Source organism: Rhizobium freirei PRF 81 (assembly GCF_000359745.1).
In the GTDB taxonomy this organism is placed as follows: Bacteria; Pseudomonadota; Alphaproteobacteria; order Rhizobiales; family Rhizobiaceae; genus Rhizobium; species Rhizobium freirei.
This window is the reverse complement of sequence record NZ_AQHN01000088.1, coordinates 1-57,671: the sequence shown is the minus strand read 5'-3', so window position 1 is coordinate 57,671 and position 57,671 is coordinate 1. Positions and strand designations below refer to the sequence as shown.

The 57,671-nt window shown below is 60.2% G+C and carries 46 protein-coding genes (1 of these 46 running past the window's edge); 21 read left to right on the top strand and 25 right to left on the bottom strand.

Annotated elements, in window-relative coordinates; all coding sequences use genetic code 11:
- The 3 genes from RHSP_RS27310 to RHSP_RS27300 form a co-directional block, all read right to left on the bottom strand.
- On the bottom strand, window positions 1–5,297 hold the 5' portion of the coding sequence (locus tag RHSP_RS27310) for a hybrid non-ribosomal peptide synthetase/type I polyketide synthase (protein ID WP_004126441.1). It extends 2,776 nt beyond the left edge of the window; the window shows 5,297 of its 8,073 coding nt (coding positions 1–5,297); its start codon is at window positions 5,295–5,297; its stop codon lies off the left edge, out of view.
- Complete coding sequence (locus RHSP_RS27305; protein WP_004126439.1) at window positions 5,294–7,207, bottom strand: non-ribosomal peptide synthetase; 1,914 nt, start codon at window positions 7,205–7,207, stop codon at window positions 5,294–5,296. The genes RHSP_RS27310 and RHSP_RS27305 overlap by 4 nt, the downstream gene beginning before the upstream one ends.
- Before the next feature lie 305 nt (window positions 7,208–7,512).
- A complete protein-coding gene (locus tag RHSP_RS27300) occupies window positions 7,513–8,319 on the bottom strand; it encodes a glycoside hydrolase family 16 protein (RefSeq protein WP_004126437.1) in 807 nt (268 codons plus the stop codon).
- Between the two features lie 187 nt (window positions 8,320–8,506).
- Between RHSP_RS27300 and RHSP_RS27295 the strand changes: the two genes are divergently transcribed.
- The 8 genes from RHSP_RS27295 to RHSP_RS27265 all read left to right on the top strand — a co-directional run bounded on the left by RHSP_RS27295 (window position 8,507) and on the right by RHSP_RS27265 (window position 18,341).
- Entirely contained in the window at window positions 8,507–9,928 is a 1,422-nt protein-coding gene (locus RHSP_RS27295) for a hypothetical protein (protein ID WP_037154806.1), read from the top strand.
- On the top strand, window positions 9,925–11,145 hold the full coding sequence (locus tag RHSP_RS27290; protein ID WP_004126434.1) for a polysaccharide pyruvyl transferase family protein: 1,221 nt from the start codon (window positions 9,925–9,927) through the stop codon (window positions 11,143–11,145). Before RHSP_RS27295 ends, RHSP_RS27290 begins: the two co-directional genes overlap by 4 nt.
- A 253-nt stretch (window positions 11,146–11,398) precedes the next feature.
- A complete protein-coding gene (locus RHSP_RS27285) occupies window positions 11,399–12,070 on the top strand; it encodes a Crp/Fnr family transcriptional regulator (RefSeq protein WP_004126432.1) in 672 nt (223 codons plus the stop codon).
- 259 nt (window positions 12,071–12,329) lie between these two features.
- Entirely contained in the window at window positions 12,330–13,088 is a 759-nt protein-coding gene (locus RHSP_RS27280; protein ID WP_004126430.1) for a response regulator transcription factor, read from the top strand.
- 769 nt (window positions 13,089–13,857) lie between these two features.
- On the top strand, window positions 13,858–13,989 hold the full coding sequence (locus RHSP_RS35915; RefSeq protein WP_276307850.1) for a hypothetical protein: 132 nt from the start codon (window positions 13,858–13,860) through the stop codon (window positions 13,987–13,989).
- Between the two features lie 348 nt (window positions 13,990–14,337).
- Window positions 14,338–15,585 (top strand): kynureninase, encoded by a 1,248-nt coding sequence (gene kynU, locus RHSP_RS27275; protein ID WP_004126428.1) that lies wholly within the window; start codon window positions 14,338–14,340, stop codon window positions 15,583–15,585.
- Between the two features lie 55 nt (window positions 15,586–15,640).
- The gene (gene nadE, locus RHSP_RS27270) at window positions 15,641–16,462 is read left to right on the top strand and encodes an ammonia-dependent NAD(+) synthetase (protein ID WP_004126426.1); all 822 of its coding nucleotides are present in this window, start codon (window positions 15,641–15,643) and stop codon (window positions 16,460–16,462) included.
- Window positions 16,463–16,703: 241 nt separating this feature from the next.
- On the top strand, window positions 16,704–18,341 hold the full coding sequence (locus RHSP_RS27265) for a dihydroxyacetone kinase subunit DhaK (RefSeq protein ID WP_004126423.1): 1,638 nt from the start codon (window positions 16,704–16,706) through the stop codon (window positions 18,339–18,341).
- 61 nt (window positions 18,342–18,402) lie between these two features.
- Here the strand turns inward: RHSP_RS27265 and RHSP_RS27260 are convergent, their stop codons facing one another.
- The 3 genes from RHSP_RS27260 to RHSP_RS27250 all read right to left on the bottom strand — a co-directional run bounded on the left by RHSP_RS27260 (window position 18,403) and on the right by RHSP_RS27250 (window position 22,467).
- Window positions 18,403–18,963, bottom strand: coding sequence for a GNAT family N-acetyltransferase (locus tag RHSP_RS27260; RefSeq protein ID WP_004126420.1), 561 nt, complete (start codon window positions 18,961–18,963; stop codon window positions 18,403–18,405).
- Window positions 18,964–18,979: 16 nt separating this feature from the next.
- Complete coding sequence (locus tag RHSP_RS27255) at window positions 18,980–21,343, bottom strand: Orn/Lys/Arg family decarboxylase (RefSeq protein ID WP_004126416.1); 2,364 nt, start codon at window positions 21,341–21,343, stop codon at window positions 18,980–18,982.
- A gap of 206 nt (window positions 21,344–21,549) precedes the next feature.
- On the bottom strand, window positions 21,550–22,467 hold the full coding sequence (locus RHSP_RS27250; protein ID WP_004126413.1) for a GGDEF domain-containing protein: 918 nt from the start codon (window positions 22,465–22,467) through the stop codon (window positions 21,550–21,552).
- Window positions 22,468–22,775: 308 nt separating this feature from the next.
- On the opposite strand from RHSP_RS27250, the gene RHSP_RS27245 reads away from it, so the two are divergent.
- Together RHSP_RS27245 and RHSP_RS27240 are read left to right on the top strand one after the other, a co-directional pair.
- Window positions 22,776–23,078: an alkylphosphonate utilization protein gene (locus RHSP_RS27245; protein WP_004126410.1), complete on the top strand. Its 303-nt coding sequence runs from the start codon at window positions 22,776–22,778 to the stop codon at window positions 23,076–23,078.
- Window positions 23,079–23,308: 230 nt separating this feature from the next.
- Window positions 23,309–24,682: an ISNCY family transposase gene (locus tag RHSP_RS27240; RefSeq protein WP_004126408.1), complete on the top strand. Its 1,374-nt coding sequence runs from the start codon at window positions 23,309–23,311 to the stop codon at window positions 24,680–24,682.
- 319 nt (window positions 24,683–25,001) lie between these two features.
- On the opposite strand, the gene RHSP_RS27235 is transcribed toward RHSP_RS27240, so the two are convergent.
- The gene (locus tag RHSP_RS27235) at window positions 25,002–25,304 is read right to left on the bottom strand and encodes a PsiF family protein (protein ID WP_004126405.1); all 303 of its coding nucleotides are present in this window, start codon (window positions 25,302–25,304) and stop codon (window positions 25,002–25,004) included.
- A 924-nt stretch (window positions 25,305–26,228) separates the two neighbouring features.
- Window positions 26,229–26,534, bottom strand: coding sequence for a hypothetical protein (locus RHSP_RS34100; RefSeq protein ID WP_004126402.1), 306 nt, complete (start codon window positions 26,532–26,534; stop codon window positions 26,229–26,231).
- A 447-nt stretch (window positions 26,535–26,981) separates the two neighbouring features.
- Here RHSP_RS34100 and RHSP_RS27230 point away from each other — a divergent pair, with 447 nt between their 5' ends.
- The gene (locus RHSP_RS27230) at window positions 26,982–29,273 is read left to right on the top strand and encodes a bifunctional diguanylate cyclase/phosphodiesterase (RefSeq protein WP_004126399.1); all 2,292 of its coding nucleotides are present in this window, start codon (window positions 26,982–26,984) and stop codon (window positions 29,271–29,273) included.
- Between the two features lie 53 nt (window positions 29,274–29,326).
- On the opposite strand, the gene RHSP_RS27225 is transcribed toward RHSP_RS27230, so the two are convergent.
- The 9 genes from RHSP_RS27225 to RHSP_RS27185 are packed head-to-tail and all read right to left on the bottom strand — an operon-like array spanning window position 29,327 to window position 38,737.
- The gene (locus RHSP_RS27225; RefSeq protein ID WP_004126396.1) at window positions 29,327–30,250 is read right to left on the bottom strand and encodes an intradiol ring-cleavage dioxygenase; all 924 of its coding nucleotides are present in this window, start codon (window positions 30,248–30,250) and stop codon (window positions 29,327–29,329) included.
- 7 nt (window positions 30,251–30,257) lie between these two features.
- Window positions 30,258–32,012 carry an FAD-dependent oxidoreductase gene (locus RHSP_RS27220; RefSeq protein ID WP_004126394.1) on the bottom strand — a complete coding sequence of 585 codons (1,755 nt, stop codon included), beginning with the start codon at window positions 32,010–32,012 and terminating at the stop codon, window positions 30,258–30,260.
- Window positions 32,005–33,120, bottom strand: a complete 1,116-nt coding sequence (locus RHSP_RS27215) for a branched-chain amino acid ABC transporter permease (RefSeq protein WP_051074156.1) — start codon at window positions 33,118–33,120, stop codon at window positions 32,005–32,007. Before RHSP_RS27215 ends, RHSP_RS27220 begins: the two co-directional genes overlap by 8 nt.
- 7 nt (window positions 33,121–33,127) lie before the next feature.
- Complete coding sequence (locus RHSP_RS27210) at window positions 33,128–33,991, bottom strand: branched-chain amino acid ABC transporter permease (protein WP_037154795.1); 864 nt, start codon at window positions 33,989–33,991, stop codon at window positions 33,128–33,130.
- Window positions 33,978–34,700, bottom strand: coding sequence for an ABC transporter ATP-binding protein (locus RHSP_RS27205; protein ID WP_200863298.1), 723 nt, complete (start codon window positions 34,698–34,700; stop codon window positions 33,978–33,980). Before RHSP_RS27205 ends, RHSP_RS27210 begins: the two co-directional genes overlap by 14 nt.
- Complete coding sequence (locus RHSP_RS27200; RefSeq protein ID WP_037154792.1) at window positions 34,700–35,419, bottom strand: ABC transporter ATP-binding protein; 720 nt, start codon at window positions 35,417–35,419, stop codon at window positions 34,700–34,702. The genes RHSP_RS27205 and RHSP_RS27200 overlap by 1 nt, the downstream gene beginning before the upstream one ends.
- 50 nt (window positions 35,420–35,469) lie before the next feature.
- The gene (locus RHSP_RS27195; protein WP_037154788.1) at window positions 35,470–36,750 is read right to left on the bottom strand and encodes an ABC transporter substrate-binding protein; all 1,281 of its coding nucleotides are present in this window, start codon (window positions 36,748–36,750) and stop codon (window positions 35,470–35,472) included.
- 53 nt (window positions 36,751–36,803) lie between these two features.
- Complete coding sequence (locus tag RHSP_RS27190) at window positions 36,804–37,865, bottom strand: maleylacetate reductase (protein ID WP_004126380.1); 1,062 nt, start codon at window positions 37,863–37,865, stop codon at window positions 36,804–36,806.
- On the bottom strand, window positions 37,862–38,737 hold the full coding sequence (locus tag RHSP_RS27185) for a dioxygenase family protein (protein ID WP_037154785.1): 876 nt from the start codon (window positions 38,735–38,737) through the stop codon (window positions 37,862–37,864). The genes RHSP_RS27190 and RHSP_RS27185 overlap by 4 nt, the downstream gene beginning before the upstream one ends.
- A gap of 96 nt (window positions 38,738–38,833) precedes the next feature.
- Between RHSP_RS27185 and RHSP_RS27180 the strand changes: the two genes are divergently transcribed.
- Complete coding sequence (locus tag RHSP_RS27180; RefSeq protein ID WP_004126375.1) at window positions 38,834–39,784, top strand: LysR family transcriptional regulator; 951 nt, start codon at window positions 38,834–38,836, stop codon at window positions 39,782–39,784.
- Between the two features lie 291 nt (window positions 39,785–40,075).
- A complete protein-coding gene (locus tag RHSP_RS27175) occupies window positions 40,076–40,381 on the top strand; it encodes a hypothetical protein (protein ID WP_004126373.1) in 306 nt (101 codons plus the stop codon).
- Here RHSP_RS27175 and RHSP_RS34915 read toward each other — a convergent pair.
- Window positions 40,370–40,531, bottom strand: a complete 162-nt coding sequence (locus RHSP_RS34915) for a hypothetical protein (protein WP_157385447.1) — start codon at window positions 40,529–40,531, stop codon at window positions 40,370–40,372. The two genes, RHSP_RS27175 and RHSP_RS34915, sit on opposite strands and share 12 nt — an antisense overlap.
- 65 nt (window positions 40,532–40,596) lie before the next feature.
- Window positions 40,597–40,956: a hypothetical protein gene (locus RHSP_RS36180; RefSeq protein WP_338059941.1), complete on the bottom strand. Its 360-nt coding sequence runs from the start codon at window positions 40,954–40,956 to the stop codon at window positions 40,597–40,599.
- A gap of 245 nt (window positions 40,957–41,201) precedes the next feature.
- Between RHSP_RS36180 and RHSP_RS27170 the strand changes: the two genes are divergently transcribed.
- Genes RHSP_RS27170 through RHSP_RS27135 form a run of 8 tightly spaced genes read left to right on the top strand, consistent with a single transcriptional unit; the run spans window position 41,202 to window position 49,569 of the window.
- Window positions 41,202–42,236: an ABC transporter substrate-binding protein gene (locus RHSP_RS27170; RefSeq protein WP_004126371.1), complete on the top strand. Its 1,035-nt coding sequence runs from the start codon at window positions 41,202–41,204 to the stop codon at window positions 42,234–42,236.
- A gap of 5 nt (window positions 42,237–42,241) precedes the next feature.
- Complete coding sequence (locus RHSP_RS27165) at window positions 42,242–43,060, top strand: ABC transporter ATP-binding protein (RefSeq protein ID WP_004126368.1); 819 nt, start codon at window positions 42,242–42,244, stop codon at window positions 43,058–43,060.
- Window positions 43,057–43,890: an ABC transporter permease gene (locus tag RHSP_RS27160; RefSeq protein WP_004126365.1), complete on the top strand. Its 834-nt coding sequence runs from the start codon at window positions 43,057–43,059 to the stop codon at window positions 43,888–43,890. The genes RHSP_RS27165 and RHSP_RS27160 overlap by 4 nt, the downstream gene beginning before the upstream one ends.
- 27 nt (window positions 43,891–43,917) lie before the next feature.
- Window positions 43,918–45,276 carry an FAD-dependent oxidoreductase gene (locus tag RHSP_RS27155; protein WP_004126362.1) on the top strand — a complete coding sequence of 453 codons (1,359 nt, stop codon included), beginning with the start codon at window positions 43,918–43,920 and terminating at the stop codon, window positions 45,274–45,276.
- Complete coding sequence (locus RHSP_RS27150; RefSeq protein ID WP_004126359.1) at window positions 45,273–46,430, top strand: CaiB/BaiF CoA transferase family protein; 1,158 nt, start codon at window positions 45,273–45,275, stop codon at window positions 46,428–46,430. The genes RHSP_RS27155 and RHSP_RS27150 overlap by 4 nt, the downstream gene beginning before the upstream one ends.
- Window positions 46,427–47,203: an enoyl-CoA hydratase-related protein gene (locus tag RHSP_RS27145; RefSeq protein WP_004126357.1), complete on the top strand. Its 777-nt coding sequence runs from the start codon at window positions 46,427–46,429 to the stop codon at window positions 47,201–47,203. The genes RHSP_RS27150 and RHSP_RS27145 overlap by 4 nt, the downstream gene beginning before the upstream one ends.
- Window positions 47,204–47,238: 35 nt before the next feature.
- Window positions 47,239–48,162 carry a LysR family transcriptional regulator gene (locus RHSP_RS27140; RefSeq protein ID WP_004126355.1) on the top strand — a complete coding sequence of 308 codons (924 nt, stop codon included), beginning with the start codon at window positions 47,239–47,241 and terminating at the stop codon, window positions 48,160–48,162.
- A 12-nt stretch (window positions 48,163–48,174) separates the two neighbouring features.
- Window positions 48,175–49,569: an amidohydrolase family protein gene (locus RHSP_RS27135; protein ID WP_004126353.1), complete on the top strand. Its 1,395-nt coding sequence runs from the start codon at window positions 48,175–48,177 to the stop codon at window positions 49,567–49,569.
- Window positions 49,570–49,587: 18 nt separating this feature from the next.
- Here the strand turns inward: RHSP_RS27135 and RHSP_RS27130 are convergent, their stop codons facing one another.
- The 6 genes from RHSP_RS27130 to RHSP_RS27105 all read right to left on the bottom strand — a co-directional run bounded on the left by RHSP_RS27130 (window position 49,588) and on the right by RHSP_RS27105 (window position 57,662).
- Complete coding sequence (locus tag RHSP_RS27130) at window positions 49,588–50,478, bottom strand: dihydrodipicolinate synthase family protein (protein ID WP_004126350.1); 891 nt, start codon at window positions 50,476–50,478, stop codon at window positions 49,588–49,590.
- Window positions 50,479–50,499: 21 nt separating this feature from the next.
- Window positions 50,500–50,841 (bottom strand): ferredoxin, encoded by a 342-nt coding sequence (gene fdxA, locus RHSP_RS27125; protein WP_004126348.1) that lies wholly within the window; start codon window positions 50,839–50,841, stop codon window positions 50,500–50,502.
- Between the two features lie 276 nt (window positions 50,842–51,117).
- Window positions 51,118–53,199: an FAD-dependent oxidoreductase gene (locus RHSP_RS27120; RefSeq protein WP_004126346.1), complete on the bottom strand. Its 2,082-nt coding sequence runs from the start codon at window positions 53,197–53,199 to the stop codon at window positions 51,118–51,120.
- A 26-nt stretch (window positions 53,200–53,225) separates the two neighbouring features.
- Window positions 53,226–54,395 (bottom strand): Gfo/Idh/MocA family protein, encoded by a 1,170-nt coding sequence (locus tag RHSP_RS27115; protein WP_037154780.1) that lies wholly within the window; start codon window positions 54,393–54,395, stop codon window positions 53,226–53,228.
- Window positions 54,396–54,446: 51 nt separating this feature from the next.
- On the bottom strand, window positions 54,447–56,102 hold the full coding sequence (locus tag RHSP_RS27110) for a GMC family oxidoreductase (protein ID WP_004126341.1): 1,656 nt from the start codon (window positions 56,100–56,102) through the stop codon (window positions 54,447–54,449).
- A 9-nt stretch (window positions 56,103–56,111) separates the two neighbouring features.
- Entirely contained in the window at window positions 56,112–57,662 is a 1,551-nt protein-coding gene (locus tag RHSP_RS27105; RefSeq protein ID WP_004126338.1) for an FAD-dependent oxidoreductase, read from the bottom strand.
- Window positions 57,663–57,671: the final 9 nt, after the last annotated feature.

Here is a 57,671-nt window from a genome sequence, read left to right as displayed (position 1 = left end):
GACCAGCCGTCGCAGATGATGTGATGGGCCGTAAAGACCAGCACGTGCTTTTCGGAAGCCAGCTTGACGATGCTGACGCGGACAAGGGGGCCGTTGATCAGGTCGAAGGGCGTGCGCGCCTCATCCTCGACGATCTCTGCAAGACCCTCCTCATCGACGCCTTCAAGGATCGGCAGATCGAGCTTGAAGTCAGGAATGAACTGGAAATGCTCGCCGCCCCGGTCAAAGCGAATATGAAACGCGTCGTGGCGCGCAATGACCGTGTCGCAGGCCTTCTGGATGGCTTTTTCATCCAGCTTTCCCTCCAGCGTCAGCGAAAACGACTCGTTGAATGCGCAGGAGGCCTCGTCACCCGCCTGGGCGGCAAGCCATATTTCCGTCTGCGCTTCCGTCAGCGGTGCGGATTGGGGCCGCGCGGCCGGCGCCGGCGTCTGCTTTGCAGATAGGGTTGGCACTTCCTTGACCGTGAATATCCCGACCGCCTGCATCGCATCCAGGCTGTCATGGAAGGCCTTCGCGATGGAGCGGAAGTCATCTTCGGTATGGGCTGTTGTCAGGAAGCAGGGATAGCCGTCCTGTATATGGATGCCATTCAGCCGCATCTGGGCATAGAAGAGCGCACCGAGCGGATCCTGGCTGGAGAAGTCGGTGGCGAACCAGCTCTTGTAGCCGTGAACGACATCGCCGATGCCGCGCCTGGCAAGATCGGCCCTGATCTCTGCGACCAGCGCCTCCGTTCGCTCGGCGACGCGGTTATAAAGGACGGATCCGTCTCCCTTGATATGGCGCAGCACGGCATTGGCAGCGGCGAGTGTCAGCGGATGGCGGACGAAGGTGCCGGCAAAGAACGTCGGAGCCGTCATGGGGACAGAGCTGTCGCCATAAGCCCAATAGCCGCCATCGAGCGCATCCATGAAGCGCGCGCTGCCGACGAGTACGCCGATCGGCATTCCGCCACCGACGACCTTGCCATAGGTCGCCAAGTCGCCCTTGATGCCCCAGATCGCCTGCATGCCGCCCGGATCGACACGGAAGCCGGTGACGACCTCATCGAAGACCAGGGCAAATTCGGATCTTGTGGCGATATCGCGCAGTTCCAGGACGAACTCGCGCGGCTGCAATTCGGGATGACGGCTCTGGATCGGCTCGATGACGACAGCCGCTATATCGGCTGCATTGGTACGGATGAAATCGAGGCTTTCGGGCGCGCCGTAACGCAGGACGGTCATGTTCGACACGGAGGCCATCGGGATGCCCGAGGCGACTGGCAGGGCGATCGGCTTGTCGGCGTTGTTGCGGCCCTTGACCAGGACCTCGTCGAATTGGCCGTGATAGTCATTGGCAAAGACCACGACGCGATCGCGGCCGGTGACCGCACGGGCAATCCGCATTGCAGCCATGACAGCCTCGGAACCGGTATTGCAGAAGGTAACCCGCTCGTGGCCGGTCATCTCCGCAATCATCTTTGCGACGTCGCCGGCAAGCGGCGTCTGCGGGCCGATGGCAAATCCACGGTCGGCCTGATCTTTGACCGCGTCGATCACGAAGTCCGGCGCATGCCCGAAGGCCGTCTGCCCGAAGCCGTTGACCAGATCGACATATTGGTTGCCGTCGACATCCCAGATATAGGCGCCCTTGGAATGGTCGCAGACGATCGGGAACACCATCTCCTTCCAATCAGCCCGGAAGCCCGACGCGGAACGTGGATCGGCGAGGTGGCCGCGATGCTCCTGCGTGAATGCCTTGGATTTGGCGTTCCTGGTCTCGTAGGCCTTGGTGAGAGCGGTGATGAAATCCTGCTTGGCGGGGGAAATCTCCGACGTCACGCTCTTGGCATTTGGGCGATAGAGCTTGATACGTTCGGTGCCGAAATCGCCCTCGGCTGTGGCAACGGAGACGGGTTTGCTTGGCGCAGCAGGCTGTGGCGGCGGCGAAGCCGGCGCGGCCGGCATTGCACTCGGAGCCAGGGGTGCCTGAGTGCCGCCTTGCATGGCTTGCAGCATCAGCAACTGTTGAGAAAACAGCGATTGCGCCATCTGGATCTGGGATTGCATCACGGTAGCGAGATCCGATGCCGCAGCCGGCATCGATGCGACTTGTGGAGCAGGGGACACGGTCGGCATCTGCAGCGGCATGGGCGGCATCGGGGCAGCCACAACGGGGGAGGCGGCTGGCAACGGATCGGCCACTTTTATCGCATCCGGTGGCATCTGCCGATCAAGATGGGCTGCCAGATCGGCGACAGAGGGAATATCGCTCAGCAATTCCCGGAAAGAGATTTTGACCTTGAAGTCCTTCTCGATGCGTTGCGCAAACTGGCCGACGAAAAGCGAGTCGAAGCCAAGCTCCAGAAATGTCGCTGCCCTTTCATCCGGCCCGAGCGTTTCACCAGACATGTCGCTCAAAAGGGTCAGAAGCGTGGTTTCCAATTGCGGCAGGCGGTTGGAGGCTGGAATTGGTGAGGCAACATTCATCGCGCGATTCTCCTCGGTGATGTTGACGTCAGAGACTAAGGTCTCGGTTGTGGGAGGATTGTTCGGTTCGGCGTGCGCCCGAAGCGTCGATGAGCGTCGCGCGGATGGCGGCGCATCGATCCAATGGCGCTGCCGCTGGAATGGATAGGTGGGCAAAGCCAACCGCTGCTGCGCCAGCGAAGGAATGGCCGGCCAATTGAGCGGGCAGCCTGCCATCCACAGCTTGCCATGTGCTTCGGCCAGGGTTTCGGCGGCCGCGGAGGCTCGATCATGTTCGGGCAAGGATTGGACGACGGCGGCAAGGCCGTCCCTTGCGATCGTTTGTGCGGCAAAGACCGACAGCGTGCGCCCCGGCCCCACCTCAAGGAGCACCGGCTTGCGGTCGCGGCAAAGCGTGGCCAGACCGTCGGCGAAGCGAACAGCGTCACGGCAATGCATGGCCCAGTAATCGGGCGATGTCGCCAGTTCGGTGGTCTGCCAGTCGCCCGTGACGCCTGAGATGAAGGGCAGGGTCGCGGTGCCGTAGGTCGCTTTCTCCGTCTCTTCGCGCAGCGCGAGAGCTGCGTCCTTCATCATGGCCGAGTGAAAGGCGTGCGACGTATGCAACCGGCTGAAGGCTATATCGGCGGCGGCAAGTGCCGCGCATACATTATCCATGTCGCCAAAGGGGCCGGAAATGACGCAGAGCTTCGGCGCATTGATCGCCGCGATCTCGACGGCGCCATGCAGATGGGAAGCCGTCGTGTCGGCGTCGGCGCGAACGGACACCATCGCTCCTTGCGGCTGATGCTGCATCAGGCGTCCGCGATTGGCCACGAGACGCAAGCCGTCTTCAAACGAAATGACGTTGGCGAGCGTGGCGGCTACAAACTCGCCAACGCTATGTCCGATCATGGCGTACGGTTTGACGCCGCGGCTGAGCCACAATCGGGCAAGCGCATATTCGACAAGATAGAGGCAGGGTTGGGCGATCCGCGTTTCGCGCTGCTCATCGGCGATAGCCTGCGTCACGGGGCCGGTATGGCAGATATAGTCGCGTAGATCGAGCCCGAGCGTCATTTTCAGAAGCTCGGAACCCCGGTCGATCCAGCGGGCAAACTCCGGCTCGGAGCGGTAAAGCCCGGCGCCCATGCCGACATATTGGGCGCCCTGGCCGGGAAACATGAATGCGACGGGGGGCTGGTCGGCAGCGACAAGGGATTGATGGCTGTCCGTCGTCAGCTTGATGATCGCTTCCTCGACGCTTCCGGCGGCAATGGCCAACCGATGACCGAACTCGCGCCGTCCCGTTTGCAGCGTGTGCGCCAGCTGCGCTATCGAAAGCCTCGGGTTCTCGGCGAGATGATTGCTCAGATTTGCCCGCATCTCCGCGATGGCCGGCTTGTTGCGCGCCGAAAGAGGGAGGATGTAGTGGCCCTCCACCTCTTTCGACGTCGTCGACGGGTGAGGGTGCTCTTCGAGAACGATATGAACGTTTGTGCCGCCGACGCCAAAGGCGCTGACGCCGGCTCTTCGTGGTGCCGGTCCCTGCGGCCATGCGCTCGCTGTTGTCGGGATGTAGAACGGGCTTTTTTCGAGATCGATACGCGGATTGGGCTGACGATAATTGGGCATCGGCGGGATCTTGGCGCAACGCAAGGCCATTGCCGTCTTGATAAGCCCCGTAACGCCCGCTGCCACGTCGGTATGGCCGATGATGCCCTTGACCGAGCCAAGCGCACAGCTGGCCGCCCCCGGTGCTTCATCCGCGAAGACTCGCGTCAATCCAGTGAACTCGATGGGATCTCCGAGCGGCGTCGCGGTGCCGTGGCACTCGATATAGCCGATGCTCGAGGGGGCGACGCCGGCATTGGCGAGGGCCGTGGCAATCGCCTCCGCCTGCCCCTCCACGCTCGGCGCCGTAAAGCCGACCTTGTCGCTGCCGTCATTGTTGATGCCGTAGCCGCGAATGACCGCATAGATGTGGTCGCCATCCCGCAGGGCGTCCTCATGGCGCTTCAGCAGGACGACGCCTGCACCGCTTGCAAAGACCGTGCCGGCGGCGTCGGCGTCGAACGGCCGGCAAGTCCCGTCGGGCGAGGCCATGCCACCTTCCTGGTAGATGTAGCCTCTCTTTTGCGGAATGGTGACCGAGACGCCGCCCGCAAGAGCCATGTCGCAGCTATAGGTGAGGAGGTTCTGACACGCCTGCGAAACGGCGAGGAGGGAGCTTGAGCATGCCGACTGCAAGGTAAAGGCAGGCCCGCGCAAATTGAGCTTATAGGCGATCCGGGTCGCCAGCGCATCGTTGAGCGCGCCGACCAGTTCGTGGAAGCAGCCGACCTGGTAGTTCGATGTGAACTCCTCGGCCTTTGCGCGGTCACGCAGGACGTTGTTGATCAGATAGGTCGGCATCGAGCAGCTGGCGAACACCCCGATAAGGCCGGCATAGCGCTGAGGATCGTAGCCGCCGTCTTCAAGCGCCTCCCAGCATATTTCGAGGAAGATCCGATGCTGCGGATCGGTTACCGCAGCTTCGCGCGGAAACATGCCGAAGAATTCCGCGTCGAACATGTCGGCGCCATCCAGATGAGGCCTTGCGGCGACATAGTTCGGCTGCGCTCGCTCTTCGTCGGTGAATGCGTCTTCGATTTCATCCGGCGAGAAAAGCGAAAAGGCGTTCTTTCCCTCGAGCACAAGCTGCCAGAGCGCCGGCACCGAAGGAGCGCCGGGAAAGCGGCCGGACATGCCGACAATGGCTATTTGCCCGGAAATTTGCTCGCTCAGGTCCTCATTGTCTTCGAAATCACGCTGTTTGCCGTTTTCCTGGTGATTCCGTTTCATAGAGAGCTCCTGCGGATATGAGAAATAGCCTTTTTCTGAAGTGCTGCGCGCTGAGCGGCGGCGGCAATGCGTGTCGGGCCTGGCGTGCGCCCATCCAGATGAAGCGCCAGTTCCCGAATTGTCGGATAACGCAGCAACGCGACCACATCGATCGCGCGACCGAGCGCCTCTTCAAGGCCGGCATGAATCTCCAAGAGCTGCAGGGAGGTGCCGCCGAGGTCGAAGAAGTTCCTGTCGAGATCGACGCTTTCGAGAGCCAATGCGTCTTGCCACAGGGTCGTCAGCAGCTCTTCAGTCAGGCTCCTGGTGTCCGTTGGCCGTGTCTGGGCTTCGATCGGCGGAGGCAGCAGTTTCGAGCGATCGACTTTGCCCGCCGGTGTCAGCGGCAAGGCGTCCACGATGACCGCGGCATTCGGGATCATGTAGGCCGGAAGAGCGGCGCGCAGCGTCGCCATGACGCCTTGCGCCAGGTCGGCGCCCGCGCCTAAATGGCTCTCCTTCGGGCACAGATAGGCAACGACGCGCTTCAGGTTTTCGCCCTGCGTATGGCAAAGCACGACGCCATCGGCAAGGCGTGGATCGCGCCTGAGCGCGGCTTCGATTTCATCGAGCTCGATGCGTTTGCCGTTGATCTTGATCTGCCGGTCGCGACGCCCCTTGAAGGTGACGGTGCCGTCCGGCTTCAGGCAGGCCACGTCGCCCGTCAGATAGAAGCGTGTCCTGCCATCCTTGGTCTCGACAGTCACGAATTTCTGCTCCGTCAGCTCAGGCCGCTTGAAATAGCCGATGGCAAGGCCGTCGCCCGATATCGCCAATTGACCTTCAATGCCGGCAGGAAGGATGCGCAGCTCCTCGTCCAATATCGCGATCCCCGTATGAGCAATAGCCTTGCCGATCGGCAGCTCCGGGCCGGAAAAGCTAGGCAAGACCGGGAAGGCGGTGGCAAAAACGGTCGTCTCGGTCGGCCCATAGACATTGCTGAGCCTGCAACCAGGATGGTGCTCCAGAAAGCGTCGGGCGTGAACAGCCGAGCCGACCTCGCCGCCGAAGAGAATGTGCCGAAGCCTCGGCAGGGATGCGTGGCCATGGTCGGCAAAGAGATTGAACAGTCCTGTCGTGAGGAAGGAGATGCTCACATCCGTTGCCCGCATGAAGTCTGTCAGACGCGAAATGGAGAAATCGGCGTCGGGCATGATCGCCAATGTGCAACCATTGAGAAGCGCACCCCAGATTTCAAAGGTCGAAGCGTCGAAGGAGATGGTGGCGGTGTGTAGAACGACATCATCGCGACGGAAATCGATATAGGTCTGGTCCAGGACAACCCTGGCGATGCTGCGATGGCAGATCATCGTGCCCTTGGGCCGCCCGGTCGAGCCAGAGGTGTACATGACATAGGCGAGATCGCCGCCCGTTATCTCCACGGTGGGTGCGGCAGTCCCAGTTTGGCGCGCCATCTCGGCGATCAAGGCATCTGCCTCGATGACCTGACCGCTCATGCTCGGCACGCTTGCCAGCTTGTCGGCATAGGCGGGGTCGACAAAAACGACCTTCGGAGCACATTCCGCGATAACGAAATCGAGGTGCTCGACCGGAAATGCAGGATCCAGGGGAAGATAGGCGCCGCCGGCTTTCAGAATGGCCAGGGTGCAGATGACCGCATTGACGCTTCGCGGCAGGAAGAGGCCGACGATATCGGCCTTTTGAACGCCGGCGCCGATCAGGTACTGTGCGAGCGCGTCGGATATGCGATCAAGATCGCGATAGTTGATGCGGGTGTCGCCGAAGACGAGGGCCGTCGCCTCCGGTGCCGCGCTAGCTTGGCTGCGCAGCATTTCATGAAGGCAAAGATTGCGATCGTAGTGCAGGCTTGCTGGGCCAGCTACTTCTGCTTGAGCCTCGCGGTCGATCATTATCGCTCTCCTGGTTGTCCTGCGACTGACGACGACGCGATGCGAGATGCTTCATCGTCCACCGCAGAATTTCACGCTGTGGCAAAAGCACCAGTTGATCATTGGGATAACTGTTCTCACCATCGAAAGTCGTAAGTCGGATCGGAGCGTAGCCATTTCGTCTGAGAGGTTCGATGCGGCCAGCGCAACTCGACCGAAAGCATTACGCGCGACGCCATGAGGATCGGTTTGAGAATGCTTGCATCTGCCGCGCATAGGTATGCGGCAGGCCGAGATGAGTTGCCGAGGCAATGATGATGAAGCGCCTACCGGAACTGGTAGGCTCTGACATAGTCGACAAACATAAAGGATGGGTCGGCGGCAGCGACCTTCGTTATACCGTCGACGATGCCGAGATCGATGAGCATATACATCGGCTGGCGATGCTCCGGCAGAACTTTGGTTTTCCACACGAGACTTCCATCGAAATACATACGTATGAAGTCTGAATCGATTTTCACGCCATAGCTATGCATGTCGGCAGGGTTTGCCACGGAGAACGCCTTGATGCGGGAATAGTCGGAATCGTGCCGGCCGTCGCGATGCCAGACATGCACCGTCGAGGAATAGCCTCCAGGCTTATCGCCATAATATTCGATCACGTCTATTTCAGCAGTGGCATTGGAACGATCCTTGCCAATCAGCCAGAATGCCGGCCACACGCCCGGCCCATCAGGTAGCCGCGCACGCATCTCGAAGTAACCATATTGCTGGGCGAAGCCATTTCCGTCACCATCGACGGATGCGATCAGGCCTGAGCGCCATAAGCCCTTGCCATCGCGCGCGGCGGTGATGCGCAGCATCCCGTCCTGTATTGCAAAGGGGAACTCGCCGCTCGGATCTGAGAAGCGGGCACCTCCGAAATCGCCGTTCCAGGGCGTATGAGCAATCCAGCGTGTGCCAGGTCCCCAGGCAGAGATGCTGAGCGTGTCGAAATGATCCTGAAAGGTCAACGTCATGTTATCGACATCAAGCGCATCGCCGGTATCGCCGGCATATGCCATCTTGGCATCGCAGATGGCAACGAGCGCCGTGGCAACCGACGCGTGAAGAAGCGCTCGGCGGCTGGTCATGCATCGAGCACGGCAGGTTGGTAAGACGTGATCCATGCAAGCCAACATGAACGCCATAATTCCTATGGTATAGGACTGACTTCGGCCGATGCGTCGTCCAAAAGGCTTAGAGAAGGCGGAAATACAGCTGCATGGGCGACGTGGTAGCTTGCGACAGCAATACGCAAAGCGGCTGGATTACCTAAAAATGAATGTCATGGGGCTTGTAACACTGATCGTTGGTGTTGTGACGTTGATGACGCCTGTCCGATGGTCGTTTGTCATCATGATCCAGTCGACCGTGTTTGGTGCGGCTGCCGCCTTCAGCGTGCCGGGTCTCGGCGGCGCGTCAGTGCTCGTGCCGAGCTTATTTCTGGTGTTCTTCGCCATTCGGTTGTTCGCAGCTTATGGGGAGGGACCATTTCTCGCCGCGTTGATTCCCTGGCGCCCGGGGTTCTTCCTGCTGCTTCTGACCGCATTCGGAATCTTTACAGCGATTTTCTTCCCGCGAATGTTCCAGGGCATGACGCAGACAATGACTGTCGAGCGCTCGGTAAGCGCTCACAGCTTCATTGCGCTGGTGCCGCTGCGCTTCTCCTCAAATAACATCACGCAATCGGTCTACGCGGTCGGCGGTCTCATCTGCTTCATCGCTACCTTCGCCTTTTTCCGGCGTGACGCCATGCCCTCTACCTTTGTCAAAGGGATATTGATCGTCTCGAGTGTCGATCTCGGCTTCGCACTTGCCGACATAATCACCCATTTCACCCATACGGAATCGCTGTTGAGCTTCGTGCGGACGGCCAATTACGCACTTTTGACCAATGCCGAGAAGGGGGGATTGAAGCGCATTTCGGGAACCTTTCCTGAAGCCTCCGCATTCGCCGACTTCACGCTCGTCCTCTTTTCCATAGTCACCAGCCTGTGGCTCAGCGGTATACGCTCGACCATCACAGGCACTTTCGCGGGCTTGCTAGTGGTGGCGCTGATCCTGTCGACGTCAGCGACCGCGCTTGTCGGGCTCGCCGCAATCCTGCCTTTTCTCAGCCTGCAGTCATTTCTGGCGGCTCGTCGCGAGCCTGGTGCGGGACGGCCCGTCCTGATTGTGTCCATTCTGGCGAGCATGCCGCTCGCCATCTTCTTCGTTCTCATTGTCATGCCGGATCTGGCCCATGGTCTGCACGACTTTCTTGACGAAATGCTGTTCTCCAAAGCCGATAGTCAGTCCGGGCGCGAGCGCTTCATGTGGAACGCCATGGCTTATCGGGCTTTCCTGGACACGAATGGCTTCGGTGCCGGCCTTGGAAGCGCCCGCGCATCAAGCTTCGGTCTCGTGCTTCTGTCCAATGTCGGGCTGTTCGGCACGCTGCTCTTTACAGTGTTCGTCAGCCGGCTGCTTACGGCAGACGGGCGTTTCCCGTATCCGTCGCGAGAGACCGCCGCGATCGTGCGCTCCGCCAAGGCCGGGCTCGTCACCGTTCTCGTTTCTGCGATCGCCTCTGGTACCGTGTATGATATCGGGCTGATGTTTTACATCCTCGCAGGGGGCATTGCCGCATTCGGCGTCAAGGCTCAGCACACAGAGGCCAAATCCGGCCTCAGTTTGCGTATCGCTGGAGAACTTCGATGAAAATCGTTGTTTTCAATGTGAAATATAGCGAAAATCTAGGCGACGGATTGCTCGCCGAATGTGTCGAACTTGCATTGGCGAGCGGTAGGGGCGGGATCGAAGTGGAGACGATCGATCTTGCGGGACGCCAGGCCTTTGCCGCAGGCCATGGCAGGCGCAGGCGCCTCGCGCTCGGTCTGCTACGCTGGCTACCCGCAGTCATCCGCCGGCGGCTTGTCCGCGCCGCGCTCGAACACCGCCTGAACAAGCTCCGCGCGCAGTGGGAGGATAAGATCGTCTCCGCCGATGCTGTCGTGATCGGTGGCGGCAATCTGTTTCAGGACGACGACCTGAATTTCCCGCTGAAGATCGGCACAGTGCTTGACTGCGTCTCCCGACACGATCGCCCGCTGGCGATTTACGCAGTCGGCGTCAGCAACCACTGGTCGGAGCCGGCCTATCATCTCTTTGCACGATTGAAGCAGACGCGTCTTGTCCATCTTTCCGTGCGCGATGGTTTTGCGCAGGATGCCTGGTCCGAGCACTTTCCCGAGGGACCGAGCGCCAAAATCGCGCGCGATCCCGGGTTGCTGCTTCAAGCTTCATCAACTCCTGGAGAGCGTGTTTCGCTGCCGACGGACCCAATGACCATAGGCCTATGTATCACCAACCCACTGATCCTCCGGAGACATGGTCGTGCCACGGTTTCCGGCATACCGTTTTCGAGTATAGCCGCTTATAGGGATTTGATCGGATTACTTCTGGATGACGGCCAACGCGTCGTCTTGTTCTGCAATGGAGCCCGTGAAGATCAGGCTTTTGCGGAGAGCATCCGCAATTCGGTTGCCAAGCATCGTGCCATTGCTGCCGGCACTCTGACTGTTTCCGGACGACCGCGACTTCCGGTGGATCTGATAGAGACAATACAGTCTATGAATGTAATTCTGGCTCATCGGCTGCACGCCTGCATTGCGGCCTATGCGCTCAGGATCCCGCATGTCGGGTTGGGTTGGGACAAAAAGGTCGAGGGATTCTTCAATTCTGTCGGGCGCGAGGCCTATTTCATAAAGGAGTCATCGCCACCACCAGAGCATGTCGTGCTGCTGCTGAAGGCAGCCCAGAAGGAGACGATTGAAGCCCTTCGACATCATCTGACAGTTGCGGAGGCGCGAGCCGGAGTTTCCAACATGCGTCGGCACCTGATCGAAAGTGATCAATATCCTGCGCTTCAAGTATAGCATGCCTACCGCAAAATATTTCTATATTTTATATTATAAATTAAGTAATTAGTCCGAAATATTACCATCTCGCAAGAAGCATATGAGGCGGGTCCGCGAGAGTGATGGAGCTTCCAGAAATACCAAAGATTGATTTACATCGGAGACACTACGGATTTTCTATGGTACTAAGAGATTTGAACTCGCAAAGACTATAATTTCAGATGGTCCGCGGAACATTCTGGATATGGTCTTCCGTCGAGGGGATGACGGCATGGCGGCACAGATTCCGATTGAGTATGTTCGAAGCCTCGGTGGTGTCGCACGAACCTTCGTTGCGGGGAGTGAGATCTGCGGCTATGGAGACGATATGCCGCGTCTTCTCTTTGTGCTGAACGGGTGGGCTGCAAGCAGCAAGATGCTGCCGAACGGTACTCGCTTCGTCACGGAATTCGTGCTGCGCGGCGATATGATTTCGACTTCCTTGGCAGCGCTTTCACGCGAGACCGTACGGGCGATTACCAATGTGACGGTGACGGCTTTCCCAGATTTCACCGCGCTTCCGAAAGTCGAAGCGCCGACATACTTCTATCGTATTGTCATTGCCGAATTGGTGCGGCATCAGGTGCGCATGTCGGAGAGGCTCGCCAATATCGGGCGGCGCGATGCGCTCGAGAGAACCGGCTACATGCTGCTCGAGCTTGGAACTCGTGTCGGCATCTCACGGGATTGTGCCAACTCCGAATACTTCGATTGTCCTTTGACCCAAGCAGATATTGGCGATGCCGTCGGTTTATCGACGGTGCACATAAATCGTGTACTCAGGGACATGCGTGAAGCCGGCCTGCTGTCCTTCCGCAACGGTATCGTTGCCTTTCTCGATCGCGCGCGTCTGGCGGATCTCGTTGACTTCGACGAGTCCGATTTTGACACAACCGTTATTTGAGTGGTGCTTGGCCTCCATTATAAATAGAGATTAAAACTACTATTATGTTTAATATTTCACTTCAATATTAACATATGTTAATGCACCAGAGGGAAAAATAAGCAATTAATACGTTCATATAAATCTAAAATAGAGGGGACCGAGATGAAAAACGAAGAAAAGCCTCGACTCAAACGGATTATATGCTCTCTAAATCGAGTAAATACTGAGGAAGTTGCAAAAAATACAAAATCAAAATTTAGAGTTGGGGACAGCGGCCATGATTGGACAATCGCTCACAGGTGACAAATTCATCGCAGAACCGGGCGCACGTATCATTTCAGTTCGGACATCCGACGCCTTGAAGCCGTTTATCGCGGCCGATATCGATGAGTGGGAAGACTACATCCTTCTCATCGATTCCCGCGCGCTGGATCGCGAGTGCCTATCGAAGAGTTTGACGGAGTGCGACAGCGCCCTGCATATCGTTACCGTCGGGTCGCTGGACGAATGGCACATGCGCAATATGGAAGTATTGCCATCCGCCGTGCTTTTCATGATCGGCGGACGCAAGGTTTCCGATGCCGACGTCAGTGCCAAGATCTGTGCCTTGGTGGAACGGTTCCAGACTAGCCCCGTGATCGTGGGGGCAGACGGCGATGAGCTTGCTCAACTATTGCATGCGCTGGAATGCGGCGCGCGCGGCTACATCCCGACGAGCGTCGGAATAAAGGTTGCCGCGGAAGCTGTGGCGCTCGCACGCGCGGGCGGTGTCTTCGTGCCGGCAAGCAGCCTGCTGGCGGCCAAGGAAGCAATCGCCCCTGTGGCCAGCCGAAATTGCTGCCTCGACAGCCTGTTTACACCGCGCGAAGTCGTGGTCGCGGAAGCGCTGCGGCGGGGCAAGGCAAACAAGATCATCGCCTATGAGATGGATCTTTGCGAAAGCACCGTCAAAGTGCACATTCGCAACATCATGAAGAAGCTAAATGCGACGAACCGAACCGAAGTCGCCTACAAGATTCGCGAGCTTGTTCGGTAATACTTCTTCTTGGCGATTATTTCTCATTGTGCGAAGTATAGTTTGACGAAAAAATCTTGCCATATTTCGCAACCATCGGCCCCAGCATCGGGGCAAGCCGACAGCCTTAAGGGCTAACCGCCGGAGAGCCGGGCTGTAAAATCGCGGCTTACGAATGGAAAGGCCATGCGATTAGCATGGCGCTGGGCGATCATATGCGCGACCATAGACGCTAAATGATCGGTGCTTTTCTTAGCCCCAGACCTCTGATCCCCAATATATCGCTCGGCGTGTGAGTTTACGATTGCAGAGCCGGAGCGTCCGCGGCGCAGACGCGAGATGCCGGGAACATTGTTTTCACAAAGGTCGAACTTGCCCGTGAGTTCCCGACGAATTGCAATGGTCGGGAGCGCTTGATTGCAAAGTCGAAAATCATTGATCGAGGAGATCGCAGGCGAGGAGCTCTGCCTCGTTGACCCGAGGCAGAGCTGGAGCCTTATTGGGGCACCGCGTGCGAGCGCTTGATTGGGGGCGTAAGCAACTCGCACGGACCAAAGTTATAACGGGCAGCTGAAAGGCACCTGAAAGCGCTGAAGCAGAATAGTCCCTTTAGCCCCGTTACATTTGCTCAGCCGTGCCCATCGCTCTGGCTGAAGCGATTCGTCGCACAGATCTATGTTCAGCTGCATCGCCACCAACGGAACCTGTTCTTCTCGCCAAGTCTCGCCGGAAGGGGCCTAAACACCTCGACGAACAGCAGTATTCAGAGCTTCTCAAGAAGGCTTCGAATGTGAAGCACCACACGGCGCTGATGGAAGCAGCTCTGGCACGCGACGAGAAAAAAGCCATCGCTCTTCTCGTGGAAGATATCGGCCTGACGGTCGGCACTTATGAGACAGTCCAGCACGAGACTGGCGTGTAGGGCGCGTGCCGTCACCTCACGGCAGAGGTATTCAGTCGAGCTCATAGGTCGTGCGCAACGCGCTCAGCTTCGGAGGGGCCGGGACGCCGACGCCTCGAAAGAAGCTCCTCACACGCATCGATCGGCATTTTCCGACCTTGTCGAATGCTAGTTGCCCAGAATGCTGAACGGCGCTCAGGCGTCCGAAAACATATATCAGGAGCCAGAAAGACAAATAATATATATAAATTTATTCTTATCGCAAAAATATATATTTTTATTTGACGAGAGATGGACGGGGGCTATGATCCCGCAGCACCCCAAAGGGGGAGCGCGACGTCTTTCGCATCTGGGAGGAAACGAGACACCATGATTGCAATTCCCGATCTTTCAGCCATCGAAGCCATGGACGCGGCCGACCCGTTGCGCGCCTTCCGGGCACGTTTCGTCTTGCCGGAAGGCGTAACCTATCTCGACGGCAATTCGCTGGGCGCGGCAGCACCGGCCGTCTTTGCCGAGTTGCGGAAGGCTGCGGAGGAGGAGTGGGCAGAAGGCCTGATCCGGAGCTGGAACACGGCCGGCTGGTACGATCTGCCGATCAGGCTCGGCGACCGCATCGGTCGTCTGATCGGCGCGGCACCCGGCCAGACCGTGGTGACCGACACCACCTCGATCAACATCTACAAGACCTTACGCGCGGCGATCGCCATGCGCCCCGGCCGCAACGTCGTCGTCGCGGAAGTATCCAGCTTCCCGACCGATCTCTACATGGCTGAAGGCGCAATCTCGTCGATACCGAGTGCAAAACTGAGGCTCGAGGGCATCGATGCGGCATCGATCGAAGACCTTATCGATACGGACGTTGCCGTCGTCCTCGTCAACCACGTCAACTACAAGTCCGGCGAGATGCGCGATATGGCCGCGCTCACGAAGAAGATCCAGGATGCCGGCGCGCTCGTGATTTGGGATCTCTGCCATTCGGCCGGCGCATTGCCGGTATCGCTCGATGAAGCGAACGCCGATTTCGCGGTCGGCTGCACGTACAAATATCTGAACGGCGGCCCCGGCTCGCCTGCCTTCGTCTATGCGGCAGCACGCCATCACGACGCCATGAACCAGCCACTGAGTGGCTGGTTCGGCCATGCCCGGCCCTTCGCCTTCGAGCATAGCTACGCGCCCGGCCAGGGCATTCGTCGTTTCCTGTGCGGCACGCAGTCGGCCTTGGCGCTGCGGGCGCTGGACGGCGCGCTCACGATTTGGGACGAGGTGGACATGCATGCCCTGCGCGCCAAGAGCATTCGCCTGACCGAGCTCTTCATCCAGCTCGTAGAAGCAAAATGCAGCCGCTACGGGGTAACGCTGAAAGGACCGCGCGATCCGGCGCGCCGTGGCAGCCAGGTTTCCTTCGTCCATGACAATTCCTACGAGATCATGCAGGCGCTGATCGAGCGCGGCGTCATCGGTGACTTTCGTGCTCCTGCAACCATCCGCTTCGGGTTCACACCGCTTTATGTAGGCTTCAAAGACGTGCTAAGAGCGGCGGAAGTTCTGGAAGACGTCCTGCGAACGGAAGCTTGGCGTGAGCCGCGTTTTGCCCTGCGAACGGCTGTGACCTGATCTGAAAGGCTTTCAGAGCTACCGAGCGTCATTCGCTTCATGGAGGAGAGCCTGGATGCAGGACGAGCAAAGCGCGATCATCGAGGAATTGGGCGTGGCCGCGCAATTCGACGCCGTGACCGAAGCCGAACGACGCACGGTCTTCTTGGCTGATTATCTGCGCACCAGCGGCGCCCGGACCTACGTCCTTGGCATCAGCGGCGGCATCGACAGTCTTACATCCGCTCTCCTGGCACAGGCTGCGGTACGCAGGCTGCGCCACAGTGGGTATGACTGCGAATTCGTCGCCGTGCGTCTGCCTTATGGCGTCCAGGCCGACGAAGCCGACGCACAGGCGGCGCTGGCGATCATCCGCCCCGACCGGCTGATGACGGTGAATGTCAAGCCCGCCACGGATGCGATGATTTCCGAAGTCAAGCGCGACGCACCTGAGCTTTTCGACAGGGAGCGAGAGGACTTCCATCATGGAAACGTGAAGGCGCGCGAACGGATGATCGCACAATATGCGATTGCCGGTGCCACGCATGGCATCGTGATCGGCACCGACCACGCCGCCGAGGCGCTCATGGGCTTCTTTACGAAGTTCGGCGATGGAGCGTCCGACATTCTTCCGCTTGCCGGGCTGAACAAGCGCCGTGTCAGAGCCGTGGCCAAAGTGCTCGGCGCACCGGACAGTCTCATCTTCAAAGTGCCTACGGCCGATCTTGAGACCAACGCTCCATTGCGACCGGACGAGGACGCTTATGGCGTGACTTACGACCAGATCGACGATTTTCTCGAAGGCAAACCCGTCGACGAGACGGCACGCGATCGCATCCTGACAAAGTTCCGTGCTACCGCGCACAAGCGCGCCCTTCCTGTGACCCCGCTTGACTGATCGGAGGGTCGCGCCGCGCCATTGGCGAGATCAGGCACTCCTCAACTCGCCAAGCCGTAGGCGCTGGCCATAGTCTATGCGGTTGCGAAATGCCGCGCCTCGTGGAAGTTCTGCCACCGCGGGCGGCGTCGAGCGTCGTTTGCGGGTTCAATGGGATGACCCCGTGGAAACACCCGTGCTAGGCTGGGCGTGACCGCATTCTTGAACATCGCCATCATGGCATCGTCGTGGGAGAATAGACGTGCACACCTTTTTCAACCGCAAGGAAGATATTGTCTCTGAGGCGATCGATGGTCTGGTCGCGGCGAGTGGCGGGAGGCTGGTGCGCTTTTCGGCGGATAGCAGCGCCAAAGTGGTTCTCAGGGCAGACTGGCAGAAATCGGGCGTTGCGATCATTTCCGGCGGCGGCTCGGGGCACGAGCCCTCCCATGCCGGGCTGGTGGCGGATGGTCTTCTGACGGCGGCAGTCTGCGGCGAGGTCTTCGCGTCCCCGAGCGTGGATGCAATCCTGGCCGGCATCGTTGCCGTGACGGGCGAAGCCGGGTGCCTGCTCGTCGTCAAGAATTACACCGGCGACCGGCTGAATTTCGGTCTCGCCGCCGAGAAGGCCAAGGGGCTCGGGTTGAAGGTGCAGATGGTCATCGTCGCCGACGATCTGGCGACCTCCCAGTCCCGGCAGCCGCGCGGCATCGCTGGCACCTTGTTCATCCACAAGATCGCCGGCCATCTTGCGCGTGCCGGTGCCTCGCTCGAAGACATCTCGGCTGCCGTCGAACAGGCGAACCGGGGGATCGTCACAATCGGCGCTGCGCGCGACACCTGTACCGTTCCCGGCAATCCGAAGCTTGACCGGATCGGTCCGGACGAAGTCGAGATCGGCTTGGGGATACATGGCGAGGCCGGCGTCGAGATCGCCGCACCTGCAAGCTCAAGAGCATTGATCGACGATCTGGTGTCGCGCCTTGCGCCCCGGCTCAAACCAGATGCCGAATACGCCGCGATCTTTAACAATCTCGGTGGGCTCTCCAATCTGGAATGCCTGGTGCTCTTCGCGGATCTGATGAAGTCGGCGCTTCGTCCGAAGATCCGCTATATTGCCGGGCCGGACGCAGTGATGACGGCGCTTGAAATGCCCGGATTTTCGATCTCGCTTCTCGAACTGACGCCGGAACGCGAGATCCTCCTCACATCGCCGACGGCATCTTCCCATTTTCCGCAATTCGAAAGGCTTCGCGACGTGCAGCCGATCGCCGCCCCTGTTGTCGAGGCGAACGAAGTCTTTGCCGCTTCGAGGGATGATCGGGTCCGCGCCGTCGTCGAGACGATCATTGCCGCCTGTATAAGCATGGAAGGCGCAATCAATGCGCTTGATGCGAAAGTCGGCGATGGGGATACGGGCAGCACCTTTGCCGGAGCTGCAAGAATGGTCCAGGCGGCCATCGACACCTTGCCCTTCGCCGATGGCTCCGCCTTGTTCGCCGCCCTCAGCGACCTCAAGCGCAAGGCCATGGGCGGCTCGAGCGGAGTGCTGTTTGCCATCATGATGGCACGCAGCGCAGATGCTTGCCGCCACTCCCAGGATTGGGTTTCAGCCCTTGCCGAGGGCCTTGACGCGATGCAGCAATATGGCGGGGCGAAGCTGGGAGACCGGACGATGATAGACGCGCTCTCGCCGGCGCTCGCAGCGCTTGGAAGAGGAGAGGGGATGGCCCCGGCTGCTGCGGCAGCTCGGCTTGGAGCGGATGCGACCGCCAATATGACACGCGCCAATGCGGGTCGGTCGTCCTATCTGGACGCCCGGTCGCTGGAAGGCATCGCCGATCCGGGCGCAGAGGCGATCGCACGTATTTTTGAGGCTCTGGCGGCGCACCCTCGCTAAAATCGATAACCTTGAAGCCCCCGCCGTAATGTGAGGCGACGGGGCGGGGCGCATGCCCACATCAGCGGGTGGAGAGCGGTGGGGGCGGGGGCGGCGCAGTAGAGCCCGAGCCCAGCGAGCGCTGCACCATGACGCTGTCGGCCCAATGGCCATAGCGATAGGCCACCCCCGGCAGCAGACCGACGCGAACGAAGCCGAACCGCTCGTGCAGGGCGAGCGAGGCAACGTTGTCCGCGTCGATATAGCCGATCATCTGCCGGAAGCCGGCCGCCGCACAGGCATCGATCAGCCCGCGCATCAGCAGGCTCCCGACACCCTGGCCGACATGGTCGTGATGCACATAGATCGAGTGCTTGACGGTGTAGCGATAGGCCGGGCGTTTGCGGAACAATACCACATAGGCATAGCCCACGACCTTTTCGCCTTCGAGCGCCACGACATGAGGGAACCTGCGGTTCTTCAGATTCTTGCGACGTTCCCGCAGATCGTCCGGTTGCGGCGTATCGCTATCGTCCACCCCATCCTCGACGCCGCGGCGAATGTGGCGGCGATAGATGGCCAGCATGGCATCGACATCAGTCTCGCGAGACGGACGAATGACGATCGTTTTGTTCTGCTCCATGATCGAATCCGAATTCTCAGGCCTGTTCCGCAACGACATAAGTATAGAGCCGGATGCGGCCGGATTCATCGATCTCGCGATAGAGTCCTTGAATCTCGACTTCAAAGCCCGGGAAAATGTTGAAGCAGGTTTCAAACATCTTGAGGTAGTCGATCATGGGCTTTGCGCGTTCCGTCAAACGCTCGCCCGGCACGATGGTTGCAATACCCGGCGGATAGACCACGAAGGGCGTTGTCGCGATACGGCCGGCGATCGCATCGATCGGCAGATAGTCCACGTCGTTGCGCACCAGGCAGCGTGCGGCGTCATGGGGCGAGAGCGCGATCGGCGGCAAGTGGTCAGCGGAGAACTGCTTGGTCTGAAGCGCGCTGACATCAGCCTGGCGGAAGAAGCTGTGCATGTCCGTGCACAGATCGCGCAGGCGCACACCGGCATAGCGGCCTGGCCGGCGACGGTAGAATTCCGGAATTGCTTCCTCGAGCAGCGCATTATCGTCATAGAGCTTCTTGAAGGCGACGAGACCGCTGATCAAGGTGCCGGCCTTGCTCGCTTCGACGCCCGGGGTAAGGAGGAACAGCAGCGAATTGAGGTCATTCTTCTCCGCGACGATGCGGTTTTCGCGCAGATATTGCGCGACTACGGGCGCGGGAATGCCATGCTCGGTGTATCTACCGCTTGCCCGGTCGAAGCCGGGGGTGAGCAGGGTGAGCTTGTTCGGGTCCGTCATGGCGAATCCCGGCTCCATGTCCGAAAATCCATGCCACGCCGCGCCGGGCGTCAGGTGCCAGAAGGCGGGATTGGTGGCGAGCTGATCGGTGGCGACGCTCTCCCACGGCACGTCATGCACTGCGCCGGGGCTGGACACATCCGGGATCGCCACGCGATCCGGCACGAAGGGCTCGAAGAACCAGCGGCGTTCGGGACGGTTCTCCTTTTCCTCGAATTCACGGCGCACGGCACGGATCTTCTTGCGAAGCTCGATACCGAGGCGGATCGTGTCGTCCCATAGCACTTCGCCCGAGCGGCCCTTCATCATCTGCGCGCCGACGTCGAGCGAGGCGAACAGCGGATAGAAGGGCGAGGTCGATGCGTGCTGCATGAAGCTCTCGTTGAAGCGCCGATGCTCGACGCGGCGCTTCTGGCCGGTGATGTGCCGGTCCTTCATGTGGATCTGCGAGGCCTGGGAGAAGCTTGCGAGCTGCTTGTGGGTTGATTGCGTGGCGATGATCCCCGGTGCGTCGGGGCCAAGATCGGCAAGCCCCATGGCAAAGCGTCCGGCATAGAGCGGATGAAATTTCATGAAGCCGGCCCAGGCCTCGTCGAAAAGGATATAGTCGCACAGATGGCCGATGCGCTTGAGGATCATCTCGGCATTATGGATGGTGCCGTCATAAGTGCACTGCTCCACCACGGCGACGCGGAACGGACGCGGCTTCTTATAGGCCTCCGGATCCTTCACCAGCGGATGGGTGCGGATGCGCTCGCGCAATGCCTCCTCGTCCATGGTCGCGAAATCCATGGGACCGATCAGACCATAGACGTTGCGGATGGTCGGCAGGTAGATCGGAATGCCGCCTGATATCATCAAGGCGCCGTGATGGGCGGCCTTGTGGTTGTTGCGGTCGAACAATACGAGATCGCCATCGGTGACGAGTGCCGAAAGCGCAACCTTGTTTGACGTGGAAGTGCCGTTCAGGACGAAATAGGTCTTCTCGGCGCCGAAAATCTTCGCCGCTTCTTTCTGTGCGGCAAGGGCCGGGCCTTCGTGGGTCAAAAGGTCGCCGAGATCGAGCACCGAATTGTCGAGATCGTCGCGGAACACCGCTTCGCCCAGATGCTCCATGAACACCCGGCCGATCGGGCTGCGGCTGTAGAAGATGCCGCCATTGTGCCCTGGGCAGGTCCAGAGCTGGTTGCCTTCCTCGGCGTAATCGACCAGCGCGCCGAAAAAAGGCGTCTTCAGCGTCTCGGCATATTGCTTGAGCCGGCTGATGAGGCTCTTGGCGATGAAGGCGGGCGTTTCCTCGGAAAGGAAGACATAGCCGTCGATGAAGTCGAGCACCTCGACCGGCACATCCTCGAAGCGCTTACGGCGGATCAAAAGGATGATCGGAAATTCCAGGCCACGGCGACGCATCAGATTGATGAGCGAGGCCGTCTTGCCCTCAAGCCCCTTCTTGCCCCAGTCGACCAGCATGCAGCCGATGGCGGCGTCCGTCTGCACGGCGATCTCGGCATCTTCGATATTGCGTGCCCGCACGACCTCGAAACCGGAGCGCTCGATCTCCTCGATGATATGGTTGTAGCGGGCGCCTTCCAAATCCTCGCTGTCAAAGGTCGGCGTTGCGAACAGAAAATTGAAACGTCTGAAATAATCCATCTTGATACCCGCTTTCGATTAGGCACGAGGTGTCGACGCATTTCATGACATGGATGTGACAGACGATCGGATGTTCGAAACGTGTTGATAAGGAAGCATTCTCTAAAGTTGCACACCATGCTTGATATCCAGCATCGGCTGCCGTCGAGCGGCCAACTGCTCAATCGGGACGACACGCCAGGGCAATGTCTTCGCTTAGGCTTGGACTAGGATAATCTTGCCGCGCCGAACGAATGTGCGTTCGGATCAAGGCACACCTGATCGCGTCCATTCAACTTCGCGGCGTAGAGGGCGAGGTCGGCTCTTCTATAGAGATCATTGACGTCGTCGCCACGGAGGAGGGGCGCGATGCCGGCAGAAAACGTGTAAAAGAAGTCGGCCTGATCAGGCAGCGGCCGCGATTGTCTTACGGCGAGCAACATACGATAGACAATCGCCTCGGCGCGGGCTGGTGTGGTTTTCGGAAGAATCAGAGCAAACTCCTCGCCTCCCACGCGTCCAAAAATGTCGGTCTTGCGGGCCATTTTCTGAAGGGTTGCTGCAAAATCTCTAAGGACGGCATCGCCGACGATATGGCCGAAGCGATCATTGATCGCCTTGAAGTTATCGATGTCGAATATCGCAAGACATCCGACCGGCGCTGCTGCATCGCCCTGACCGCCAACGAGCTCGTCAAGCTTTGACATGACGAACCTTCGGCTCGGAACGCCCGTCAATTCGTCGGTCTGCGAGGCCTTCAGCGCAAAATCGCGGTCTTGCCGCAGGGTGCGTTCATCGGACCGGATCGTGGTGATGTCGCTTGCGACGCAGAGCATCCAGCCGCTGTGCTCGCTGGTCTCCGTCATCCAGAGCCAGCGGCCATCGTGAAGATCGGTCTCGAACGCGCGAAACCCGCTTTTCCCCCGTCTTGCCTGCGTCGTCAGCAGCCAGCTCTCGAAATCGGTGGTTTTGATGATCGTTCCGCGCATGGCATGATAGTTGCGGCGCATGAGCTCGGACCACAGCGGATGCTCGTTATCGTCGATGAACCATGCCATGCGAAACGCACGGTTGGCAAAACGAAGGCGATCATCCTGATCGTACACGGCGACAAGTGCCCCCGAACCCTCTATCAACTGCGCCATCCGCAATATGTATTCAGCATCACCCAAGGCCATCATGCCCTCAGACTGGTTTGTATCGCCCCGAACTATGACCGGCAGGGATAAAATTTATGTTAGGATGAGCAGGAAGCATTGTCACGTCGTCCGCGGTTTGACGGATCGCAGATGGCGGCTCAAAATTGAGTTTTGAACATCTCCAGGCGTCACTCCAACCCAAATCATCGACAAAATTATTGATTTGGACGTGAAAATGTCGCTTTAGGTGTTTGGCAGAAAACAAGCCGAGACGAGAATTCTGCCCGAAAGATTTGAAACGAGAAAAGACTGATATGAGCGAGCAAGACGACGAGTATATCTATGACGAGGCAACCGGCGAATGGCGGCCCGCATCGGAAATCGCGGCGGAGAAAGCCAAGGCTGCGGAGGCCCGCGATGCATCGGGCAATGTCCTCGCGGATGGTGACTCCGTTGTTCTGATCAAGGACCTCAAGGTCAAAGGTGCCGGCCAGACGCTGAAGCAGGGAACCGTAATCAGGTCGATCCGGTTGACCGACAATCCGGAAGAGATCGATTGCCGCCACGACACCATCAAGGGTCTCGTTCTGCGCACGGAGTTCGTACGCAAGCGCTGATCTGTGCGAGACCCTTCGTATGGTTCGCCCGGCACGTGTCTAAGAGACTGCATCACTGTTGACGCTTTTTGCCGGGGCGTCCGGCTGGCGGCGCGCAATGCTGATATCGGGCTCGGTTCCATAATTCTTGTTATCTGATTTGCGCGTGTAGCCGCAAAGTTGAAGTGTCCTGTTTTTGCAAAGTTGGAATGTCACTCTCCCCGGGTTTTTGATGACCTGGGAGATTGCGGATGGGACTGATTGCGATGAGCGAGCGCGATCTGCAGCGGATCGAGATTTTGTCGAAGGTGATCGCCGGCCGCATGACGCTGGTGTCGGCGGCGCATGTGCTTGATCTGAGCACGCGCCAGGTCCGTCGTCTTCTGGATCGGATCAGCACTGGCGGTGCGGCGTCGATCCGGCACAAGGCGATCGGCCGGCCGTCGAACAATCGGATTTGTGATGGCGTTCGCGATTACGCGGTGACGCTGGTTCGTGAGCGCTATGCGGATTTCGGGCCGACGCTGGCGGCCGAGAAGCTTGCCGAGCGCGATGGCTTGCGGGTGTCACGCGAGACGCTTCGAAGCTGGATGGTGGATGCCGGCCTCTGGCTGTCGCGCAAGCAGCGGCGGACGTTTCATCAACCGCGGCTGCGGCGCGAAGCCTATGGTGAGCTGGTGCAGATCGACGGCTCCGAGCACCGTTGGTTCGAGGACCGCGGACCGCCGTGTTCGCTGCTGGTGTTCGTCGACGATGCGACCGGCAAGCTGATGCAGTTGCGCTTTGTTCGTTCGGAAAGCGCCTTCACTTACTTCGAGGCGCTGGAGCTCTATCTGAAGCGGCACGGCGCACCGATCGCCTTTTATTCGGACAAGCACTCGGTGTTCCGGGTGGCGAAGAAGGATGCCAAGGGTGGCCAGGGCATGACGCAGTTCGGGCGGGCACTCTCGGAACTAAACATTGAGATTCTTTGTGCAAATTCGAGCCAGGCCAAGGGTCGGGTCGAGCGGATGAACCGGACGCTGCAGGACCGGCTGGTCAAGGAGCTCAGGCTTTCTGGCATCGACACCATGGAGGCTGGCAATGCGTTCTTGCCGGGCTTCATGGAGGACTACAATGCGCGATTTGCAATCGTCCCTGCCCGCCCGGACAACCTGCACCGGCCACTGAATCTGGCGCCGGATCGGTTGACGGAGATCCTGTGTAAGCGCGAGCAGCGTTATGTCGGATCGCAGCTGACGTTTTCGTTCGAGCGCCAGCGGATCATGCTGGAGGAGACCGAGGTGACGCGCGGTCTGGTGGGTCGCTATGTCGAGACCTATGCTTATGCGGACGGTCGGCTGGAGGTGCGTTGGCAGGGGTATTCCCTGCCCTACACCGTGTTCGACAAGGATCAGCGGGTGACGCATGCGGCGATCACCGAGAACAAGCGGTTGGGTGATGTTCTTGCCTATATCAAGGAGCGCCAGGAGCAGCAGGACAAGCCGAAGGTGAAGAGCAACAGCGACAAGAATGGCTACGTCAAACGTGCTCGTGGGCCAGGCCGGCGGAAGGACTTCATGAGTGATCAGGCGGTGATTGCGCGGCGGGAGAAAGCGCTGTCGCGGCGACAAGCTGCGGAGTGACATATCGATCGGATAGTCTCAAAGCTAAAGCCGAAGGGGCGTAATTATCACCCGCCCCGATCTGATCTTGCAACCGGATCAGCCGATCAGATCGTGGCTGGTCGTTGTGCCGCGTGGCGGCCAAGCGGACATTTCTACTTTGCCAGACAGAAGACATTCCAACTCCTCCGCCACAGCGCGCGGAGTTTGGCGGGTCCAAAACATTCGTTCGAGGACCGTAAATCCCCAACTGACAAGGGGCCGGAGATTGCTCTCCGACCCCGTTCTATATTTTAGCGCACGCATGTGCTTTCAATTTGGCCGTTCGGGTCGACGAGCTTCAGCTCTTCTTCATGGCAGCGGCCTTGCACTGCTCGCGGAATTTCTTGCGATCCTTGCCATGCAGACCCTTTGCGTCGGCATCAGCCGAACACTTTTTGGAAACGGCCTGCTTCTGCGTGTCGGCAACGGCCGGCTTGGCAGCCGTGGTCGTGGCCGGCTTCGCCGTTGTTGTCGTGGTAGTGGTAGCTGTGGCAGCCGGTTTGACGGCAGTGCTGGTGGTTGCGGGGGTTGAAGATGCGGCGAAAGCCGAACCGGAGAATGCCAGCATGCCGGCGAGAGCGAGAGCGTAAGTGATTTTCATGTGTTGCCTCCGAAAGTTAGGGGGTGTCTTAAGGGACACCTGCATTTGTGCATGTCTCATCTGAACCGGATATGAATGCCTGAAATGATGTGTGGAATCCTCACTCGCCTCGCCCGTCGGATTGTCGTTCTCCTGTGATGAACGGATACTGTTCTTCTGTCTTCCAATAACAATAGCTCGCTTCGACCAAGTGATTTCATCACGATGGGAGGGTTTGTTAGCTCGGTTTGCCGGCTTTGGTTGGTGCGGCTCCTTCATCGCCGTGGCAGCGCTTGCTTGGTGCTTGCTCGAGATTAACTCTGTTTGCCGCGGTATAAGTGCCGCTGTCATCGACCCACGTCTTCATTTTGCCGGTGGCGTTGTCGCCGTGTTAGCGGCTATGACAGCCACGGCAAAGATAGCCATTATTGGAACGGGTACGGATTGGTTCACGACGACAGAGCGGGCAGCCCGTTGTTAACCGCGGTAATCATTCGGAAATGCTTAGATAGTTGCGAAGTTAGTTCGCGCCATTTCCGCGGCGATCGAGACATCATTCAAGATGCCAAGTGACATTTAAGATGTCGGTTGCGATCTGTATTCCAGCTTCGCGAAGGAAGACAGGCATCTCCTGCCGACCCTTGTCGATCAGGGGGAGAAGGACGTCAAATGGTCGGCTGCCGACCGGCAGCTGCGCACCGGCCGAGCCTCCGACAAATCCTCATTCCGCAGACCGGGGCGGGAAAAGTTCCAGACGCTCCGACTTGCTCCAAGAAATCGCGCTTGCAGGTATTGCGTCATCGCCCTGCTCTACTGGAATCACCTCGCCTGCCCGTCCACCAACGCTGACGGAAACGTCCTTGCCGTCGCTATCCGTTCGCTCGACAACACTGCGATCCGTCCTGCGCTCGATATCATGCACATGCCGCCTTTAGCGGGCGCCGGTCAGTAGCGGTAGTAACGGTAATGAGAGTGATGGCGATGGTGACGGTGATGACCCTTGTACCAGCCGCGATGATGGCCGCGCCAGTAATGGCTCCTGTAGCTGCGATGCGATCGCCAGTGGTGAGGCCTGTGATGTCGCGGACCGTGCCAATGGCCATGGTGGTGGCGATGATAACGAACCGTCTGAACAGATGATTGAACCTCCGGCTTCGCCATGTTCATCATCGGCATGGCAGACGCAGCGCCCGCGCCGATCAGCAAGCCGATACCGAGGATTGCAGCAAGCAGACTTCTAAAGATTTTCATAGTGAGCCTCCATGATCATCCTCATCCTGGAACCACGAGGCTGAACAGCGCATGAATGATCGCGGATCCGGCGCTCGGCTAGCATGGTCTCGACCAGACCTAGCCCGGCGGAAGTCTGAGGTGCAGCCAGCGATGTGGTTGACGATTAACGGTGAGAAACGATGATTCTTCTGATTGATGGTCGGCGCGATCAGGTAGACAGGGAAACGAAAGCCCCGCGCATTTTCGCCGACAAATATCGGCAAATTCCCGCGTCTTCTTATCACTCATGAAAGCGTGGTGAGGTCATGTGAGCGTTCGAGAGTTTCCTCCGCTCTGGAACGGATAGCAACCTTGCGACGATCACCGGTAGAGCCGCGGACTCATCTGGAATTCGGCGCTTGGGGTTAGCGTTGCTTTAAAGAAACTCTGCAAGAGTGGAGATCTGTCCTCAAAAATGGCAATCTGATGAAGTTTCGAAGAAATCCAAAGATATTGTGCGGTTTCGCGAGCTCCACAGTGAGTAATACTAGCGCATTTGCTCCCGCTATATTTGCAGCGGTTATCGCAATAATCGTCGTATGCGTGGCGACGAATTGGCAACAGGAACGCTCGCGGGCCGATGAACGAGCAGCTGTTGCCGGTGAGCTTGCCACCATATCATCCCGGCTTCAGACAAACCTCAATGGCAATGTGAAGCTGCTGCAAGGCCTGGCTGCTGGTATTGCCGTCAATCCGGCGATGGACCAGAACGCTTTTTCCAAACTTGCCGCGCGGATCTTGCAACCCGATTCGCAATTGCAAAGCTTCGCCGCCGCGCCAGGCATGGTGGTAAGGTGGGTTTATCCAGAAAAAGAAAACGAAAGGGTTATCGGACTCGACTACCGAACGAACGAAAAGCAAAGGGATGGCGCGATGCTGGCGCGCAACACCCACAATATCGTCCTGACAGGCCCTGTGGAACTTGTTCAGGGTGGAACTGCCTTCGTGGTCAGGTGTCCGGTCTATATAGATGACGGAGCAAGCCAGATCTTCTGGGGCCTAATTTCGGGGGTTATAGACACATCGAGGCTCTACCAAGATAGCGGGCTTGGTTCGGCCGATCTCGAGATTGCCATCAGCGCCGTACCCGAACCAAACTTGCCCAACCAGGTTTTTCTCGGCACCTTGGAGACTTTCTCGAAGCAACCGGTCGAGGCATATGTCAATACGATGTATGGCCGATGGACCCTCGTCGCCGTGCCTACGGGCGGATGGGGTCGAAACAAGGGCATAACCGCTTTTGAACTTTATGCGAGCCTGTTGTCCTTATGTGTCGTTGCGCCGATTATCTGGGTTGGGTTTCTGACCAAGTCACGCCAAAAAACCATTGAAAAGCTTCGATCTAATAAAAAGAAGCTCGTTCAGGCGCAGCAAAGGCTGGAGTACTTGTCGTTACACGACCCATTAACGGGGCTTCCTAATCGACGTTTTGTTGACCGGATGATCTTGCAGCCGCGTAGACCTGGTCCAAAAGATTGCCTGATACTCATTCATATCGACTTGGATCGTTTCAAAGAGATCAACGACACGAAAGGGCATGCTGGGGGAGATACGCTCCTGCAGGCAACCGCTTTGCGTCTGACCGAGTTGACAGGTCCGAACGACGTGGCAGCTCGGATCGGTGGAGATGAGTTCATTTTCGCCAGCTGGAGTGACGATCCCGGGCTCAGAGCAGGCGAGTTGGCCCAGCAGATAGTCACCACACTACAACAGGCTCTTTTCATTGACGGTTCAGAGTGTGTCGTCGGCGCAAGCGTTGGCGTTGCCTGGGAAACCGAATGCGCGAACACCCGAGACTTCAGCCAGTTGCTTCTAAATGCTGATTTGGCTCTGTACGAAGCAAAGAGAGCGGGCCGTGGCCAGGCGGCCATTTTCACCGAAGAGCTTCGCAGCGCTGCGGTCCATTCGAAAGAGCTGGCGGACGAATTCAACCAAGCGCTCGACCGCGACGAACTGGTTGCATTCTTCCAGCCGCAATTCGATGCAGGCACATTGGATATCGCCGGCGTAGAGACCCTTGCCCGCTGGGATCACCCGCGAAACGGTCTGCTCAGCCCGGACAAGTTTCTCGACGTAGCGGAGAGACTGGGGCGTTCCGGCGACATGGATCGGCTGATTCTTAAAAAGGCGCTGTTCGAGCTCGCAAGATGGGATGGCTTGGGAATGCGCATCCCGCGCGTCTCGGTCAACATCTCAGCGCGCCGATTGATTGAAACAAACCTGTTCACCGAATTGTCCGAGCTTCCCTTCGCCAAGGGGCGCCTCTGCTTCGAACTGCTTGAGACAATCGCGTTCGATGATCTCCAACCCGTTCTCAATGAGATCATTCCGGCCGTCAAAAAGCTCGGTATCGAAATCGAGATCGATGATTTCGGCACCGGACATGCCAGCATCGTCAGCCTGCTGAGATTCGAACCGCGAAGGCTGAAGATCGATCGCGAAATTATCAAGCCGATTGTCACGTCATCGTCTCAACGTCGCCTGGTCTCCTCGATTATCGAAATCGGGCGGTCGCAGAACATCGACATTGTTGCCGAGGGCGTGGAGACAATGGAGCATGCCAGGATTCTGAAAGATCTTGGTTGCCATCTGCTGCAAGGTTACGCTCTCGCGCGGCCGATGACTTCGAAGCAGTTGATCGAATTCTGCCGCGCGAAGAACGAGGACTCGTACAGGCGAGGTCAAGACTACGCCCTGCTTTCCGGCGCCGCAGGCTAGAGAGCAATCCTAACGCAAAACCGCCTCGCGCTTTTGCTGGAATTGCTCCGGTTTTACAATGTCCCTGACGCCCCTGCCCTGCTCTCCGTATTGGCGTTCTTTTCCCGCGCCAGCACGAAATCATGCTCGACCTGCCAGAACGGCCCATGGAAGCCGAGTTCCTTGGCGCGGACGGCATCGTCCTTCAGTCTGAATTCAGCAAGCAGGCTCTCCTTGACCCCGAACACGGCATCGGAATGGATGTAGGGATCGTCGGGATCGAAAATATGGGTCGTCAGCGTTTCGAAGCCATCCGCCTTGATAATGTAGTGCAGATGGGCCGGCCGGTAGGGATGGCGTCCGAGTGCGCCGAGCAGCTGCCCCACCGGACCATCCTCCGGGATGGGATAGTATTTCGGCTTCACTGCACGGAACCAGTAGTGTCCATCCTTGCCGGTGCGGAATATGCCGCGCAGATTGAAATCCGGCTGGATGCCTTTCTGCTGGACGTCGTAGAAGCCTTCGTCATTCGCCTGCCAAACGTCGAGCACCGCGTTTTCGATCGGCCTGCCGTCGGTATCGAGGATGCGGCCGCTGATCACCATGTCCTCGCCCTTCTGGTCGAGGCAGATATTGGCGCCCATCGGCAGTTCCGGCGCGTCCGCGACATGGAAAGGCCCCAGAACCGTGCTTTCCGATGCGCCCGACGGCTTGCGGTTGTTGATCGCGTCGACCAACATCGATACGCCGAGCACATCCGAGAGCAGAATGAATTCCTGCCGCCAGTCGGTGCAGGTATGACCGGTGCGGGTGAGGAAAAAGATCGCCTCCATCCACTCGTCCTGGGTCGGCTCCAGCTCCTTAACCGTCTCGTGCAGCTTGCGGGTGACGACCTCCATCACCTGCTTCAGCCGCGCATCCCTGGCATTGGCGTTGCGGCTCGTAACCACCTCGACGGAATTTTCCTCGGTGAAATAGCCCTTTTCTTCTACGCTCATGATCGCCTCACAGATCCAGAATTGTCTTCAAAACGCGGCGAAGCTCGCGCTCGGGCTCATCGACCGCCGCAAGCGAGCGCCAGGCCACATGATGATCCGGTCGCACGAGCAGTGCACCGGCATCGCGGATTTCGCGGGCGCGCGCCCAGTCTCCTGTCAGGTCCTGCCACTCCTGCCGCGGGCCGATCTTGTGAACGGCAATCGGCAGGCCGAACTCCTTCGACAGGGCTTTTGCCGCCGCGACCCAGCCGTCGCCGCCGATGCCGGTCAACACCGTGAAGACGCCGTGGCCGGTGAGATCGAGGCTCGATACCTTCTGGCCGCTATCGTTGAAAAGCCAGACATGCGGCAGTCGTGCGCCGGGCCACGTCGTCGGCTGGAAATGCAGTTCTGCATCCTTCTCGAAGGCCGGCTCCGGCTGGTCGTCCTTGACGACGGCGTTCGAGGCGTAGCGATGGTTCATCTCTACGCCGTGCGCATCGAACTCATAGACCTTGTCGGCAATCGCCTCGCGGATTGCCGTGCGCTGGCGCTCGGCATCGGCGGTGTCATTGCAGCGCGCATCCATGTTCTGCTGCATCTTCACCGGATCGACGGAATCGAGCAGACCCAGCGACTTGAAGATCGGACCGAATTCCTCGATCGATTTGTTGGCGCGGGTGACGATCTGCTTGGCGACCGGCGCGCGCTCGGCCTGGTAGCTTTCGAGCAGGCGCATGCCGGCCTGGCCCTTGAGCACCAGAGCGAGCTTCCAGGCGAGGTTGAAGCCATCCTGGATCGAGGTGTTGGAGCCGAGGCCATTCGAGGGCGGATGGCGATGGACGGCATCACCCATGCAGAACACCCGGCCGTTCGACATGGTGGTCGCGTACATGTTGTTCACGGTCCAGGTGGAGACGGATTTGATCTTCGGCTTGAGATCGGCAACGCCCACCAGTTCGCGCACGACCTTGGTGGCGAAGGCGTCATCGACCTGTGGCGCCGGCTGATTGATGTCATAGCCCCAGACGATCAGCCATTCGTTCCACGGCCGCACCATGCGCACCAGACCCATGCCGATGCCACCGACGTCGGCGCCGGGCTGCAGCACCCAATAAAGCACCGAGGGCCGGTGGGCGACGTACCGAGAAAGATCCGCCTCGAACAAGATGTTCATCGAGCCGGCTACACCCATCTTGCCTTCGAAGGTCAGGCCCGCATGTTCAGCCACCTTGGAGTTACCGCCATCGGCACCGATCAGGAATTTCGAGCGGATGGTCAATTCCTTGCCGGTCAACCGATCAAGGCAGGTCGTGGTGACGCCTTCCGCATCCTGAACATGGCTCAGATATTCCGTCGACATGCGGGCTTGCGCCCCGCGCGAACAGGCCGTCTTGAACAGAAGCGGCTCCATATAGGTCTGCGGCAGGTCGTTCATGTGGGCAGGCGAAGACAGCTGATGTTCCGCGCGCGAGAGCGGATGGTTGCCCCAGCTCTGCATGCGGCCGATCTCCTCGCCGGCGACCGCCGTGCAGAAGACGTTCTGTCCCATCAGATCCTGTTCGACCGCGAAGAGATAGGCCTCCTCCTCCACATCGCGGCCGAGATCGCGCAAAACTTCCATCGTGCGCTGGTTGGTGATGTGCGCGCGTGGCGTGCTCGCCAGCCAGCGATAGCGGTTGATGACCATCGGCTCGAGACCATGGGTCGCAAGCAGTGCGGCCGTCGCCGAGCCGGCGGGTCCCGTACCGATGATCAGAACGTCCGTGGTGATGTCAGCCATGTGGCCCTCCCTTTTCATCATTTAGCATTGATCCGCCGCTCAGCAGGCGGCGGACCGGAAAGAGTTCCCAGCCGGTGCGGCTGGAGATGAGACCCCAGAGACCCCGGGGCGCGAACAGCATCGTGACGATGGCGAGCGCGCCGAGAGCGAGCAAATACCAGGAGCCGTAGCTCGAAAAGGCATTCTGCAGCAGGAAGAAGACGAGCACGCCGACGAGCGGCCCTTCGATGGTGCCGATGCCGCCGATCACGACGATGAAGACGACATAGGCGGTCCAGTCGGTGAGCGAGAAGGCGGCGTCAGGCGAAATCCGTGCCTTCTGCAGATAGATGAGCGCGCCGACCATGCCCGTCACGAAAGCGGTCGCCATGTAGACGACGATCTTCAGCCGGCGGGCATCGACGCCGAGCGCACGCGCCGCCGTCTCGTTGTCGCGCACGGCGGCAAGGCCGAGCCCCTGCTTGCTGCGCAGCAGCCGGTAGATGAATCCGATCGTCAAAGCGGTGAGAGCCAGCGCCAGCCAGTAGGCAAGCGCGTCGGCTGCGGCTGCAGAACGCATGCCGAACCAGTTTTGCAGCAATGAAATACCCAGCATGTCCTTGGTGGCTTCGCGCGGCAACGAAGTACCCGTTCCGCCGCCGAGCATCTTCCACTGGGCGAAAAGCAGCCGTCCGACTTCGGCGATGACCCATGTGCCGATCGCGAAATAGGGACCGTAAAGCCGGAAGGAGAAGAATGCGGCCGGCGCGGCGATCAGCATTGCGAAGAGCCCGGCGAGCGGAATGGCGAGGATCGGATCGATGCCGGCGAGAATGACGAAGCCGAACAGCGCATAGGCGCCGCAGCCAACGAAGAGCTGCTGCCCGACCGAGATCAGTCCGGCGTAGCCGGCAAGCAGGTTCCAGCTCTGCGCCAGTGCCAGCATGGTCAGGATGAAGAAGAGATCCTGCACGACGCCGCGCGACACCAAGAAGGGTGCGGCTGCGAGCACGACAATCGCGCTGAGCGAAAGGATGGCGAAGAGGCTGGAAAGCCTTGTGCGCGTTTCCACCCGCCAGCTTGGCGGCGCTGCGATTTCAGTCGACATTGTTTCGAAACCTGTGGTCATGGCCGCCTCAATCCACTGCCCGAGGGAAAAGGCCGCGCGGCCGGAAGAGCAGCACGAGCAGGAAGGCGATATGCCCGGCAAGGATCTGCCATTCGGGATTGATCGCCGCCCCGACCGTCTGAGCAATCCCCAGGATGACGCCGCCGGCAAGCGTGCCCCACAGCGAGCCCAGGCCGCCGATGATGACGGCTTCGAACGCGTAGATCAGCCGCGCCGGCCCGGCCGTCGGATCGAAATTCGCGCGCATGCCGAGATAGAGCGCCGCGACAGTTACGATCATCATCGCAAGCCCGGTCGCGATGGCGAAAATGGAATTGGGCCGGATGCCCATCAGGCTCGCCGTGACAACATCATCCGAAGTCGCCCGGAAGGCGCGACCGAGCTCGGTACGATAGATGAGCTGGTTGAGCCCGACGACGACAAGAACGGCTGAAGCAAAGGTGAGGAGCGGCATCAAGCCGGCACTGACGCCGCCAAATTGCAGCGAGGCCGTCTCCAAAGCACCTGCAGAGATACGCCGGCTGTCGGCGGTGAAGCCTTCCAGAAGACCGTTCTGGATCACGATCGACAGACCGAACGTGACGAGCAGCGGCGGCAGGATGTCCTTGCCGAGGGTTCGGTTGAGCAGATGATATTGCAGCAGCCAACCGACGGCGAACATCAAAGGTGCGGCGATCAGCGCAGCCAGGAAGGGATCGAGCCCGAGCAAGGAGACAAGCACCAGGATCAGGAACGCCGCCAGCACGATAAGATCGCCGTGAGCGAGATTGACGAGGCGCATGATGCCGAAAACGAGGCTCAGGCCCGCCGCAAATAGGGCGTAAAGCCCGCCGAGCAGAACACCTTGCAGAAGCGTATCAAGCCAGTTCATGGGTGTCCGCTCCGAAATAGGCCGCATGGATCTCTGCGCGATCGAGCTCGGCCGGACGCCCGGTCAAGGTGATGCGACCCTCCATCATGCAATAGACACGGTCGGCGACCTTCAGCGCCTGGGCGATATCCTGCTCGACGATGACGATGGCCGCGCCAGCGGCACGGATATGAGTGAAGGCGGCGTAGATGTCCTTGATGACGACAGGCGCGAGGCCGAGGCTCAGCTCGTCGCAGAGAAGGACTTCCGGATTGGACATCAGCGCGCGGCCGATCGCGACCATCTGCTGCTGTCCGCCGGAAAGTGCGGTTGCCGGATTGCGGCGTCTCTCCTTCAGAACTGGAAAGAGTGAATAGATGCTGTCGAGCGTCCAAGGTCCGGCGATCCGGCGGCCATAGCGGCCGATCTGCAGATTTTCCTCGACCGTCAGCGACGGGAACAGTTTCCGTCCCTCCGGCACCAGCGCAATGCCGCGGCGCACCACATCGGAAGCCGCCAATGCTCCGATCGGCTCGCCGCGATGCAGGACCATGTCCGGACTATTGGCGATCACGCCAGCGATGGAACGCATCAGCGTCGACTTGCCGGCCCCGTTCGCCCCGATGACGGCGATGGTCTCGCCGGCCTCCAGATGGAGATCAACGCCAAGCACAGCCTGGAAATCGCCGTAGGAGGCCTTGAGGTCATGGGTTTCGATGAGGCTCACCATCAGACTTCCATCCCCAGGTAGATCTCGCGCACCTCGCTCGATGCCATGATGGCATCCGGCTTGCCGATGCCGATCACCCGGCCGAAATTCAGCACGAGAATGCGCTCTGCCACTGCCGTCAGCGCGTGCAGCACATGCTCGATCCAGATGATCGCAATGCCGCGCTGGTGAACCCGCTTGATGGTCGAGACGAGCTGACGGCATTCGCCTTCCGTCAGCCCGCCGGCGATCTCGTCGAGAAGCAGCAGCTTCGGTTGGGTCGCGAGCGCCCGGGCCAGTTCCAGGCGCTTGCGTTCGAGCAGGGTCAGCGATCCGGCTGGTACATTGGCTTTGGCGATCAGGCCGGTTTCGACAAGGATATCCGCACAGAGAGTGGCAACGTCACCCTCGCTCGCCTTGGCGCCGAAGGCGCCTGCGACCAGCAGGTTTTCGTAGGCGGTCAAACGCTCGAAAGGCTGCGGGATCTGGAAGGTCCGGCCCATGCCGGCAAGGCAGCGCTGCATCGGCGGCGTATGCGTCACGTCGCGGCCGTCGAACTCAATCGATCCGCGGGCAACGGAGAGATTGCCGTTGATGAGATTGAACAGCGTTGATTTGCCGGCGCCGTTCGGGCCGATCACGCCGAGTGCCTCGCCGGGCTCGACGGTGAAGCCGATATCCTCGGCGACGACGAGTGCGCCGAAAGATTTCGAGACTCCCTTCAGTTCCAATATGGGCATTGTCGTTCTCCGTTGGAAACTGCCCGACGACGTGCCGGGCAGCCCTCCTCTCAAGCCAGGGCTTCGAGCTTGCCACCAAGCGGCACGTTGGGCGCCAGCCCGTTTTCGACGACGACGAGATCGTAACCGCCGCCCGATTTCAGCCGCCATTGGCCGCCGACCAGCGGCGTCTTGGCGACATTCTTCCGGGCGAAGGGCGGAAGTTTCTCGTTGCCCCAGGCAATCGGCCCGACGAGCGTATCGAGCTTCGTTTCGCCGATCGCCTTGGCAACCGCCTCGGCATTGCCCGCATCCTCGGTCCGCTTCATGACATCGACGGCGAGTTCAAACAGCGCATGGGCAAAGCCGATCGGTTGCGTCCATGGGCGACCGGTCGCCTTGGTGAAGGCAGCCGCGACCGTAGCGGCAGTCTCGCCCGTCAGCGACGATTTGAACGGATGTGTCGGTGTCCACCAGACCTCGGTCGACAGATTGTGCCCGGCATTCCCCAGCGCCTCGACAGTCTGCGGGAAAAGCAGCGCCTTGCCGATCGAGGCGACCTTCGGTTTGAGGCCCTGCTGCTTGGCCTGGTTCCAGAAGGTCGTCAGGTCGGGCGGGATCATCACTCCGGTCAGGATATCGGTGCCCGCTTGCTTGAAGGCATTGATCTGAGCGGAAAAATCGTCCGTCAGGTTCTGGTAGCGGCCGGTATCCGTCAGCCCGTAACCGAGCTTTTCGAGGACCGGCGGGAAGCCGACGACCTTGTCGCCCCAGGCATTACCGTCGCCATCATTCGGGAACAGGCCGCCAACCTTCTTGTTGGTCTCGATCTGGCTCCACATGCCGGTGAAAACAGCGATGATGTCTTCCAGGCCCCAGAAGAAGTGATAGGCGTAATTAAAGGGCTTCCACGAGGCGGGATCGCCGGGATTACCCTGCTGGCCGATGAACCAGGGCTGCCATGGCGCGACGGTGGAAATGCAGGGCATCTCCTCGCCCTCGCAAGTGGTGGAAACCGGATTGGTGGTTTCCGGCGTCGAAGAGACCAGCATCAGATTGATCTGGCTGTCGACGATCAGTTCCTTCGCCACTTGTGCGGCGCGGTTCGGGTTGGACTGGCTGTCCTTGACCACGACTTCGTAGTTGAGGCCCTTTGCCTTCGTCGTTGCCAGAAATGCATCGATGACGAACTTGTCGGCTTCGCCGAAAGCGGCGAGCGGCCCCGTCTGCGGGCTGACATAGCCGAGCTTGATCGCCGCATTCTTGGCAATCGCCGGCATGGCCAGGCCCGAGGTTGCCAGCAGCGCACCGCCGGCCGCCGTCGTCTTCAGAAAATCGCGTCTCGTGAACATGTTTCCTCCCCTCATCGTCTCTCCTCCCAAAGAGCGCGCCCGCAGGCGCTATATCAGTCTGTTGGCCGCCGGCCCTCCCAGGCATCCTGCAGAAGCTGACGGATCGCACCCCGGTCGATCGGCCGCGGATTCCAGTAGGGGTTCTCGACGGCGATCGCGGCAGCGCGATCGAGATCGGCTTCCGTCAGCCCGAATTCCTTGAGCGACAACGGCGATCCGACCGCTTTGGCGAAATCCCAGAGCCCACCGCCGATGGAGCCGCCGAAAATACCGGCCGCCTCCGCCAGCTGCGATACCGCGGCTGCCGCGTTAAAAGCGGCAGTGTGCGGCAGCATCACCGCATGTGTTTCGGCATGCGGCGTATCGAAGGAGCCGCCGAGCGTGTGGCAGATCTTGTGATGCAATGCCATCCCGACCGTGCCGAGCACCGAACCGCAGAGCCAGGCGCCATAAAGCGCATCGCAGCGGGCGTCCGCGTTCTTCGGATCATTCACGATAACAGGCAGACTTCTCGCAAAGGCCCGCAGCCCCTCCAGTGCCATCAGGCTCGAAATCGGATTGCGGTCTTGTGCGTAAAGCCCTTCGACGGCATGTGCCATGGCGTTAAGGCCGCTCGTCACACTCATGGCAACCGGCAGGCCGAGCGTCAGCGAGGGATCGTAGATGACGATTTCCGGCAGTATCCTGGCATCGCGCACCGTCGTCTTGCGACCGCCTTCGGTCTGGCCAAGGATCGGCGTCACCTCCGATCCGGCATAGGTCGTGGGGATGACGATCTGAAGAAGATCGGTGCGATAGGCGATCGCCTTGCCGAGCCCGGTGGTCGATCCGCCGCCAAGCGAAACGACACAATCCGCCCCCGTCTCCGCCACCACCTTCATCGCCGCCTCCGTCACTTCGACAGGCGTGTGCATGGTGGCATCCGTGAAGACGCCACAGGCAAGCGGACCGATCTCCTGGGCCAGTGCTTCGGCATCGGCCTTTTGATGCGGCGTCGACAACACCAAAGCCCGCTTGCAGCCGGCCCTCGCTATCCATTCCGCCACCCTGTTGCGGCTGCCGGCACCGAAGACGATCTGAGCAGGGCTGCCCGCATAGGAAAAATCTTGTGTCATGCTGCCCTCCCCGGCTTGGTCCGCACCATGATGAAAGTAAGATTGACCGCCTTACCGCGCCTTCGGTCGATCTCGATAGGCTCGAAGCAGGCAACAAGCTCTGGCCGCACGCCAAAGAGGGCGTCCTCGCCAAGATGCGGGTCGTTCGCATTGTAAATATGCGTCGTGATCGTCTCGAAGCCTTTTGCACGAATGACGAAATGCAGGTTCGCGGGGCGGCGTAGCGGATAACCTGCTTGGGCAAGCATGCGCCCCACCGGCCCGTCGTCCGGCACGCCATAACCGGACGGCATCACCGAACGATAATGGAAGTGTCCGCCGGCATCCGCGTGAAAAAGTCCGCGCAGATTATGTTCCGGCTGCAGATCCGGCTGCTGGTTTTCATAGAAGCCCTCGGCATTGGCCTGCCATGTGACGACCTCGGCGCCGGCAACCGGCAGACCATCGAGATCCTGCACCTGTACGGAAACCAATAACGGCTCACCAACGCCATCGAGCGAGATTGAGGAGCCGGAGGCCCGCACTGGCGCGTCGCCGCGGAAGAACGGCCCGCGAATGGTATTGGGCGTTGCCGTCTTCGGGCGCCTGGAATTGATCTCTTCGACCAAAGCCGAAGCGCCAATGAGATCGGACAGAAGCACCCATTCCTGGCGCCTCTCATCCGAGGCGTGACCAACCTCGGTCAGAAATGCGATGAGTTGGCGCCACTCATCCTGGGTTGGCCGGAACTGCTTGATGAGATCATGTACATGGGTCACGACGGCAGCGAGCAGCCGCGGCAGATTGCCGTCGCTCTTTGCGGAAAGCCGCTCGGAGAAGACCTCCGACGACGTCGCCTCGCTGAATGTGAGCGCCTTGGCATGCCCCGCCATGCTCATCCTCCAAATCCGCTGTGCAGTTGAAGTTACATTAGCTGCGAAAAGAGGATGGATTGATGATTTTATTGTGCATCAGTATAACAGATCGTTATGAAATTCGATGAACGTCATCTGATCCAACTTGCTGCCGTCGTGAAGACGGGCGGCGTGACCGAGGGTGCCGCCCTGCTGGGACTGGCGCAACCAGCCGTTTCGCGCACCCTGTCCATGCTGGAAAAACGCGTCGGCGAACCGCTGTTTATCAGGGGCCGCCGCCCGCTGCAGCCGACGCCGCTCGGCCTGTCGTTGGCCGAACACGGCCTTGTCATGCTGGCGGCTTCGCGCAAGGCATCCGATCTGGTGGAGAGTTTCAGGGTGGGCAAGAGCGGCGTCGTGCGAATCGGCGGCACGCCGTTCTTCATGGACGCGCTGATCGCCGGCCTCTGCGCCGAGTTTCAGGCAAGCCATCCGGACGTGCGCATCGACCAGAACTACGGTTATTTCCCTGACCTGCGCGCGGCGTTGAAGGCCGACCAGATCGACCTTGCGATCTGCCCCATCGACATTCTCGATGAGGGTTCAGGGCTTGAATTCCAGCAAATCCTCCCCGGGCGCAACGTCGTCGCCTGCCGGGTAACGCACCCGCTGCTTCTGAAGCGCCGGCCACAGCCGAGTCATCTCCTCGACTACCCCTGGATTGCGCCGCCACCGGGAAGTCCGCTGCTGGCGGACCTGCGTGCCTTGCTGCTCTCGTTCGGCGCGACCGAAATCAAAATCCGCTATTCGGGCGGCTCGCTGATGAGCGTGATCAACTATCTGAAATCGGCGGATGCGCTAACGATCATGCCGCATAGCGTGGTCTTTGCTCAGCGCAAGGAAAAGTCGATCACGGCTTTGCCGATTGCGATTCCGCATCCGGAACGCGCGCTCGCGATCCTCACGCGAACGGATGCGCCGCTTTCCCCTGCGGTAGAACAGTTTGCCGGATTCGTCCGATCCGGGTTCGAGAGCCTTCGTCATTTGATCAAGCGCCACGAGGAAGCGGTCGTGTGGGGGCTCTAGATGGGAGAGCCGGCGGTTTCGGCGGTCCGGTTTTTACGCAATTTCAGTTGCTGGGCGTGAAGCGGATGCGAAATCGACCCTTTCGAAATGCCCTGGACCCAAGGCTGCGGCTAGGTTGCCGCAGAAAGTGTGAGCTAAGGAGAAGGTTCCCTGCAAGAGACCAATTATTGCGGGCACCAAAGCCTGGAGAACGGGTCGTGCAAAGATTGAGTTGACCGCTTTCGATGACGAGGCGACACTTGCAACTTGCAACTTGCAACTTGCAGCAAGGCCAAGGCAGGAGGAAAAACAATGGACGAGCCAGACCGCTGGCGCCACATGGCAAGTGCGCCGAAAGACGGCAGTCGAATCCTCGTCACGATCCGCCCCTCCGAACAGGGGCCGGCAGAGGTTGATCTCGCATATTGGTCGAACGGCGATCGGTTCGGTGCAGAAGGCTGGCGCGCCTCTGATTCCTCGCCCGGCCACATCATCGAATATGCCGAGCCGGAATTGAAGTGCTGGATGCCGATGCCCTTGGCCAATCTCAATCGCACCTCGATGCCCTCACCGTGGGAAGGAGACGACGCCCAGCAGCTCGATGGGTCAGGGATTTAAGAACTCGCTCAGGATAGGCAAAAAAGCCATGCTGAGGCGATCGATCGGCAGCTCCGGTTCGAGATAGACGAAGCGACCGATGACCTCGCTGTTGAACTCGTCAGGGATGGTCTGGAGACAGAGGTCGAGATCATCGTCTGCGCAAGGCATATGCGCGCCGGCGGAAACGGGGAAGCCCGTATGCCTCTCTGTTTCATCGTTTCCAGCTTCAAGACTCAGAGATAAGGGTACAGATGTCCTTTCACTGAGTGCCTGGAGCTAAAAAACCTCACGTAAGCCCATCGAAATGCGGTTTCAGTAGTCCACGGTTCTGTCGGCCCTGGGGGCCGCCCAGCAGGTGTTCGGCACGGTCGAAAGCCAGCCCGGACGTGCCGGATCGCGATCATGAAGGTAGCCACCGAGCGAATTGTCGAGATCGGAAATTGGCCGAGCTTGTCGCGATTGAGTTCTACACCGAGGCCGAGACCGCCAGGCACGGCAATGGCGCCATCGACATACGTCACCGGCCCGCCGACGATGATGTCCTCGGCGAGCTGATGGTAATGCGCATCCGCCGCATGGGCGAGGTTCGGCAGGAACGGCGCTGAGATGCAGCATGGCGCCGAGCTGGAACGTCTCGCAAACGCCCGCCGCTTGATGCGGGGTCGGCTGACAAACCTCCTGCATCGACCGGAACGAACCTCGGATAGCGTTGTCTTTTCGGCAATCGGTAGTGCGCATAATTGTTCTTTATTAGAACGCTAAATTCCCCCATCATCCCATCATTGGTGGATAACGAGACAAAAAGTCCGATCGCCCAATCAACAGGGGAACTGTCAGAATGTCACAATTCATGATGAATCGCCGCCACTTCCTGTCCAACGCTGCCTTAGTCGGAGGTCTTGCCGCCACGCAGACTTTCGTCGGCATTCGCGCCGGCAAGGCGGCCGATGTTGCGGAAGTGCGCATGCAGCTCGGCTGGCTCGCTTCCAACGGCCTGCTCGGCGAGGTTGCGGCCCAGAAAAAGGGCTTCTTTGCCGAACAGGGCATTAACCTGACCATCGTGCCCGGCGGCCCGAATGTCGACGGCGTCGCTGGCGTTGCGGCCGGCCAATCCACCATCGGGCAGATCTCCTCAAGTCCCTCCGTCATGCTCGCGCGCTCGGCCGGCATGCCCGTCAAGGCGTTTCTGGCCGGATATCGCAAGCATCCCTTTACATATTTCTCGCTGAAGAACGCGCCGATCCGCGAGCCGAAAGACATGATCGGCAAGACGATCGCCACCCAGCCGACCGCCTTCATCCTGCTGCGCGCGCTGCTGGCCAAAAATGGCATTCCGGAAGACAAGGTGAAGATGGTCAATATGGGCTCCGACATGAACCAGTTGCTCACCGGTCAGGCCGATGCCGTCACCGGCTGGGTGACGAACACCAATGCGCTGAAGGTATTGGGCGGCGAGCGCGTCGACATGATGCTGTGGGATGCCGGTCTGCAGCTCTACGCAAATGTCTACTACACGACCGACGAACAGCTCGACAAACATTCCGACGTACTGGTGCGCTTCACCACGGCTGCCGCTAAGGGCTGGGGTTATGTCCGCGACCATCCGGAAGAAGCGGTCAGCATGTTGGTCGAGGCCTATCCCAATCTCGACAAGGCGAGCGAGCTCGAGGCCGTCCACTCGGTCATCGACTTCTCCTTCGGCGACAGCACCAAGCAAACCGGCTGGGGCGCGATGAACAAGGACAATTGGGCCGCCCAGATCAAGGCCTATGCCGATCTCAAGCAGTTTGCTGGCACCACCCCGACCGTCGACGACGTCGCCACCATGGCGATCCTCGACGCAACAACCGACATCCGCAAGCAGATCGGGTGAACGTCATGATGAGCGCCGCCACCATCAAGCAGCCGCAGCCGCTACCGGTCGGCGAAACGGCAAGACTTGCCGTTTCCATTCGCGATCTCGACATTCGCTTCGGCGACAAGGGCAATGAATTCACCGCCCTTTCCAAGGTCTCCGTCGACATTCCGGAGGGGTCGTTCGTCACCATGCTCGGACCGTCCGGCTGCGGCAAGTCGACCCTGCTGCGCTGTATTGCCGACCTTGTCCATATCAGCGACGGCTCGGTTTCAGTCTTCGGACGCCCGCCGCGCCAGGCCCGAGAAGGCCGCGACTTTGCCTTCGTCTTCCAGGAGGCAACGCTTTTGCCCTGGCGGAGCGTCCTCGACAATGTCTGCCTGCCGCTGGAAGTGGGCCGTCATGACAAGAGCTCGTATGCCGATCCCATGAAATTGCTCGCTCTTGTTGGCCTGAATGGGCGCGAGAACGCCCTGCCGCACGAATTGTCCGGCGGCATGCGCCAGCGCGTCGCCATCGCCCGGGCCCTGGTGACCAAGCCGCGCATCCTTTTGATGGACGAGCCATTCGGCGCGCTCGACGAAATCACCCGCGACAAGCTCAATGAGGAGCTGCTGCGCATATGGCGCGAGACGGGCACGACCATCGTCTTCGTCACCCACTCCATCCCCGAAGCGGTCTTTCTCGGCGAGCATGTGCTGATGCTGCAGGCGCATCCCGGCCGCGTGAAGGAGTTCATGAAGGTCGATCTTCCTTATCCCCGCGCACTTGCGATGCGCGACACAGTCGACTTCATCAAGGTGACCGCGCATCTGCGTGCGCTGCTGGAGGAATGCATATGAGCAACGCCGTGCACTCTGATCTTGGCCGCATCGCCAAGGCACCGCGCAAGGTCGCCGTCCTCGACGCAACCGTCGGCGTGCTCTCCTCGCACATGCCGGCAATCCTTGCGGCACTTGGCTGCATCGTTCTGTGGCAGGCGGTCATCTGGATCTTCAAGATCCCGACCTTCATGGCGCCGAGCCCTCTCGATGTCCTCTATGCCTTTCGCGATAATGCCGCGACGCTGACCAGAAACGTCCTGCCGACGGTGCTGGAAGCCGTTCTCGGCTTCGTGTTCGGCAATCTCATCGCCATCCTGCTGGCGATCTGGTTCGTCCACAGCAAAACCGCGGAAAAAGCCTTCTATCCGATCGCCGTCTTCGTCAAGGCGATCCCGATCATCGCGCTTGCGCCGATCCTCGTCCTGATCTTTGGAAACGGCGTCGCCCCGAAGATCATCATTGCCGGGCTGATCTGCTTCTTTCCGACACTGGTCAACATGGTTCAGGGACTTCGCTCCGCAAGCCCTGCCATGCTCGACCTGATGCGGGTGCTTTCCGCCAGCAATTCCGAGATCCTCTGGAAGGTTCGCCTGCCAAGTTCGCTGCCATTCCTGTTCGCAGCCTTGAAGATCGCAGCAACCAGCAGCGTCATGGGTGCGATCGTGGCGGAGTGGATCGGCTCCAGCTTCGGGCTCGGCGCGCTCATCATCGAGGCGACCTATAATTTCCGCTCGCCGCTGCTCTACGCAACGGTCGTCATTGCCGCACTGCTGGCCGTGATCCTCTTCTTCATCGTCTCGGTTGCCGAAGTGAAGATGATCCGCTGGAAGCCGGCCGGACAGCACTAAAACCTTAAAAAAATCGAGGGAACTCCAATGGAACAGGTTATTCACCAGCCTGCACGGGATATCCGTGTCGTCGATCGCTCCGATGTGGTTGTCGTCGGCGGGGGCCCGGCAGGGATTGCCGCAGCCGTTTCGGCCGCCCGCAACGGCGCCAGTGTCACGCTTGTAGAACGCTATCCCTATGTCGGCGGACTTGCCGCTGGCGGCATGGTGCTGGTGCTCGACGACATGATCAACGAACTCGAAATCACCGTGCGCGGCATCTGCATGGAGATGATCGAGCGCATGAAGCGCTGGGATCTCTGCGTGACGCCGACCGACCGCGACCGCCTGATCGAGTTTCGCGACACGCCGGAGGCCTGGCAGCGCTGGGCACGCTGGGGCCTCTTCGACTTCCATACGCAATCGATGCCGCATCCGATCTGCTTTTCGGCCGCCTTCGATCCCGACGCCTTCAAGCGCGCCGCCTATGACATGATCGGCGAAGCAAAGATCAAGCTTAGAACCCATAGCTGGTTCTCCTCGGCAATCGTCGAGGGTGGTGCGATCAAGGGCGTGATCTGCCAGACGAAGGAGGGCATGCAGGCCATCCTCGGCGATGTCGTCATCGACACCACAGGCGACCTCGACGTCGCCGCAAGCGCAGGCGCTTCCCATGTCGACTCCAACTTCATCCTAACGACGGTGTCGCGCTGGGGCGGCGTCGATACGGAGGCGGCGGAGCGCTTCGAACAGCAGGAGCCGGAAACCTTCAAGGCGCTCGATCACGAAGCCAAGCGGCTGATCGGCGGCTGCTGGTCCTTCTGGTGGCTGAAGACGCCGCTCCCCGGCGTCGTCTGGCTGAACTGCCCGCACATGCCGACGCTGAGCGGCCTCAAGGTCGAGGATCTGACCAAGGCGGAGATGGAAGGCCGCTCGCGGATCGCGAAGCTGCTCGATTTTGCACGCGAAAAGATGCCCGGCTTCGAGAATGCCTATGTCGTCGATTTCGCCCCGCAGACCGGCGTGCGCCAGACACGGCTGCTGCAGGGCGACTATGTCGTGACGAAGGACGACGTCATGACCCGCCGTCATTTCGCCGACACGGTCTGCCGTGGCCGCGACTATTACACGCCTTATCGCTCCATGCTGCCGAAGGAGATCGAACAGCTGATCGTTGCTGGTCGGCACTATTCGGCAACACCGCAGGCGCAGAAATCCAGCCGCGAGATCCCCCCCTGCATGGCGATGGGCGAGGCGGCGGGTGTGGCTGCAACCGTCGCCCTCAACGCCGGAACGACGGTGCGCAAAGCCGATATCCGGGCAATTCAGAAGCAGATGCGGGCCCAGGGTGCCGATCCCGGCGACATCCCCTCGGAAAACGCGACATATTTGGAGGCTGCAGAATGACGACTTTGCCACTCGACGGAATCCGCGTGATCGATTTCACGCAGGTGATGCTCGGACCGTGCTGCACGCAGGTTCTGGCGGATTACGGCGCCGAAGTCATCAAGATCGAAAAGGTCAAGATCGGCGATCTCTCGCGCTGGTCGCTCGGCTCCGATCCGGACGGGCTCAACAATCCGGTCTTCTGCTCGCTAAACCGCAACAAGAAGAGCCTGGCGCTCGATTTAAAAGAACCCAGCGCCCGCAAGACCGTCCAGGCGCTGCTCGAGACGGCCGACGTTGTCGTCAACAACTTCCGGCCGGGTGTGATGGAGCGCATGGGCTTCGGTTATGAGGACCTGAAGAAAATCAATCCCCGCCTCATCTATGCCGTCGGCACCGGCTTCGGACTGACCGGTCCCTACCAGCACAAGGGCGGCCAGGATGTGCTGGCCCAGGCCGTCTCCGGCGTCATGCGCCGCAAATCTGACAACAGCCATCCCACGTCCATCTACGCCACGCCGCTTGCCGATTACTCGGCCGGCATGCATCTCGTGCAGGGCATCCTTCTCGCACTCCTGCAACGAGACAAGACGGGTGAGGGACAGCAAGTGGCCGTCAGTCTCTACAATTCCATGATCGCCATGCAGATGCAGGAAGGCACGACGCATCTGATGCGGCAGAAGGATCTGAACTGGGGCGCCTTTCCGCTGACGGGCGTCTTCGAGACGACGGACGGCGCGATCGTCATGGTCGGTGCCTTCAAGCAGAACCCCTTGCGCGATATTTGCGAGGCGCTTGAGATCGAGGACCTGTCGCAATATCCGCACTACAAGGATTTCGACGCGCAGATGGCGCGGCGGCCGGAATTGCAGGCGATCTTCCGCGACAATTTCGCCAAAAACAGCACAGCGCATTGGATCGAGCGGCTGGAGGCTGTCGATATTCTTTGCGCACCTGTGCGTTCGCTGCCGGAGGCGCTGAGGGACGAGCAGACCATCATCAACAAGATGATCCTCGAGGCAGGCGAGACCGCCGCGGGCCCGATCCGCCTGATCGGCTCGCCGATCGATATGTCGGCGGCGCAGGTGAGCGTGCGGTTTGCGCCGCCGCAGCTTGGCCAGCACAATGAGGAAATTCTGGCCTCGCTTTCCGGGCTTCAGGGGGATGCTGCATGAGCGTTTCCTTCACCGTAGAGGGCCGCGTCGCCCGCGTGACACTTGACCGCCCCGACCGGATGAACGCCGTCGACGCCGAAACCGAAGCGGAACTTGAGGCGATCTGGACGGAGATCGAAAGGCGGGACGACATCAGCTGCGTCGTCCTCACAGGCTCCGGCGAGAAGGCCTTCTGCGCAGGGGCCGACCTCAAAGGCGGCAGCGGCAGCTCCGGCGTCGACTACTGGACGGTCGGGCGCGAAAACGGCTTCGGCGGCCTTGCCTTCCGGCGCTCGCTCGACGTGCCCGTCATCGCCCGCGTCAACGGCTATGCGCTTGGTGGCGGCTTCGAGATGGTGCTCGGCTGCGATATCGTCATTGCGGTGGAAACGGCGCGCTTCGGCCTGCCCGAGGCGCGTGTCGGCCGCATGCCGCTTGATGGCGGCATGGTGCTGCTGCAGCGTAAGATCCCGTTCAACCGCGCCATGGCCGTGATGCTGACCGGGCGGCAGTTCAGCGCACAGGAAATGGCAAGCTACGGCATCGTCAACGAAGTCGTGTCGGCCGGCGAACTAGACGCTGCCGTCGATCGCTGGGTCTCCGAGATCGTCGCCTGCGCGCCGCTGTCGCTGCGGGCGATCAAGCAGACGGTCAATCGCACGGCGCATCTGAGCCCGGCCGAGGCGCAGGCGCTGCGGACGCCGGCTTTGATCAAGGCCCTGAAAAGCGAGGATGCCATGGAGGGTGTGGCGGCTTTCCGCGGGAAGCGGGCGCCGGTTTGGCAGGGCAAATAGGCATGCTATAGCTTCAAGATCGCCGAGGGCTATTCATGCATGCCAGCATCCTGAAGTATTTTGCCGAGGTCGCGCGCTCCGGATCGATCCGCAAGGCGTCCGACGAGTTGCATGTCGCGACCTCCGCCGTCAGCCGCCAGATCAAGAAACTGGAAGACGAGCTTGGCACGCCGCTGTTCGAGCGCTTCTCCGACGGGCTGCGGCTGACGTCGGCCGGCGAAATCGTGCTGCGCCACGCCAAAGAGACGCTGCACGAATACGAGATCATGAAATCCAATCTCGGCGATCTTCACGGCAAAAACACCGGCCGCGTCCACATCGCAGCCCTGGACAGTCTCGCGATCCAGTTCCTGCCGGAGTTCGTTTCCGGCTTTCACAAGAAGCATCCGGCGGTGGATTTCCGCATCCGCACCGATAACTACAACAATATCTTCCGCTTTCTGGCGGAAGGCGACGTCGACATCGGCGTCACCTTCGATCTTGCCCGGCCGCACGACATGAAGCTGATCCATGGCGTGCGCATGCCGCTGATGGCGATCGTTGCCAAGACCCATCCGCTCGCAAGGCAGAAGTCCGTAACGCTGCAGGAATGCGCCCAGTTCAACATGCTGCTGCAGCTCGACAACGAAGTGATGAGCTCGATGATCGCCGTGGAGCTCGGCGCGCTCAACCGCGTCGGGCGTACGCTTGTCGCGACAAACAATCAGATGATGCTAAAGCCGATGATCCTTGCCGGCGAAGGCGTCGCCTTCTTCACACCGCTCGGACTGTTGCGCGAGCTGGAGGCCGGTGATGCCGTCGCTCTTTCGATCGCTGGATCGAAGCTCCAGGATCTCGAAGTCGGCATCGTCGTCTCGCGCCGCCGGCAGCTCACCCATGCGACGGAGGTCGTCGCCCAATCGATGGGCGAGGAGCTGTCGAAATTCGCCGGGAAGATCAACACGCTGGTCTCACGTTAGAGGAAACCGATCATGACACCGCGGTTGCTGCTTAATCCAGGTCATTCGCCTGCCCAAAGGATCACCGACGATGCTGAGCTGCCGCAGGCGCTTCAATCTTTTGGCCTGCAGCCCGGCGATCTCGCTCTGCCCTCGCCCGTCAACGCCCATGACCACGGCTATGGCATCCGTACCCTAGATTTCGGCGCCCTCGACGATGCGCTTGAGGTATGGATACCAGGGCTCAGGCTGCGGCCGCGCACCGATCCCTACCTCGAAGCCCTTGTCGCCTTCGGTCGGCTTGCCAGAACCGGCGTCGGCGCGACGATGCATTGCCATAACTCCTTGAACGTCGATCGTCTGGTCGACGAGGCTCACGCGGTCACGCGAGCCGCCCGCAATATCGGCATTCGGCTTGCGCTCTCCTGCCCGCTGCTCGACCATGATGCCTGGGCCTATGATGGTGGACCGCAACGGCTGCGGCCTTTTCTATCTCCGGATGACTGGCATGCGCTTGCCGGCACTATCCCCAGCTATGCGCCGATCCACACGCAGCTCGCAGCCGTCGAGGCAGTTGCCGCTGCCAATACCAGCCCGTTGATCGACGTACAGTATGGGCCGATCGGGCCGCAATGGTGCTCGAACGCTCTTCTGGAGGCGATTGCCGAGGCTTCGGCGCTCCATGGCCGGCGCATCCACATGCACTTGCTCGAAAGCCCGCGCCAGCGCCTATGGCTCGATCGACGCTTTCCCGAGGGCGTCGTCCCCTATCTTGACAGGATTGGCTTCCTGTCGCCTCGTCTCGCCATTGCCCATGGCGTCCAGCTGCGTCCCGACGAATGCGAACTACTTGCCGAGCGCGGCGTGCAGCTCGTCAGCAATCCCTCAGCCAATCTGCGTCTGCGCTCGGGCATTGCCCCGATCGCATCCACGATCAAGCCTGGCCGCCCGGCCTTCGCCATCGGCCTCGACGGCACCGGATTGGACGACGATCAGGATCTCTGGCGGGAAATGCGGCTCCTCTATCTGCTGCAGGGCGGGCATGACCTGACGCGACGCCTGACGGCTCGCAATGTATTCGACGCCGCGATCAAAGTCGGTCGCCAGGTGATCAACGCTGCGGACGCAGAGGATTTCACGATCATCAACTATCGGTCACTGATCGCCGACGCGCTGTTCGACGATGTCGACGAGGCGGAAGTTCTGCTGACGCGCATGAGTGCGCGCCATGCCAAGGGACTTGTGATCGCTGGCAAGGAGATCATGCACAACGGAGAATTGACAAACGTCGATTTCAATGCAGCCGTATCCGAACTACTGGCACAGGCGCGAGCCGATCTACCGAGACTCGAGAAGCAAAGGCCTCTCGTCCGCGCCTTGTCCGCGGCAACCCGCTCCTACTATGCAAGTTGGCCCGGGATCAGCTGAAATCGCGCCACAGCAAGATCATACATCAGCCAGTGCGGCGATCCGCAATGCATCGAGAGCTTTGAGCCTCTTCTCGTCGGTGATCGGCAGCTGCGGTGGCAGTACCTTGTTCCAGACGGCATTTCCGGTGCGGCGATCGACAAGGTGCTTGACCGCTGGAATAAGGGGATGCGCGGCGATGGCCTGCCGCAGGCCACGCACCTGTTCCAACAGTCCGGTATTTTGCTGATCGCGCCACAGCTGCTGTGACGAGCGAGGATCGATATTGACGGTCGCGGAGATGCAGCCGGCGTAACCATCGCGACCGGCATCGGCAAGTGCCGCCTCGCTGCTCGGGAAGACGCCGAAGCCTTCGATCTTGGCAAGCTCACGCGCATAGGCAAGATTGCCGGAACTATCCTTCGCCCCATGGATCCGCTCCGGGAAGGCTTGCGAAAGCCGCGCTGACAAAGCGGGGGAAAACTCAATGCCGGTCAATTGCGGGAAGTTGTAGAGGTAGATCGGAATTGGCGTCTCGGCCGTCATTCTCACAAGCTCGGCGAACCAGGCGAACAAGCCGTCTTCCTCAACAGGCTTGTAGTAATAGGGCGGCAGCACGAGTGCGGCCGCAAAACCGAGATCGAAGGCGCGGCGCGTCAGTACCGCCGTCGTTTCAAGATCCGGCGTGCCAGTTCCGACCATCAGCCTGCGGCCGTCCAATCCATGTGCCGCAGTAGTCATGAGAGCGGCGCGCTGGGCAGCGGAAAGAGAATTGGCTTCGCCCGTCGTGCCCAGCACGTTCAGGAAATCGCAGCCATTGCCCAGGCACCAGCGGGCATGCTCGATGAAAGCGTCTGCATCGATGTCGCCATGCTTGTCGAAAGGCGTCGGCACGGCGGCGATCACGCCGGCAATCCGGGTCTGCGTCACGAGAAGGCTCCTCCCATTCTATTAGATTCTGTTTTCACTCGGGCTGCGATAGGCCGCCACGAAAGGATGATCGAGGCTGGTGACGCGGCTCTTGTCCCAACCGCCGGGGGCGCCCCATCCGGTGACTTCATCGGCAAAGAAATCGCGATTGACGTCGCGCAGGAACAGCCGCTCTGCCGGCATTTCCTCATCCCACAAGATAGCGTCGACCGGACAAACGGAAAGACAGAGCCCGCAATTGATGCATTCCTCCGGCTGAATGTAGAACATCCTGCCGCCCTCATAGATGCAATCGACCGGGCAGGCGACCGTGCAGGCTCCGTCCTTCGTATCGATGCAGGGTTCGGTGATTACGTAAGCCATAATGTTCGCCTCGCAGCGCCCTAAAGGGCGCTTTCCGCAAACTATGGCAAACAAGAGCGTTCTGAAGAAGCGCCGTTTTTCGGCCGTTTCATTGCCGAAACGGCAACGCCTGGATCAGCCGGGCGGCCGTTGGCAGGCCGACAACAGTCGAATCTCAAACCGAGGAGGCTCCGGGAGAGAACAGCAATCAAAAGTTGCGATTAGATATTCCGTATTCGCAAAGCTGCTTCGGTCAGGCCGCTCCTTATGGGTTCAAATACAAACTTGCCCCCGCCTTCAGCTCTCGTCAAGGTTGTAGATGCCGCCCGTCAACCAAGCCGGCCAGTCGCGTTCGAAAAATGACTTGGCGCTCTCGTCGAATTTTCGATTGGGCCGTGTCGATATCGCCATGGTGCCGCTATCCAACCTGACGATGATCTGTTCTTCGCGATGTACGCCACGCTCCTTGCGAAAGCGGTAGTCTTCAAGAGGACCTGAATTTGCGATCGGAACGAGTTCGCCATCAGGGTCGCAAATCGCCCGAGCGCCGCGGCTGCCGCCGCCGTTGCGGATGAAATAGTCGAGCGCACCGAGGACGGCCTCGGACGCGAGCGCCGTTTGTCGCCATTGCAATGCCCTGCCCGCCTCCGCTGCGCGTTCGAAGGCGATACCCTTTTCCTTTATCTCTGCGTTGAGCTTCCTCGCCTCGGCAAGCGCTTCGCAGACGCCATCGGCGTCACAGATCAGGCCGGCCTTGTCACTCATGCGCGACTGCACTTGTGATCGGATCGTCTTGACGGTCAGGAAGCTATCCGGTCTCAGGATCGCGAGGATCTCGATGGCACCTGCCTCTGCGACAGCCAATATGTCAGCGGTCGGAGCGGTCCGCGCCTGTCCGCGCGCGCCGATATGTTCGGCGACCCGCGTGCCGAAGACCTGGCCGGCATTAAGAGCCGCGCCGCCCGGACGGGTCACCCCATGCGTGCCCGCCGCCTCGCCGATCGCATAGCAGCCTCTGAGGCTGCTGCGGCCCCATGTGTCGACCATGATGCCGCCGTTCATGTGCTGGTTGTTGACGGCAAATTCGAGCGGCTCCGCAGCGATATCGACCTTGTAGCGGCGATAGAGTTCGATCGCGAGCGGGTTCATATGCCGCAATCGCTGGATCGGCATCTCCTGCCCCGCGCCGGCATTGCCGAGGTAACGCTTCACGTCGTCGTCGAGCCGGCTAAGGTCGAACGGCAGGTCGCCCGGCACCGGCAGAGGGTTGCGATTGAAGTCCATGAACACGCGCCGACCGGCCGCGCTCTCCCGGAAGATCGCAAGATCGACCAGGCTCGAACCGAAGTCCAGCATTCGCGTCGAATGGAACGGCCACTGATAGCCCTTGCGGAAGACGTTCGAGGCCATCTCCTGCGTCGTCCGGTAGTACTGCGCCAGGAAGTGATGCTCGGTGCCGTCGGCATCGACCGAATAGATATGCGGGATCGCCTGCACATAGGTCCCGGACAAGTTCCACGGAAATCCTTCCCTGCGCGTGCCGATGCCGAACTGGCTTTCCGTGAGGTTGACGAGCTCGACGCCGGCCTCCAGAGCCAGGCCAAGCGATCCGAAGCAGCCATTCGGATAGACGCTGTCGCGATAAAGTTCGCCCGGTCCGCCGGCAGCAAGCACCAGCACTTCGCATGCGAAAAGCGCCAAGCCGAACTGGTTGGCATCGCTGCGGTCGCTCGCGCGGATTGCGAGCACACCGACGACGCGGCGATGCTCGCCCTCACCCTGCGTCAGGATCCTCACGGCAGTGGTGTGATTGAAGAAGGGGACGCCGAGGCGAATGGCCTCTTCCGCCAGGACTTTGACCATCAAACGCGACGTGCGTGGCCCGCAGCTCGTCGCGCGACCGACTTCATCATGGTCGGTCTGATATCTGAGCGTTCCGCCCAGTGGGTCCTGCGGCAGCGGCAGACCAAGGAACTGCAGGGACGCCATCATGCGGGCGGAACCGACGGCTTCAACATAGGCCGTGTCCTCGTCCATGGCGCCGCCAGCGCGGATCGCCCGCGCCATGGCCTTGAAGTTGTCGCCCTGGTCGGCGGTGTTTGCCGTATGGAGCGTCTGCTTGTCGGAACCCGAACAGGCGGACGTCCCTCCCCATGCGCTCTGACTCATGATGACCACATCGTCGCGGCGACGCTTCATCTCGACGGCGGCCCGCAATCCAGCCGCACCGGAGCCGACGACGACACAGCCCGCCCGATAGACCGGCACGTCGAGGCCCGCGAGCCGGACAGTCTCCGAGGAAGCCGCCTCCGGAGAAAGTCTCGGCATGTCGACGTCCGTCAGTGCGTCAAGAATGTGTTGCGGAACATCGATGGTCATTGGCGTTGGTCCTTGAAAAGGGTCGATCAGGCGAGCGGGATATCAACCCAGCGTTTCAGCCGTGAGGATTCCATGCAGGCGTCGACGATCTGGCAGATGTGATGGCCGCTTTCGAAGGTCGGCCACATCGGCGTGTTCGTCGTGATCGATTTGACGACTTCCGCAGCCTCGATGATCTTGCTTTCATTGTAGCCAAGCGCGAAATTTGGCAGCGGAAGAAAGGCCCTGAATGTCAGGTTTTCGGGACCCACGTCGATCTCGCGGAAGCCGGCGCGACCGGCGCGGTCGTCATTCGTATAGAAACGAAGCCGGTTCACCTCGTCATAAGTATAGGCGATGCTGCCCTTGGTTCCGTAGATTTCATAGGTCTGCATGAATTTACGACCGGTCGCGACGCGGCTGAAATCGACAATACCGGCGGCGCCGTTTTCAAAACGGCAAAGAAGGTTCGTCGCATCGGGGTTGGTGATTTCCGCCCACTTTTCGTCGCCCTTCAGCTTGACCTGCTCGCCATAGGCAAGCCCTTCCACGACCGGCCGTTTTGTCGTGACGATCAGGTTGTCGGCAATCAGCGAGCTGACGCGGCCGACCAGGAATTCCATGAAGCTGAAGATGTGCGAGCCCGTGTCGCCGACGATACCCGTCGGCGCAAGCTTGCCGTCGGCACGCCACATGAAAGGAGCCATGGGATCGCCGTACATGTCGACATGCTGGCAGCCGCGGAACATCTTGATGTCGCCGATTTCGCCCGCCTCGATGATCTCCTTGGCGAGATCATGAACCGGATTGCGCGGGAATGCGTGCCCGACCCTGGTGATGACGCCCTTGTCCCTGGCGATATCAGCAAGCTCTCGCGCTTCGATCGCGGTATTCGCAAGCGGCTTTTCACAATAGACATGCTTGCCGGCGATCAGCGCGGCCTTTGCCACCTCGTAATGCAGGCTGTCGGGCAGGCAAATGTCGATCAGGTCGACGTCTGGGTCGTTGACCGCTTGCTCCCATCGCTCGAGAATCTTTGCGCCCGGAGCCCTGCGGGCAAGATCCTCCGCTGCCTTCGGATTTGCCTCGACGATCGCGACAACACGCGCGGTGCCGCCCGACACGCCGAGAAAGTGCGGAAAGGTCTGGTAGGCCATGGTGTGAACCTTGCCCATCCAGCCGGAGCCACCCAGCACTGCTACTCTCACTTCGGCCATTTCCATAACTCCCCTGCGGTCCGATCCTCTTCGGATCGGCAAATAATGTTCTCAGCGGATATCGGCTCGCGCCCGCGGACGGGTGTCGTTTCGCTCCTGCGTAAAGACAGCGGCCGGCAATGCCGGCAGGCCACGGATCAGATCCGCACCCTTCTCGCCGACCATGATGGTGGGCGCGTTCGTATTGCATGATGGAACCCTGGGCATCACCGAGGAATCGCAGACGCGCAGCCCCTCCAAACCGTGAACCTTCAGATCGAGGCCGACGACAGCCTCCGGGCCAGTGCCCATCTTGCAAGTGCCGACGGGATGATGGTCCGTCTTGGCGTTCGCACACCCATATTCGAAAAGCTGCTCGTCGGTCATGACCTTCGGCCCCGGTAGACGCTCGGCAAGCACGAACGGCTTCAAAGCTGCCTGCTGCATGATTTCGCGCGCGACCTTCAGTCCTTCCAGTGACATTTCCCTGTCATGCGGGTCGGACCAGTAATTGGGATCGATCAGAGGAGCGGCGGCAGGATCGGCAGAAGACAGGCGCACGGTTCCACGGGACCGCGGATGCAAGTAAGCCGAATTCAGTGTCACGCCGGCATTTTTCAGCCGTTCGACGCCGGCCTCGATGCCTGATCCGAGGCCCAGATGGAATTGGATGTCCGGAGACCGCGCATTCGGATCGGCATACCAAAAGCCGCCCGTTTCGAAGAGCGATGACGCGACCGGCCCGGTCTTGAACAGGACGTATTGAATGCCGGCCCAGAGCGTTCGATGGAGTTTCGCAACGCCGTCATAGGTATGATCGCCGGTGCATTCGGCGATGACGAAGAGGTCGAGGTGATCTTGCATATTACCGCCTACGCCGGGGAGATCATGCTGCACATTTACGCCCACCGAACGAAGATGGTCGCCAGGTCCGATCCCGGATTGCTGCAGCAGCTTCGGCGAGCCGATCGCGCCGGAGGTTACCAGGACTTCGCGATCTGCCCGGACGATCTCGACGCCGTTCTTACCGACGATCTCGACGCCGACGGCGCGCTTGCCTTCTAGAACGATGCGCGAGACGCGAGCGCCGGTGCGCACCGTCAGGTTCTTCCGGTCCTTGATGGGCGAGAGATATGCCATTGAGGCCGACGAGCGGCGACGGTCGCGCTGGGTCAGCTGATAGAAGCCGACGCCCGCCTGCTGACGGCCGTTGAAATCATGGTTGTACGGAATGCCGAGCTCCTGCCCGGCGCGGATATAGGCGTCGCAGATCGGCAGCGGCGCGGCCGGCATCGAGACGCCAAGCGGACCGCCATAGGAATGATAGTCGTCCGCAAAGCGCTGATTGTCCTCGGCGCGCTTGAAATAGGGCAGAATGGAGCGGTAATCCCACCCCTCGCATCCGTCCTCGCTTGCCCACAGGTCGTAGTCGGCGGAGTTTCCGCGCGTATAGAGTTGGGCGTTGATGGAGGAGCCGCCGCCGATGACCTTGGCCTGCGTGTAGCGCAGCACCCTGCCCTTCATGTGCTTCTGCGGCACCGTGTGCCAGCCCCAGCTCGCGACGCCCTTGGTCATCTTTGCGAAACCGGCGGGCATGTGGAACAGGGGGTTCCAGTCTCCGCCGCCTGCCTCGAGCAAAAACACCTTCACGTTCGGATCTTCGCTGAGGCGGTTGGCAAGCACGCATCCCGCTGGTCCGGCACCCGTGATGATATAGTCGAAAGCCATGTCGTTATCCTATTGAATTCCAGAGGTGGACGGATCGGCCGCGGTGTTGAGGCCCGTCTGCATTAAGTCCTTCGACGCGATGTGGTCCGCGACCCGCAATGCCTGACTGGCAATCGTCAGGGCCGGATTGACCGCTGCCGACGTAGGCAGGAAGCTCGCGTCCACGACGAACAGATTTTGATGGTCATATGCGCGGCAGAAACCATCGAGCGGTGCGGCTGCGGGGTCGTTGCCGATGCGGATGGTTCCGCACTGATGCGAAGGAGTGCGCTTGTCGAATGCTCTCGCAAGCACGATCGGGAAGCCGATTGATTTCAGAATGTCCTTCAGCTTTGCGACCAGCGCCAGGTGTGCTGCCCAGTTCGTGCGCTGCCATTGCAGGATCACGCGATCGCCGTCGACCGTCACGCGGCTCTCGGGGTTGGGAATGTCTTCGCTCATCGCGTAAAAATCGATGGCGTGCGCCGTGACGAGATTGAGAAGCCATTCGGGAACGCGGGGCAAGGAACCCTTGAGGATCTTACCGGAGACGCGCCCGAGAAGCTGGACGTTTCCAAGCGGCGGGCCACCCCGTCCGTCCGAGAGATAGAAATCGTTGAAGGCGAATGTCTTCTGGTAGACGGAGTCGTTGCGGAACGTCGGCGAGATGCCGATGACGGCCGATGCATTATGGTTCATGAAGTTGCGGCCGACCTGATCGGACGAGTTCGCAAGACCCGTCTTGTAGCGATCGTTGGCCGACCGGAGCAGAAGAGCCGACGACTGGACTGCGCCGGCCGAGAGTATGACGATCCCGGGCGCGACTGTAAGGGGCCGTCCGCCCTTCAGATAAACGACCTGCTCTATCCGGCCGTTTTGACCGGCTTCTAGCCTGATCACCCGAGCGTTCGTCTCGAGCCTTACGTTTCTGTGCCGCAGGGCAACCGCCAGGGCCGCTGTCTCGGCATCCATCTTTCCGTCCTGGGAATTTGGATGCGCATCCCAAGGCGTCCTCGCCTTTTCCAGCCATTTGTCGAGGTCGATGCCCAGCGGCAGGGATGACGGATGCAAACCCCTCCTCTTCAACCGGGCTCGCACCTCGGCAATGGCCGGCTCATCCGGCACGGGCGGATATTCGTACGGGAGCGAATGGAGCGGTTCTGTTGGATCCTCTCCGAGCGTGCCGCGCACGTTGTATAGGCGCTCAGCGCGGCCGTACCACGGTTCGAGAACCTCGTAGGGAAATGGCCAGGCTGGAGAAATACCCTCCTGGTGATGGATGGTTTCGAAATCTTCCCGGCGATAGCGTGAGAGCACCGCGCCATAGAATTTCGAGTTGCCGCCGACATTGTAGTAGTTGCCGGGATTGAAGCCCTTGCCGCCCGCCTCGTACCAAGTTTCCTTCGGGCGAAAATGGCCGCGCTGAAAGATGGCGCGCTGGTCCCTGTTCACGGGATCGTCGGCGATGTGATCGCCGGCTTCGAGGATCAGGATGCGGGCGCCCGTCGCAGCCAAACCGGCTGCGACCGATGCGCCTCCCACTCCTGAACCAACGATGACGATGTCGGGTGCGTCGTTCATCACAACTCC

Excerpts from the sequence above, each read along its gene's own strand:
- RHSP_RS27290 (WP_004126434.1), top strand. The coding sequence starts at position 9,925 with ATGAAAATCGTTGTTTTCAATGTGAAATATAGCGAAAATCTAGGCGAC.
- RHSP_RS27185 (WP_037154785.1), bottom strand. The coding sequence starts at position 38,737 with ATGGCGGGGCATGCCAAGGCGCTCACATTCAGCGAGGCGACGTCGTCG.
- RHSP_RS27210 (WP_037154795.1), bottom strand. The coding sequence starts at position 33,991 with ATGAACTGGCTTGATACGCTTCTGCAAGGTGTTCTGCTCGGCGGGCTT.
- RHSP_RS27245 (WP_004126410.1), top strand. The coding sequence starts at position 22,776 with ATGAGCGAGCAAGACGACGAGTATATCTATGACGAGGCAACCGGCGAA.
- RHSP_RS27180 (WP_004126375.1), top strand. The coding sequence starts at position 38,834 with ATGAAATTCGATGAACGTCATCTGATCCAACTTGCTGCCGTCGTGAAG.
- RHSP_RS27145 (WP_004126357.1), top strand. The coding sequence starts at position 46,427 with ATGAGCGTTTCCTTCACCGTAGAGGGCCGCGTCGCCCGCGTGACACTT.
- RHSP_RS34100 (WP_004126402.1), bottom strand. The coding sequence starts at position 26,534 with ATGAAAATCTTTAGAAGTCTGCTTGCTGCAATCCTCGGTATCGGCTTG.
- RHSP_RS27220 (WP_004126394.1), bottom strand. The coding sequence starts at position 32,012 with ATGGCTGACATCACCACGGACGTTCTGATCATCGGTACGGGACCCGCC.
- RHSP_RS27135 (WP_004126353.1), top strand. The coding sequence starts at position 48,175 with ATGACACCGCGGTTGCTGCTTAATCCAGGTCATTCGCCTGCCCAAAGG.
- RHSP_RS27240 (WP_004126408.1), top strand. The coding sequence starts at position 23,309 with ATGGGACTGATTGCGATGAGCGAGCGCGATCTGCAGCGGATCGAGATT.
- RHSP_RS27140 (WP_004126355.1), top strand. The coding sequence starts at position 47,239 with ATGCATGCCAGCATCCTGAAGTATTTTGCCGAGGTCGCGCGCTCCGGA.
- RHSP_RS27120 (WP_004126346.1), bottom strand. The coding sequence starts at position 53,199 with ATGACCATCGATGTTCCGCAACACATTCTTGACGCACTGACGGACGTC.
- RHSP_RS27280 (WP_004126430.1), top strand. The coding sequence starts at position 12,330 with ATGATTGGACAATCGCTCACAGGTGACAAATTCATCGCAGAACCGGGC.
- RHSP_RS27155 (WP_004126362.1), top strand. The coding sequence starts at position 43,918 with ATGGAACAGGTTATTCACCAGCCTGCACGGGATATCCGTGTCGTCGAT.
- RHSP_RS27305 (WP_004126439.1), bottom strand. The coding sequence starts at position 7,207 with ATGATCGACCGCGAGGCTCAAGCAGAAGTAGCTGGCCCAGCAAGCCTG.
- RHSP_RS27165 (WP_004126368.1), top strand. The coding sequence starts at position 42,242 with ATGATGAGCGCCGCCACCATCAAGCAGCCGCAGCCGCTACCGGTCGGC.
- RHSP_RS27260 (WP_004126420.1), bottom strand. The coding sequence starts at position 18,963 with ATGGAGCAGAACAAAACGATCGTCATTCGTCCGTCTCGCGAGACTGAT.
- RHSP_RS27175 (WP_004126373.1), top strand. The coding sequence starts at position 40,076 with ATGGACGAGCCAGACCGCTGGCGCCACATGGCAAGTGCGCCGAAAGAC.
- RHSP_RS27215 (WP_051074156.1), bottom strand. The coding sequence starts at position 33,120 with ATGACCACAGGTTTCGAAACAATGTCGACTGAAATCGCAGCGCCGCCA.
- RHSP_RS27300 (WP_004126437.1), bottom strand. The coding sequence starts at position 8,319 with ATGACCAGCCGCCGAGCGCTTCTTCACGCGTCGGTTGCCACGGCGCTC.
- RHSP_RS27235 (WP_004126405.1), bottom strand. The coding sequence starts at position 25,304 with ATGAAAATCACTTACGCTCTCGCTCTCGCCGGCATGCTGGCATTCTCC.
- RHSP_RS27190 (WP_004126380.1), bottom strand. The coding sequence starts at position 37,865 with ATGACACAAGATTTTTCCTATGCGGGCAGCCCTGCTCAGATCGTCTTC.
- RHSP_RS27230 (WP_004126399.1), top strand. The coding sequence starts at position 26,982 with ATGAAGTTTCGAAGAAATCCAAAGATATTGTGCGGTTTCGCGAGCTCC.
- RHSP_RS27195 (WP_037154788.1), bottom strand. The coding sequence starts at position 36,750 with ATGTTCACGAGACGCGATTTTCTGAAGACGACGGCGGCCGGCGGTGCG.
- RHSP_RS34915 (WP_157385447.1), bottom strand. The coding sequence starts at position 40,531 with ATGCCTTGCGCAGACGATGATCTCGACCTCTGTCTCCAGACCATCCCT.
- RHSP_RS27200 (WP_037154792.1), bottom strand. The coding sequence starts at position 35,419 with ATGCCCATATTGGAACTGAAGGGAGTCTCGAAATCTTTCGGCGCACTC.
- RHSP_RS27225 (WP_004126396.1), bottom strand. The coding sequence starts at position 30,250 with ATGAGCGTAGAAGAAAAGGGCTATTTCACCGAGGAAAATTCCGTCGAG.
- RHSP_RS27150 (WP_004126359.1), top strand. The coding sequence starts at position 45,273 with ATGACGACTTTGCCACTCGACGGAATCCGCGTGATCGATTTCACGCAG.
- RHSP_RS27105 (WP_004126338.1), bottom strand. The coding sequence starts at position 57,662 with ATGAACGACGCACCCGACATCGTCATCGTTGGTTCAGGAGTGGGAGGC.
- nadE (WP_004126426.1), top strand. The coding sequence starts at position 15,641 with ATGCAGGACGAGCAAAGCGCGATCATCGAGGAATTGGGCGTGGCCGCG.
- RHSP_RS27285 (WP_004126432.1), top strand. The coding sequence starts at position 11,399 with ATGGCGGCACAGATTCCGATTGAGTATGTTCGAAGCCTCGGTGGTGTC.
- kynU (WP_004126428.1), top strand. The coding sequence starts at position 14,338 with ATGATTGCAATTCCCGATCTTTCAGCCATCGAAGCCATGGACGCGGCC.
- RHSP_RS27255 (WP_004126416.1), bottom strand. The coding sequence starts at position 21,343 with ATGGATTATTTCAGACGTTTCAATTTTCTGTTCGCAACGCCGACCTTT.
- RHSP_RS27160 (WP_004126365.1), top strand. The coding sequence starts at position 43,057 with ATGAGCAACGCCGTGCACTCTGATCTTGGCCGCATCGCCAAGGCACCG.
- RHSP_RS27170 (WP_004126371.1), top strand. The coding sequence starts at position 41,202 with ATGTCACAATTCATGATGAATCGCCGCCACTTCCTGTCCAACGCTGCC.
- RHSP_RS27110 (WP_004126341.1), bottom strand. The coding sequence starts at position 56,102 with ATGGCTTTCGACTATATCATCACGGGTGCCGGACCAGCGGGATGCGTG.
- fdxA (WP_004126348.1), bottom strand. The coding sequence starts at position 50,841 with ATGGCTTACGTAATCACCGAACCCTGCATCGATACGAAGGACGGAGCC.
- RHSP_RS27250 (WP_004126413.1), bottom strand. The coding sequence starts at position 22,467 with ATGGCGCAGTTGATAGAGGGTTCGGGGGCACTTGTCGCCGTGTACGAT.
- RHSP_RS27295 (WP_037154806.1), top strand. The coding sequence starts at position 8,507 with ATGAATGTCATGGGGCTTGTAACACTGATCGTTGGTGTTGTGACGTTG.
- RHSP_RS27205 (WP_200863298.1), bottom strand. The coding sequence starts at position 34,700 with ATGGTGAGCCTCATCGAAACCCATGACCTCAAGGCCTCCTACGGCGAT.
- RHSP_RS27115 (WP_037154780.1), bottom strand. The coding sequence starts at position 54,395 with ATGGCCGAAGTGAGAGTAGCAGTGCTGGGTGGCTCCGGCTGGATGGGC.